The sequence below is a fragment of the Oceanicola sp. 22II-s10i genome (assembly GCF_002210105.1).
GTDB lineage: Bacteria > Pseudomonadota > Alphaproteobacteria > Rhodobacterales > Rhodobacteraceae > Pseudooceanicola.
The window spans coordinates 1447990-1501355 of sequence record NZ_AQQU01000001.1 but is presented as its reverse complement, the minus strand read 5'-3'; the positions used below and the strand labels follow the sequence as shown (position 1 = coordinate 1501355).

Below are 53366 nucleotides of genomic sequence, written 5' to 3'. Positions count from 1 at the left end.
CGGGGCCCGAGAAGCTGAACTGCGAGGACCGGAGCGGCGGCAGGTCCGGAAAGGCGCGCTGCGCGGCATGGACCTGCAGCACGGCGGTCAGCCCGCCCAGCAGGGTCCGGCCCTGCATCCATTCCGGGCGGCACTCCACCCGCGTTTCCATCCCCTCGCCCGTGCAATCGGCGAGGATGTCCCCGATGAACGCCATCGCTTCCCCTTTCGGTCCCTCAGCCGGGCGAGAGTTGGAAGCGGCGGGACCGGCGTCAACGCCGGCCCCGAGAACGCCATGTATGCGAAGGCTCTAGCCGAAGATCGCGACCACCTGGCGGGCGACCAGCACGCGGCGGCCCTGTTCGTCCCACATCTGGCTGGCCTGCAATGAATAGCCGTCGGCGGCCTGTTCGCTGTTGGTGCGCAGCAGGTGCCAGCCGCGCGAGGTCACCGGCTGGTTGAAATCCACGCCCCAGGTCATCGTCGAAACCGGCCCGCGCTGCGTCATCTCGGCCATCGCGCCCGGCGGCAGGACGTCCGCCAGCGCGAGCAGCGCAGTGACCGGGTCGACGCCCGCGTCGTCCTTGATCCGCGTCCAGACCAGCAGGTCGGGCGATCCACCGGACAGGGGGCGGCCGCCGCTGACGAGGCGGATGTCGAAATTGCTCGGGAACGCCAGCTCCGGCATCGGATTGCGGTGGAAGTCCTCGATCCCCTCTGGCTGACCGGCGTCGGGCATCGGCGTCAGGTCGTGCGAGACGCTGCTCTCGCGCGGGTTCGCGCAGGTGAAGAGCACGCGCGCCGCCGGTCCCGCCTCGCCGTCGCAGACGACCTCGAGCACGGCGGAGTTGCGGCCACGGCGGATCAGTTCGACGCGGAAGTCCAGCATCCCTTGTGCCGGGCCGACGAAGGCCACCTGCACCGCGCGCAGCGGCGGCAGGTCGGGGACGGCGCGGGTCGCCGCGTGCCAGCACAGCGCCGCGGTCATGCCACCATAGAGCGTGCGGCCCTGTTTCCAGTTGTCCGGCGCCTCGACGCACTGCGTCGCGCCCTCGCCCTGAAACCCCGCCAGCACGTCCTTCAAGTTCGGCATCCGATCCCTCCTGTCCATCGCGGGGCGCATAACGCCCCGAGGCCGGGGCGAAGTCAATCAGCCGCGCCGGTCGCGGAAGAAGTCCCTCAGGAGCGCCTCGGCCTCGGATGCGGCGATGCCGTCGATGACCTCGGGCGCATGGTGCGCCTGTGAGTGGCTGAAGACGCGCGCCCCGTGCGCCACGCCGCCGGACTTAGGATCCGACGCGCCATAGACCACGCGGGCGATGCGGGCCGCGGCGATGGCGGCGGCGCACATGGCGCAGGGTTCCAGCGTGACATAGAGGACATGACCCGGCAGCCGCTCGCTGCCCGCCGCGGCGCAGGCCTGACGGATCGCGAGCATCTCGGCATGCGCGGAGGGATCGCTGAGTTCGCGGGTCCGGTTGCCCGCCCGTGCGACGACCTGCCCGTCAGGCGCGACCAGAACGGCGCCGACCGGCACCTCGCCGCGCGCGGCGGCGGCACGCGCCTCGTCCAGCGCGGTGTCCATGTGGGGGGCGAACCTCATCCTCTCCAGATGCCAGCGCCCCGCCCGCCCCGCAAGCCCGCTTCCGCCCTGCATCGAAACAGGCTAAGCGGGGGCATGGCCGACAAACCCGCACGTCCCCCGCGTCCCGCGCGCCCGCAGCGCCCCAGAACCGCCGCGCCCGCGCCCAAGGATCCGCCGAAGAGCGGCCCCGAAGGCGACCGCATCGCCAAGGTGCTGTCGCGCGCCGGCATCGCCTCGCGCCGCGACGCGGAAAAGATGATCGCCGAGGGCCGTGTCAGCGTGAACGGCAAGGTGCTGGACAGCCCCGCGCTGAACGTCACCGCCAGGGACAAGGTCACCGTCGACGGCAAGCCGCTGGAGGCGCCGGAACCGGCGCGGCTGTGGCTCTACCACAAGCCGACCGGGCTGGTGACGACGGCACGGGACGACAAGGGCCGCCGGACGATCTTCGACGAGCTGCCCGAGGACATGCCGCGGGTGATGAGCATCGGGCGGCTGGACCTCAATTCCGAAGGGCTGCTGCTGCTGACCAACGACGGCGAGATCAAGCGCAAGCTGGAACTGCCCTCGACCGGCTGGCTCAGGAAATACCGGGTCCGGGTAAATGGCCGGCCCCAGGACGAGGATTTCGAACCGCTGCGCAAGGGCACCACGGTCGACGGCGAGAAATTCCAGCCGATGCAGGTCACGCTCGACCGGCAGCAGGGGGCGAACGCCTGGGTCACAATCGGCCTGCGCGAGGGCAAGAACCGCGAGATCCGCCGCGCCATGGAGGCCATCGGACTGACGGTGAACCGCCTGATCCGCCTGTCCTACGGACCGTTCCAGCTGGGCCAGCTGAAACCCGGAGCGGTCGAGGAAGTCCGCCCCCGCGTGTTGCGCGACCAGCTCGGCATGGCCCCCGAGGAGCCGCCCAAGCCAAAACCCACGCAACGGCGTCCGCGCCGGACCTGATCCGCCTTCATCTGGCCCGATAAACTCCCGCCGGAGGCATCGCCGTCGAAGGCCGCCCCCTGCGGGCGGAATTCGGCGGCGATTTCGCCCGGCATCAACACGCTCCGGCCTGCCGGCCACGTCGCTCACCGTCACACGGCCCGCCATGAGGCAGTGGCGGCGAAACACCGGCAGGTCTGTCGTCACGGACTGCATACTGGCGCCGCCGTGAATCGGTGCTTATGTTGCCGACAGCTACAGTCTGGCGGAGGGATACATGTCCCGCCTGATCCTCGTGATCGTCCTTCTCGCCGCCCTCGTCGCGGCGGCCTCGCTCATCGCATCGGCGTGGAGCAAGCCTTCGGCCAGCTCCGGCACCCTGCCGGCACGGCGGAGCTCTGCCATCCAGAAGGTCGCCTACGTGCTGCTGATCGTCATCATGACGGGCGTCGCCACCGGCTGGGTGGGGGCCGAGTGATGGCGCAGCGATTCGGCGGAGAATTCAGCCCCGACGGAAAGGGCCCGCAGAAAGGCGCGGCCCCAGCGCCGCAGCGGCCTGCCGCGCGGCCCGATCCCGCAGGGGCGCGGTCGAATATCCTTTTCGTGCCGCCCGTGATTCTGGCTTTCATGTCGGTGGGCGCCGGGGCCGTCGGACTTGCCCTCGGTCTGGTCGGCGCCGGTCTGTGGGGGCTCGGCGCGTGGCTGACGCGCGAGGGGCTCAGGGCCGAGGCCGCATATGACGCGCGCAAGATCGCCCGCCGTCCCGCCCTGCCGCGAAAGATACTCGGCTCGGTCTCCATCGCGCTCGGCACCGGGCTGGCCGCCGGCATCCACGGCGCCGCGCCGCTGCATGCCGCGATCTACGCCGTCGTCACCGGGGCACTGCACCTGGCCAGCTTCGGGCCGGATCCGCTTCGTGACAAGAATGCCGAGGGAATCGACCAGTTCCAGCAGGACCGCGTAGCCCGCGTGGTGGACGAGGCCGAAGCCTACCTCAGGACCATCGAAAGCCAGATCGCGACCCTGCGCGACCGCGCCCTGACCGGTCGCGTCGCCGCCTTCGACGCCCGTGCGCGCGAAATGATCCGCACGGTCGAGAACGATCCGCGCGACCTGACCGCCGCCCGCAAGTTCCTGGGCGTCTACCTGATGGGTGCGCGTGACGCGACGGTGAAGTTCGTCGACGTCTACACCCGCAACAAGAGCACCGCGGCCCGCGCGCAATACGAGTCGCTGCTGACCGATCTGGACGAGAACTTCGCGGCCCGGACCCAGAAACTGCTGGGCGACGACCGCACCGACCTGACGGTCGAAATCGACGTCTTGAGAGAACGACTGCAACGCGAGGGCGTCCGCGCGCCCGCCAACATGGAGTGAGGGACATGTCAGAGACCGTGCGCGCCAAGGCCGCCGAATCGGGAAAGATGGTCGAGGAAGTCACCGCCGTCGTCCTGCCCGAACCGTCCACGGACGTCGTGACCTATGACGGCGCCGACGACAGCACCGCCAACGCGATCCGCACCCGGATGGCGGAACTCGACATGAGCGACACGAACTCCATCGTGTCCTTCGGCTCTGCCGCGCAGGCCGAACTGCAGGAGATCAGCCAGGCGATGCTCGCCGACGTCCGCAACAAGGACGTGGGCCCCGCGGGCGACAGCCTGCGCAACATCGTCACGACGATCCGGGGCTTCTCGGTCTCCGAACTGGACGTCCGGCGGGAACGGTCCTTCTGGGAACGTCTGCTGGGCCGCGCCGCGCCCTTCGCCAAGTTCACGGCCAAGTTCGAAGAGGTGCAGGGCCAGATCGACCGGATCACCGACGACCTGCTGAAGCACGAGCACACGCTGATGAAGGACATCAAGTCGCTGGACATGCTCTATGACAAGACGCTGAACTTCTACGACGAACTGGCGCTCTACATCGCGGCGGGCGAGCAGAAGCTGAAGGAACTGGACGAAGGCGACATCCCGGCCAAGGAGGCCGAGGTTCAGGCCGCGCCGGAAGAGGCCCAGGTGATGAAGGCGCAGGAGCTGCGCGACCTGCGCGCGGCGCGCGACGACCTCGAACGCCGGGTGCACGACCTGAAGCTGACCCGGCAGGTGACGATGCAGTCGCTGCCCTCGATCCGGCTGGTGCAGGAGAACGACAAGTCGCTGGTCACCAAGATCAACTCGACGCTGGTGAACACCGTGCCGCTCTGGGAAACCCAGCTGGCACAGGCGGTGACCATCCAGCGCAGCGCCGAAGCCGCCGGCGCCGTGCGCGAGGCGAACGACCTGACCAACGAACTGCTGACCGCCAATGCCAAGAACCTGCGCGACACCAACAAGGTGATCCGTCAGGAAATGGAACGCGGCGTCTTCGACATCGAGGCGGTGAAACAGGCCAACGCGGACCTGATCGGCACGATCCAGGAAAGCCTGCAGATCGCGGACGAAGGCAAGGCCAAGCGCGCCGCCGCCGAGGAAGAGCTGAAGAAGATGGAGGCGGAACTGCGCGATACGCTGGCATCCGCCAAGGCGCGGTCGACCGGGCTGGGCGATTCCGCCGCCACAGCAGTTCCCCCGCAGGCGTGAGGTAACAGGGGTGGGCACACGCCGGACGCTATTTGCGGCCTTCGCGGTCCTTGGACTGCTGGCGGCCTGTGACGAAACCGCGTCCCCGCGGGTGACGCCACAGGCACGCCCGGCGGCACTGGTCCCGCCTGCGAAACCGGCCGAGCCTTCGGCCGCGTCGAAGGAGCTCAGCACCTATTACGCGCGGGTGCAGGCCGATCTGCTGGTGCAGGGCCTGCTGCGGCAGGACGGCGGCGGCGTGGACACGCCCTATACCGCGGCCATGCTGGCGCGGAACTTCGAACGCATCGCGCTTTACGACGAATATGCGCGCGGGGCCGGGCTGCGCGTGGCCAAGGATTCGCCTTCGCACCTGCGCCGCTGGTCGGTGCCGGTGCGCATGGCCGTGGAGTTCGGGCCGAGCGTTCCGCAGGACGTGCGCGACGAGGACCGGCGCACCGTCGCGGGCTATGCCGCACGGCTGGCCCGGCTGACGGGACATTCGATACTCGTCACGCCCGTCGCCTCCACCGCCAACTTCAACATCCTTGTGATGAACGAGGACGAACGCCCCCAGGCCGTTGCCCGCATCCGCCAGCTTGTGCCCAACATCTCGGAGAACGCGCTGGACATCTTCCGCACCCTGCCGCGGTCGATCCACTGCCTCGTCGTCGCCTTCTCGGGCAGCGGCACGGATTACGAATACCGCCGTGCCATCGCGCTGGTCCGGGCCGAACATCCCGACCTTATGCGCAAGTCATGCTATCACGAGGAACTGGCACAGGGCCTCGGCCTGGCCAACGACAGCCCCGAGGCGCGGCCGTCGATCTTCAACGACGACGACGAGTTCGCGCTGCTGACCACCCATGACGAGATGCTGCTGCGGATTCTCTACGATCCCCGCCTGCGCCCCGGCATGTCGCCCGACCAGGCGCGCCCGATCGTTTCCCAGATCGTCGCCGGGCTGTCCGGCGGGCCGAGCTGAACCGTTGACCGTGATCGAGGGCGCCTGCCACTGCGGCGCGGTCCGGTGGACCTATGCGGGCCGTCCGGATGACGCGACCAGCTGCAACTGCACGATCTGCCGCCGCTACGGGGCGCTCTGGATCTACGGCTGGGCCGACAGCGTCGTGACCGTCAGCGGAGCAACGCGCACCTATACCTTTGGCGGGCCGAGCGATTTCTGCTTCTGCCCGACCTGCGGATGCCTGACCCACTACATCGAACGCGAACCCGGCCCGCTCGGTCGCCGCAAGCTGGCGGCCAACCTGCGCATGGCCACGGATCCCGATGCCGTGGCCGATCTGCCGCTGGCCCGGTTCGACGGGCTGCACACGTTCGACGATCTACCCCCGGACGGCCGCAGGGTGGCCGATCTGTGGTTCTGACACGAACCGCCCCGTCTTTGCAGGGGCCGGAAAAGTTGCCATAGTTCCCGACGACCGGGCCTGAAAGGATTGCATCATGGGCATTTTCGATTTCCTGAGCGGCGAATTCATCGACGTCATTCACTGGGTCGACGACACCCGCGACACGCTGGTCTGGCGGTTCGAGCGCCACGGACACGAGATCAAGTATGGCGCCAAGCTGACGGTGCGCGAAGGTCAGGCGGCGGTCTTCGTCCACGAAGGACAGCTGGCCGACGTCTTCACGCCCGGTCTCTACATGCTCGAGACCAACAACATGCCGATCATGACGACGCTGCAGCACTGGGACCACGGCTTCAAATCGCCGTTCAAGTCCGAGATCTACTTCGTCAACACCACCCGCTTCACCGATCTGAAGTGGGGGACCAAGAACCCAATCATCGCCCGCGACCCGGAATTCGGCCCGGTCCGCCTGCGCGCCTTCGGCACCTACGCGGTGCGGGTGACAGACCCGGCCCGGTTCATGCAGGAAATCGTCGGCACCGACGGCGAGTTCACGATGGACGAGATCAGCTTCCAGATCCGCAACATCATCGTGCAGGAATTCAGCCGCGTGATCGCGGGATCGGGCATTCCGGTGCTCGACATGGCGGCCAACACCCGTGACCTCGGCAAGCTGGTGGCCAAGGAGATCTCCGGCACCCTGTCGTCTTACGGGATGGAAATGCCCGAGCTCTACGTCGAGAACATCTCGCTCCCGCCCGCGGTCGAGGAGGTGCTGGACAAGCGCACCTCGATGGGAATCGTCGGTGACCTCGGCAAGTACACCCAGTTCGCCGCGGCCGAAGCGCTCGGCAAGGCGGCCGAGACCCCGAACTCAGGCATGGGCGCAGGGATCGGCGCGGGCATCGGCATGGCCATGGGCGCGGCGCTCGGCCAGCAGGGCCCGTGGGGCGCTGCCCCGGCCGCAGCGCAACAGCCGCCCGCAGCCGCGGCCCCGCCGCCACCCCCGCCGGTCGAACATGTCTGGCACATCGCCGAGAACGGCCAGACTTCGGGCCCCTTCTCCAAGGCGTCGCTCGGGCGGATGGTCACCGACGGCAAGCTGACCCGCGAAACCTACGTCTGGACTGCCGGTCAGGACGGCTGGAAAAAGGCCGAGGACGTGGCCGAACTGGCCCAGCTCTTCACCATCATGCCGCCGCCGCCTCCGGGGATGTAAGCCATGACCACGCGCACGGGATACTCGCTGATCCAGATCGCCCTGCACTGGCTGATCCTCGTCCTTATCGCCGGGGCATGGCTGCTCGGCGACCAGATGCACGGCTACGAAAAGCTGCCGGCCACCGCCGCGCTGCCACTGCATGGCATCCTCGGCCTCAGTGTCTTCTTCCTGATGATCCTGCGCCTGCTGCTGCGCCTCTGGCTCGGCGCACCGCCGCCCCCGGCCAGCGATCCGAAGTGGCAGCGCAGGGCGGCGACCCTGACGCACTGGGCGATCTACGCGCTGGCGATCCTCGGACCTTGGGCGGGCGGCTTCGCCTTCTACCTGCGGCTCGACATCGCGGCGGACCTGCACGAGGTGCTGATCAACCTGCTGATCATTGCCATCCTCGCCCATACGGCGGCGGCGCTCTATCACCAGTTCGTGCTCAAGGACAACCTGCTCGCCCGGATGCGTCCCGGCGGGTCGCGGGTCTGAGCCGGCCGCAGCCGGGCCTGCCCGTCAGGCCCGCGCGTTTCCCGGTTTCCCTCGGCGCGCGGTCACACTAGCTTGGCCCCGAAACGACCGGGGGAGACGGATGAGCGACGACCACAGATTTCCCTGCCCGAACTGCGGGGCAGACTACCGTTTCGACCCCGCGGCAGGCCAGCTGGTCTGTGATTTCTGCGGCCATACCGAGCCCATGGAAGGCACGCAGGCCCATGTCCCGGCAATCAGGGAACTCGACTTCCGCGCCGCGATCGAGGCCCGGCTGCCCGAGGCCGAGACCGAGGAACAGCGCACCTCAAAATGCCCGAACTGCGGCGCGCTGATCGAATTCGAAACCGACGTCCACGCCACCGAATGCCCGTTCTGCGCCACCCCCGTGGTCACCGGCACCGGCACCCACAGGCAGATCAAGCCCAAGGGCGTCCTGCCTTTCGCCCTGAACGAACCCGACGCGCGCAAGGCAATGACGGACTGGCTGGGCGGGCTCTGGTTCGCGCCCAACGGTCTGCAGGAATACGCCCGCAAGGGGCGCAAGATGCAGGGCATCTACGTCCCCTACTGGACCTTCGACGCAGACACCAAGTCCAGCTACTCCGGCGAACGCGGCACGATCTACTACGAGACCCGGACCGTCATGCGCGACGGCAAGCCCCAGCAGGTGCAGGTCCAGAAGATCCGCTGGCGTCCTGCCGCGGGCCGGGTCGCCCGCTTCTTCGACGACGTTCTGGTCCTCGCGTCGCGCTCGCTGCCGAAACGCTACACGGACGCGCTGGAACCCTGGGACCTTGCGGCGATGGAGCCCTACCGCCCCGAGTTCCTCGCCGGGTTCAAGGCCGAGGCCTATCAGGTGGAGCTGGAGGACGGCTACACCGAGGCGCGCCAGCACATGGACCGGGTGATCGAACGGGACGTCAAGTTCGACATCGGCGGCGACGCGCAGCGGGTGCACGGGATCAACACCGCGATCAGCGACGTGACCTTCAAGCACGTGCTGCTGCCCGTCTGGCTCGCCGCCTACAAGTATCGCGGGCAGACCTACCGCTTCGTGGTCAACGGCCGCACGGGCCGGGTGCAGGGCGAACGGCCGTGGTCGGCGTGGAAGATCGCCTTCGCGGTGATCCTCGGCCTGATCGTCGCGGGCGTGATCGGCTATTTCGCGGCACAGAACGGATGAACGGAATGGACCTACAGATGACAGAACTCGACAGCCTCGACACCCTCCTGCGCCGCCGCCATTCGTGCCGGGGCTTCCTGCCCGACGCGGTGCCGGACGAGGTGATCGCCAGGATCGTCGAGACGGCGGGCCGCGCCCCGTCGTGGTGCAACTCGCAGCCCTGGCAGGTCATCGTGACCCGTCCGGCGGAAACCGACATCCTGCGCGACAAGCTCCTCGCCGGCATGGGCAGCCCCGAGGGCGGCAGGCCCGACCTGCCCTTCCCCTCGGCCTACACCGGCCAGCACCAGGAACGCCGCCGGACCTGCGGCTGGCAGCTCTACGATGCCGTCGGGGTGACCAAGGGCGACCGGGCCGGGTCCGCGAAACAGGCCGCCGAGAACTTCCGCCTGTTCGGCGCGCCGCATACGGCGATCCTGACCTCCGGCACCGAGCTTGGCCCCTACGGCGCGATGGACTGCGGCGGCTTCATCCTCGCCTTCTGCCTCGCGGCCGAGGCGGCGGGCGTGGGCTGCATCCCGCAGGCCGCCGTCGCCTCAATGGCGCCGATGCTGCACGACCATTTCGCCATCCCCGAGGACCGCATGGTGCTCTGCGCGCTGACCTTCGGCTACGAGGACACATCGCATCCCGCCAACGGCTTCCGCACCGACCGCGCGCCGCTGGCCGACATCCTCGACATGCGCGGCTGACCGGGATGCGTGCCCTGCTCCAGCGCGTGACCGAGGCCGCCGTCCGCGTCGATGGTCAGATCGTCGGCCAGTGCGGCCCCGGCCTGCTGATCCTCGTCTGCGCCATGCCCGGCGACGACGAGGCGACGGCGGACCGCCTCGCCGCCAAGATCGCCAGGCTCCGCATCTTCCACGACGAAGCGGGCAAGATGAACCGCGCCCTCTCCGACACCGGCGGCGAAGCCCTCGTCGTCAGCCAGTTCACGCTGGCCGCCGACACCTCGCGCGGCAACCGCCCCGGCTTTTCCGGCGCCGCCGCCCCCGACCTCGCCAACGCGCTCTACGAGCATTTCGCCCGCGCCCTCGCCGCGCTCGGCCCCAAGGTCGAAACCGGCCGCTTCGGCGCCGACATGCAGGTCTCGCTGACCAACGACGGCCCGGTCACAATCTGGCTCGACACTGCCACCTGAAACCGGATCCCCTCGTTCATCTGGCCCGATAAACTCCGGGGGGAGTCGGCCCCCATGGGCCGACGGGGGGCTGGCCCCCCTCCTTCCCCCTCCGATTTTCCGCCGAAATCCACCCGATCCCCGGTTGACTCGCGCCTGATCCCGGGTAAAAGGCATGCTTCGTGAGATTTCGCGGGGCCGCTACCCGTCCCGCCGCAGGAGAAGACACATGGCGAAGCCGACCACCATCAAGATCCGCCTGAACTCGTCCGCGGGCACGGGCCACTTCTACGTGACCAAGAAGAACGCCCGCACCATGACCGAGAAGATGACCGTACGTAAGTACGATCCCGTTGCGCGGAAGCACGTCGAATACAAGGAAGGCAAGATCAAGTAAGATCGCCAACCAGACCAAGACGATGCAGAGCCGCGCCGCCCAAAGCGCGGCTCTTGTGTTTTCAGCAGGTCGCGCCCCCTCCCCTCGGGACCAGGAGCACGACCATGTGCCACACGATCACGATCCGCCCCGCCGCCCGCGACGACCTCGACGCGATAAGCCTTCTCGTCGCGCGGTCCTACCGCGCCCTTCTCGCCCCAGATTACGATCCCGGCATCCTGCGCGACGCGCTGCCCCTCATCACCCGGCCGAATCCGTCGATCCTGGGTTGCGGCACCTATTTCGTGGCCGAGGACGCAGGCCGCATCGTCGCCTCGGGCGGCTGGACCGACCTGTCCCCCCACGGCCGCCCCGCCCGGCGCGGCGAGGGTCACGTCCGTCAGGTCGCGACCGATCCCGACCACGCACGACGCGGCCTCGGGCGACGGTTGATGGCCGAGGTCATCGCCTCCGCCGAAGCCGCAGGGGTCAGCCTGCTGAGGTGTCAGAGCACGCTGACGGGTCAGCCCTTCTACCGCGCGCTCGGGTTCGAGGCCTCGGGACGGATCGACATGCGGGTCGCGCCGGGCGTCTGGTTCCCGGCGGTGCAGATGCACCGGGCGGCGGCGGTCTGACCCCGCCGCCGGTCGCTCAGACCGCGCCCAGCCGGCTCAGCGCATCGACGAGGTCGTCGATGCCGCCATCGTCCTGCGTCTCTTCGACCTGCCGCTGCGCCTGTTTCCACGCGACCGCCGCATCGCTCAGCCGCGCCTCGCCCTTGGGCGTCAGGCGCAGCACCTTTCGGCGGCCATCCTCGGGGTCCGGCTCCGACGTGACCAGCCCCTCCCGCTCCAGCGGGACGAGGCCGCGCGAAAGGGCGGACTGATCCAGCTCCATCCGGTCCGCCATACGCTGCACGGTCGGCCGTTTCATCGCCTTGATCCACGCCAGCGACGAGAACTGCGCGACGGTCAGCCCATGGGGCGCAAGCGCGGAATCATAGAGCCGTACCAGCTTCCGCGCCGCTTTCCGTGCCGCGAGACAGTAACAGGCACCGGTCATCACCTCGGCAAGTTCCGGCGTCATTTCAGAGTGTTGCGCCTCATTTTCCGCCATGCAGCGAAACCCTTCTTGACTCTATGCATATGCATGCAATTATTCCATGCATATGCATTCAACCGGAGACTATCCGATGCAGACCACCCAGTCCAAGCCCGAATTCGTGATCGGTCAGGCGCGTCCCGACCAGATCGCCCACCTTACGGGGCTGGAGCAGCTGAACGCGATGCTCGCAGGCGCCCTGCCCGCCCCGAGCATGGCCGAAACGCTGAATTTCGTGATCTCCCGCGTGGCAGAGGGCGAGGCCGAGTTCCGCGGCACCCCGACGGGCGCGTTCCTGAACCCCATGGGCATCGTGCACGGCGGCTGGATCATGACCCTGCTCGACAGCGCGCTCGGCTGCGCCGTTCACACGACGATCGCGCCGGGGGAAAGCTATGTCTCGCTGGATACCGACGTGAAGTTCGTCAAGGCGATCACCCCCGCCTCGGGCGAGATCATCGTCACGGCCAAGGTCCAGACCCGCGGCCGCCAGATCGCCACCAGCGAAGGCCGCGCGGTCGATTCCTCGGGCCGGGTGCTGGCGCTCGGCACCTCGTCCTGCCTGATCCGGCCCGCCGCATCGTGAAGTATTGCGCCGTGACGCCGGGCCTGACCGGCGCGTCGCGCATGGACGTGGGACCGGAACGGGGCCTCCCGCCCCGCTGGGCCGTTTCCCGTCCGCCCGCCGGACCGTTCGTTCCCAAAGGGACGGTCCGGCGGCAGAGACCTGGGATCAGATGCCTGCCTTGCAGCTCTCGTCGAGATAGATTTCCCGCAGCCGCAGCGCCACGCGTCCCGGCTTGCCTTCGCCGACCGCGGCCCCGTCGATCTTCACGACCGGCATGACGAAGGTCGAGGCCGAGGTGATGAATGCCTCGTCCGCGTCCTTGGCCTCGTCGATCGAGAATGACCGCTCCTCGACTTCCATCTGCGCCTCGCGCGCAAAGCGCAGCACGGCGGCACGGGTGATTCCGTGCAGGATGTCGTTCGACAGCGCGCGGGTGATGATCTTGCCGCCCTTCACGATATAGGCGTTGTTCGACGTGCCCTCGGTCACCATGCCGTCCTCGACCATCCACGCGTCGTCGGCCCCGGCGGCCTTGGCCATCATCTTGCCCATCGACGGATACAGCAGCTGCACAGTCTTGATGTCGCGCCGCCCCCAGCGGATATCGTCGATCGAGATGACGCTGATCCCCTTCTGCACCTTCGGATCGTACGCCATGCCGGGCTTCGACTGGGTGAACAGCACCAGCGAGGACGGCACCTTCTCAGGATCCGGAAACGCGAAGTCACGATCGCCCGCCGACCCGCGCGTGACCTGCAGGTAGACGGCCCCATCGACGATCGCGTTCTTCGCCACCAGCTCGCGGTGGATCGCCAGCAGCTCGTCCATCGTGACGGGCGCGGCCATGTCGAGTTCCTTCAGCGACCGTTCCAGACGCTTCGCATGACCGTCGAAGTCGATCAGCTTGCCGCCCAGGACGCTCGTCACCTCATAGACGCCGTCCGCCATCAGGAAGCCCCGGTCGAAGATCGAGATCTTCGCCTCTTCCTCGGGCAGGTAATCCCCGTTCACATAGACGGTGCGGCTCATCTCATCTCTCCTATGTCAGCCCCAGAGCGCGGGCTCGGGCGGATACACGCCCTTCTCGTCGTAGTGCAGAGGCGTGGGCCGGTCTTCGGCCAACAGGAGCGGGCCGTCAAGATCCGTCACCATCGCCCCCTGCGCCACCAGCACGGCGGGCGCCATCGCCAGCGAGGTGCCGACCATGCAGCCGACCATCACCTTGTAACCTTCCGCCATGGCAGCCTCGCGCAGACGCAGCGCTTCGGTCAGCCCGCCGGTCTTGTCGAGCTTGATGTTCACGACGTCATATTTGCCCTTCAGCTTCGGCAGGCTGTCCCGGTCGTGACAGCTCTCGTCCGCACAGACCGGCACGGGCCGCTCCATGCCGATCAGCGCCTCGTCGTCACCGGCGGGCAGCGGCTGCTCCACCAGCGCCACGCCGAGCCGGACCAGATGCGGCGCCAGGTCGGCATAGACCTCCGCCGACCAGCCCTCGTTCGCATCGACGATGATCGTCGACTTCGGCGCGCCCCGCCGCACGGCCTCAAGCCGCGGCATGTCGTCGGGCGTGCCCAGCTTGATCTTCAAGAGCGGCCGGAACGCATTCTTCGCCGCCTGTGCCTCCATCTCCGCCGGTTCGGCCAGCGACAGCGTATAGGCGGTGATCTCCGGCCCCGGCGCGGGCAGGCCCGCCAGGTCCCAGGCCCGCACGCCCGACCGCTTGCAGGCCAGGTCCCACAACGCGCAATCCACCGCGTTCCGCGCCGCCCCCGGCGGCAGCAGCCCATAGAGCGCCTCGCGGTCGAAGACCTCCGGCAGCCCCCGGATCTCCTCGGTCACGCTCTCCAGCGTCTCGTCATAGCGCGCGTAGGGCACGCATTCGCCCCAGCCGGTGACGTCACCGTCGGTGATCCGCACCGTCAGCACCTTCGCCTCGGTCCGGCTCCCGCGCGAGATGGTAAAGACCTGCGCCAGCCGGAACGTCTCGGCGCTTACCGCTATGTCCATACCCCGGTCCTTCTTCTGGTCATAAATACTTTGGGGGAGCGCGAGGGGGCAAAGCCCCCTCGTCACCAAACAAGTAAAGGCATGCGCCGCAGGCGCACAATCAGGTCAGACCGCGATCAGCGCATCCACCAGCTTGCCCGCGCCGTGCCGGTAGGGATCGACGCAGGGCAGCCCCATCCGCTTCTCGACCTCGGCGCAATAGGCCAGCGATTCCTCGTCGCCCATGTGCTGGGTGTTCACCGATACGCCGACGACCACGCAGTCCGGGTTGCCGACCTTCGCCAGACGCAGACCGACCTCCATAACGTCCTCGAGGCTGGGCAGCTTGTAACCCGGCAGACCGCGCATGTGCGGGCGGGTCGGCTCGTGGCACAGCACCAGCGCATCCGGCTGGCCGCCGTGCACCAGCGCCAGCGTCACGCCGGAATAGGACACGTGGAACAGGCTGCCCTGCCCCTCGATCATGTCCCAGTGATCCGCGTCATTGTCCGGCGTCAGCCATTCGATCGACCCCGCCATGAAATCCGCGATCACGGCATCGAGCGGCACGCCCTCGCCAGTGATCAGGATGCCGGTCTGCCCGGTCGCCCGGAACGAGGACTTCAGCCCGCGCGCCTTCATCTCGCGGTCCATGCAGAGCGCCGTGTACATCTTGCCGACCGAACAATCCGTCCCGATGGCAAGACAGCGCTTGCCGGTCCGTTTCTCGCCGTTCGCAATGGGATATTTCACCGAGGGCACCCGCACGTCGTGTAGCGTCCGCCCGGTCGCCTCGGCCACCGCCTTCAGGTCCGGCTCGTCGCGCAGCAGGTTGTGCAGGCCGGAGGCGAGGTCGAACCCCTCTTCCAGCGCCTCGATCAGCACCTTCTTCCAGGCCTGGCTGATGATGCCGCCACGGTTCGCCACGCCGATCACCAGCGTCTTGGCGCCCGCCGCCTTGGCCTCGGCCAGCGTCATGTCCGGCAGCTTCATGTCGGCCTTGCAGCCTTCCATGCGGAACTGACCGACCGCGTTGTCGGGCCGCCAGTCGCGGATGCCCTGCGCGACCTTGGCCGCCAGCGGGTCGGGCGCGTCGCCCAGGAACAGGAGGTATGGCGTTTCGATCATGACGGGGTCCCCATGGTGAGAATTTTCTTCCTTTCAGGAAAGCGGATTCGCCCCGCAATGGGTTTGCAATTGCAGCATCGCGGCGGGGCGCCGTGCAAGATTGTTCGAAGAATGTGCAGCCTCGCCGAAGAATCTGCGCCTGTCATGCGACGCACGATCCTTGCCGGTCGTGCATCGCTGCAGCCGCAAATCAGCCTTGCGGCACGCGGCGCATTTCCATAACCCTGCGGACGATCCAGACGAAATTTCATGACCCGGAGTTAGCGCCATGTCGTTCCGCATCCAGCCCCAGCCCGTCGCCCGCCCGAACCGTTGCCAGTTGTTCGGACCCGCGTCGAACACCAAGCTGCCGCCCAAGATGGCCACCTCGGCCGCAGACGTGATCAACCTCGACCTCGAGGATGCGGTCGCGCCCGACGACAAGGAAATGGCCCGGAAGCTGGCGATCGAGGCGATCGGCGATATCGACTGGGGCAAGAAGACGCTCAGCGTGCGGATCAACGGGCTCGACACGCCCTACTGGTATCGCGACGTCGTCGACCTGCTGGAACAGGCGTCGGACCGGCTCGACATGATCATGATCCCCAAGGTCGGCTGCGCCGAGGACATCTATGCCGTAGACGCCCTCGTCACCGCGATCGAGCGCGCCAAGGGCCGCAAGAAGCCGATCGGGCTGGAAGTCATCATCGAATCCGCCGCCGGGATCGCGCATGTGGAGGCCATCGCCGCCGCCTCGCCCCGCCTGCAGGCGATGAGCCTCGGCGCCGCGGATTTCGCGGCGTCCATGGGGATGCAGACCACCGGGATCGGCGGCACGCAGGAAGACTACTATATGCTGCAGGCCGGCCAGAAGTACTGGTCCGACCCGTGGCACTGGGCGCAGGCCGCCATCGTCGCCGCCTGCCGGACCCACGGCGTCCTGCCGGTCGACGGGCCGTTCGGCGACTTCTCGGACGATGACGGCTTCCGCGCGCAGGCGCTGCGCTCGGCCACGCTGGGCATGGTCGGCAAATGGGCGATCCACCCCAAGCAGATCGCGCTGGCGAACGAGGTCTTCACCCCGCCCGAGCACAAGGTGGCCGAGGCCAGGGAAATCCTCGCTGCGATGGAAGAGGCGCAGAAAAGCGGTGCGGGTGCCGTGGTCTACAAGGGCCGCCTGGTCGATATCGCGTCGATCAAGCAGGCCGAGGTCATCGTGAAACAGGCCGAACTGATCGCTGCCAGCGCCTGATCCGATCCGGCCGGTGGCCCCTCGGGGGCCCCGGCCAACCGAAGCGGCGCGCGCGCCCCTGAGACCGCGTCAGAGCGTCTTGCGCGCCCGCAGCGCCGCCGAGATCGTCCCGTCGTCGAGATAGTCGAGTTCGCCGCCGACCGGGACGCCCTGCGCCAGCGAGGTCAGGCGCACCCGCCCCTCAAGCTGATCCGCGATGTAATGCGCCGTCGTCTGGCCGTCGACCGTGGCGTTCAGCGCAAGGATCACCTCGGTAATCCCCTCGTCCGCAACCCGTCCGATCAGGCGCGGGATGCGCAGGTCCTCGGGCCCTATGGCGTCCAGCGCGGAAAGGGTCCCGCCAAGGACGTGATACCGCCCCCGGAACACGCCCGACCGCTCCATCGCCCACAGGTCGGCCACATCCTCGACCACGCAGATCTCGCCGTTGGCCCGCTTTTCCGACGTGCAGATGTCGCAGAGGTCGTCGGACCCGAGGTTGCCGCAGAGCGCGCATTCGCGGACCGTCGCGCCGACCTTGTGGATCAGCTCGGCCAGCGGGATCAGCACCAGCGACTTCTTGCGGATCATGTGCAGCACCGCGCGGCGGGCCGAGCGCGGCCCGAGGCCCGGCAGGCGGGCCATCATCTCGATCAGCGCGTCGATGTCGCGGGTGGAGCTCAATGTGCGGGATCCGTTGGGCGGGCGGCCGGGGCCGCCCGGTGCGCCGTCAGAACGGGAACTTGATGTCCCGCGGCAGGCCCATGCTTTCGGTCAGGTTGTTCATCTCGTCCTGATGCCGCTGTGCCGCCTTGGTCTGCGCGTCCTTGATCGCGGCGAGGATCAGGTCCTCGACCACTTCCTTTTCCTCCGGGTTGAAGATCGACGGGTCGATGTCCAGCCCCTTCAGTTCGCCCTTGGCCGTGCAGCGCGCCTTGACGAGGCCGGCGCCGGAGCTGCCCTCGACGATGATGGTGTGCATCTGTTCCTGCAGCTCGGTCATCTTGACCTGCAGTTCCTGCGCGTTTTTCAGCATCTGGGCCATGTCGCCCATCTGTCCGAAGCCTTTGAACATCCGTGTCACTCCTGTCTCGGTCCTGCGGGTCCCGGTTGGTGAACCCCTTGTCTGTCAGATGGCCGCGCGGGCGGCGCGGCGCAAGGCGGGATCACTCCTCCTCGAAGGGATCCCATTCGTCTTCGACCTCGGGCAGGGCTTCGGCCTCTGCCTCGGCGGCGATCTCGTCCTGCGTGCGGACGGCCTCGATCCGGGCCTTGGGAAAGGCGGAGAACACCGCCTTCACCAGCGGATGCGCCGCCGCCTCTTCCTTCAGCGCGCGGGCCTTGGCATCGCGCACCTCGGCAATCGTCTCGGCTCCGCCCTCGTTCACGATCGTCACGGCCCAACGATTGCCGGTGAACGTCTGGAGCCGCTGGCCAAGCCGCTGCGCGAGGTCGGGCGGCGCGTTGTTCGTCGGCACGAACTCGATCCGGCCGGGGCTGTAGCGGGCGAGGCGGAGCGTCGTCTCGATCTCCACCAGCAGCTTCACGTCGCGGTTGGCGCGGATCAGTTCGACCACGTGGTCAAAGGTCGGATAGCGGGCCAGCGCCTGGTCGACGGCAACCGCTTGGGCGGTGCTGGAGGGGCCGGACACCACATCGGTGTCACGCCGGTATTGCGCCGGTGCCGCATCCGCACGCGCGTCGGTGCCGCGAGACGCGCCGGACGGCGCGGAGAGCCCCCCGCCGCCGCCGGGACCTCCCGGCGGCATCGGAGGCGGCGGGCTGTCCTGCAGCCGTTTCAGCAGTTCCTCGGGCGAGGGCAGGTCGGCGACATGGGTCAGGCGGATGATCGCCATCTCGGCGGCCATCATCGCGTTCGGGGCCTGCGAGACCTCCTCCAGCGCCTTCAGCAGCATCTGCCACATCCGGGTTAGCACCCGCATCGGCAGTCGACCGGCAAGGTCGGAGCCACGCGCGCGTTCGTCGGGGCCGATGGTCGGATCCTCGGCGGCATCCGGGGTGATCTGCACGACCGAGATCCAGTGCGTGATCTCGGCCAGATCGCGCAGCACCGCCATCGGGTCCGCCCCGTCTGCATATTGCGCGGACAGCTCGCCGAGCGCGCCCGCCGCATCGCCGCGCATCACCATCTCGAACAGGTCGAGCACCCGCCCCCGATCCGCCAGCCCGAGCATCGCGCGGACCTGCTCCGCCCCGGTCTCGCCTGCCCCGTGGCTGATCGCCTGATCGAGCAGTGAGGTCGCGTCGCGGGCCGAGCCTTCGGCGGCGCGGGTGATCAGCGCCAGCGCGTCGTCAGTGATCTCGGCCTCTTCCGCCGTCGCGATCCTGCGCAGCAGGCCGATCATCACCTCGGGTTCGATCCGGCGCAGGTCGAACCGCTGGCAGCGCGACAGGACCGTGACCGGAACCTTGCGGATCTCGGTGGTGGCAAAGATGAACTTCACATGCGCCGGCGGTTCCTCGAGCGTCTTGAGCAGCGCGTTGAACGCGCTGGTCGAGAGCATGTGGACCTCGTCGATGATGTAGATCTTGTAGCGCGCGGAGGCCGCCCGGTAGTGGACGCTGTCGATGATCTCGCGGATATCGTTCACGCTGGTGTTCGACGCGGCGTCCATTTCCAGCACGTCGACATGGCGGCCTTCCATGATCGCGCGGCAGGGCTCGCACACCCCGCAGGGATCCGTCGTCGGCCCGCCGTTGCCGTCGGGACCCACGCAGTTCATGCCCTTGGCGATGATCCGCGCGGTCGTGGTCTTACCCGTCCCCCGGATGCCGGTCATGATGAAGGCCTGCGCGATCCGGTCCGCCTTGAAGGCGTTCCTGAGGGTGCGGACCATCGCATCCTGACCGACCAGATCGGCGAATGTCTCGGGCCGGTATTTCCGGGCCAGCACCTGGTAGGCGGGCTTGTCGGCTGTGGTCATCGGGTCCCCGTCGTGATCCGGGCCAACCTAATGGCGCGGGGGTCCGAGGTCCAGCGCCGGGGGGCGGTCGGACGGAGATGATCGGCGGTTTTCGGGGGCTTCAGTCGCGACCTGCCGTCACGCGATGCGGCTCGATCGGCGCGCCGGTGATGCGGTCGACCAGAATCGGGTCCAGCAGGTCGCCCGTGGCGCGGTCGCGATAGACAAAGGGCGCGGCCTCGGCATGCGGCTGGTGCTGTTCCGCCCATGTCACCAGCGACACGAGGATCGGGTAGAGCGCGCGGCCCTTGTCGGTCAAGCGGTATTCGTGGCGCGGCGGCGCCTCGGAATAGAGGCGGCGTTCGAGGACGCCGGTTTCCTCAAGCCGTTTCAGCCGGTCGGCCAGAACGTGCCGGGTGATTCCGAGGCTGGTCTGGAAATCGTCGAACCGCTTCACCCCGCGAAAGCAGTCGCGCAGGACCAGCAGCGTCCAGCGGTCGCCCACGACCGACAGGCCGCGCGCCACGGGACAGGTCTCATGTTCCAGCTCTTTCCACTTCATATGCGAAACCTACCGCGGGGAGTGAGTTCCGAAAAGGAATTTTCTTGCCTTCGGGTTCTTTTTTGGAACTTACTGCGTGCGAAGGAGACCGCCATGCCGAACGATATGAGCCGCGACCGCCGTCTGGCCCGCACCCGCGCGATGCTGGAGGGGCCGGTCGCCCCGACGCTGGGGCGCATGGCCGCGCCGAACGTGATCGGCATGGTCGCCACAACTTTCATCAGCGTGGCCGAGGGCATCTGGGCCGCCCAGCTCGGCATCGACGCGCTGGCCGCCGTGGCGCTTGTGTTTCCCTTCGTCATGCTGACGCAGACCTTGGCGGGCGGGGCTTTCGGCGGTTCGACCTCCGCCGCCGTGGCCCGCGCGCTCGGCGCCGGCGACGAGGAACGGGCGGGGCGCGTGGCGTTCCATGCGCTGATGATCGCGGTCGGGATGGGGCTACTGATGGCGGCGATCTTCATTCCCTTCGGCGCGCCGATCTTTGGCCTGCTGGGGGGCGAAGGGAACGTTCTGGCGCTCGCGCTGGCGTGGGGCGTGGTCTATTTCCCCGGCGCGGCGCTGGTCTGGCTGTCGCAGATCTCGGCCTCGCTGATGCGGGGGACGGGGAACATGCTGCTGCCGTCGCTGTCTCTGCTTGGAATTTCCGCACTCGCGCCGTTCTTTTCAGGCGCCTTCGCGCTTGGCTGGGGCCCGTTCCCTCAGCTCGGCGTGCCGGGGCTGGCGCTCGGGTTCCTGCTGAGCCACGGGATCGTGGCGGCGGTGCTGATGGTCTATTTCGCCCGCGGGGGGCTGGGGTTTTCGATCTTTTCCAACCTGCGGCCCGCAGTGCGGTTCTTTACACCCATCCTGAAGGTCGCGACCGTCGCGGCGCTGTCGCCGGTGCAGACGATCATGACGACGCTGGTCGTGACAGGCTTCGTCGCACGCTACGGGGCCGAGGCGCTGGCGGGTTACGGCCTTGGCGCGCGGCTGGAGTTCCTGATGATCCCCGTCACCTTCGGCTTCGGCGCGGCGGCGACGGCTATGGTCGGCACCAACATCGGGGCCGGGAACGTCGCGCGGGCGCGGGCGGTGGCGTGGACGGCGGCGACGATGGCCGGGGCCTGCGCGGGGCTGATCGGGGTGACGGTGGCGATGTTCCCGAACCTGTGGCTGGGCCTGTTCCTCGGCCCCGAGGCGTCGCCGGTGCGCGAGGCCGCGACCGGCTATCTGACGCATGTCGCGCCGTTCTATGCCTTCCTCGGCTTCGGGCTGGCGCTGTATTTCGCCTCGCAGGGCTCGGGCAAGGTCCTGCTGCCGGTTCTGGCTGTGACGGCACGCCTGACCATCGCGGCGGCGGGCTGTGCGATGGCGGTGCAGGCCGGGGCCCCGCTGGCCTGGGTCTTCGCGGCGATCGCGGCGGCGATGGTGGGCTACGGCCTGTTGTCGGCGCTGGCGGTGCGGGTGGCGCGGTGGCGGCCGGACGTCGCGCCGGTGCGCTGAGCGGTTGCAATCGTACCCCGCTCCGGCGGATCGTGTGAGGGGTGGAACCTTGCGGGCGGCTGCGGGTTGCCACGGTTCCTCACCCCCGGATCGGAGCGCATATGCCAATCGAGATCGACGTCGCACTTGAGTACGAGCTGACCGGCCCCGCCGTGCTGCTGACGATCGAGGCCGCAAACCTGCCGGGACAGACCGTGCTGGACGAGACCCTCGTGGTCGAAGGCGCGCAGATCACGCCGATCGCGGGCGAGGATGGCATCGGGCGGCGGATCTGGGTGCATGTGCAGGGTGATCTTCTGCAGCTGTCCTACCGGGCGAAGGTGGATGTGACGCAGCCGAAGGTGCCGCTGGAACAACTGCCGCCGACCCCGATCAGCAAACTGCCGGGGCGGGTCTGGACCTATCTGAGACCCTCGCGGTTCTGTCAGTCCGACATGTTCCCCGGTTTCGTCTCGCGCCGTTTCGGCGCGCTTGAGGGCGGCGCGCGGGTCGCGGCGATCCGGGACTGGGTGGCCGAGGAGATGACCTATCTGCCCGGCACCTCGACCGCCGCGACGACCGCAATCGACACCTTCGCAGCCCGGGAGGGCGTGTGCCGGGACTATGCCCACGTTGTCTGCGCGCTGGCGCGGGCGGCCAACATCCCGGCGCGCTATGTCTCGGTCTATGCACCGGGGGTGGAGCCGCCGGACTTCCACGCCGTCGCCCAGGTCTGGCTGGATGGAGACTGGCACATCGTGGACGCGACCGGGATGACCGAAGGCCACGAGGCGGTCATCATCGCGGTCGGGCGCGACGCCTGCGACGTGGCCTTCATGGAGACCGAGTCGGCAGCGACGCTGGTGTCGCAGGAGATCGCGGTGCGCCGGTGTTGAGCTGCCGGCTCAGAGGCGGGCGAGCAGTTCGGTCTTTTTCGCGTCGAATTCCGACTGGGTGATGATGCCCTTTTCCAGCAGACCGGCCAGCCGCTCGATCCGGTCGAAGATCTGATCGTCGGACATCGCCCCGCCCTTCGGCTGGGCCTCAGGTTGCGCGGTAACGGGCTCGTCATTAGGCGCCTGCTTTGCCTCGGCCTGTTCGGGCATGGTCTCCGGGACCGGCGCCTGCGCGACCGCGGCCGCACCGTCATCCACACGGTGCAGCTGCGACAGGTCGATCAGGCCGTACTGGCTGTTGAAGCTCAGGCTCTGCCCGCCGCTCTGCGCCTGACCGAAGCCGCTGATCCGGTGATCGCCTGTGTCGTAGACCGTGATCCGGCCGCCGACATCCACGGCCAGCCTCTGGCGGTCGGGGAAATAGGCATAGCGCATGTCATTCTGCGCCCCGACCGAGGCAGGCGTGCCCAGTTCGGCAGGCCAGTCGCTGCCCGAGGGCACGAAGAGGCTGACCCCGCCGCCGGGCGACTGGGACTGCGACTGCGACGCGGCGGGACGGGTGAAGACGGGCTGAGACTGGACGATGTCCGACAGTTCGGCGCAGAGCGCGTTCACGCGGGCGGCCAGCCCGTGGTTGAACATGTCGCCCACCATCGTCATGCCGCCCTGCGACCACTGCCCCATGCCGCCGAGTTCCGCGATGTTGAACTGCGCCTGCGACCCATGCCCGGCGGCGACGGCATCGAGCATCTGGCAAGCGGCGTCCACGCTGATCCCGTGACGGGATGCGACGTCGGCAATGATCCTTTGTCCCTCTTCGGTCAGTCTGGTCATCGGTGTGTCCTCGGGCAAAGTCGGTGGGGTTGGAGACGGGATCGGGCAAACCGCCCCTCAGAAACGACAAACCCCCGGGGCGGGGCCGCGGGGGTCGTCTGAACTTACGTTCTGTCCAAGGAAAAGCCTCAGAGCATGCCTTCGCGTTGCGCTTTCTTGCGCGCCAGCTTGCGGGCGCGGCGGATCGCTTCGGCTTTCTCGCGCGCTTTCTTCTCGGAGGGTTTCTCGAAATGCTGCTTGAGCTTCATTTCCCGAAACACGCCTTCGCGCTGGAGCTTTTTCTTCAGGGCGCGGAGCGCCTGATCGACGTTGTTGTCGCGAACAGAGACCTGCATGTGGTTGTCACCACCTTCCTAGGTTAGAGTTGCAAGAGAATTTGCAGGAGGTGGCCTTATAGCGGGGGCCGCCCTATTTGTCCAGTAGACCACATGCGGAGGCTGAAGTCATGACCGGGACAACGGATACTGCCGATAAACTGCTCGACGCGGCGCTGGCCCACGTGCCTTTCGACGGCTGGTCGGCGGGCACGCTGAAGGCCGCAGCCGAGGATTCGGGCGTGGATTACGGACTGGCGCAGGCGCTGTTCCCCCGCGGCGCCGTGGACCTCGCGCTGGCGTTCCACAAGCGCGGCGACGCAGAAATGGTGCGCCGGATGCAGGAGGCGGACCTGTCCAGCCTGCGCTACAGCGAACGGGTGGCACAGGCGATCCGGTTCCGGCTGGACGCGGTGCCGGACAAGGAACTGGTGCGGCGGGGGATGACGCTCTTCGCGTTGCCGCAGAACGCGGGCGACGGGGCGAAGGCGCTCTGGGGCACGGCCGATGCGATCTGGCGCGCCCTTGGCGACACCTCGGACGACGTGAACTGGTACACGAAACGCGCGACCCTGTCGGGGGTCTACGGCTCGGTGGTGCTCTACTGGCTGGGCGACGATTCGCCCGGTCACCACGCGACGTCGGAGTTCATCGACCGGCGGATCGACGACGTGATGCGGATCGAGAAGGCCAAGGCGGCGGTGCGCGAGAACAAGCTCGCCTCGGCGGTGCTGGCCGGGCCGATGGCCCTGATGGGGATGATCCGCGCGCCCAAGGGGCGGCCCGAGGATATGCCGGGGCATATGGGGTAAAAGGAGCGTTTGAGGTGTGACCGACCTCAAACGTTGGCGTCAGCCCATTACATTGCTGACGCCCGACAAGAAGCTTTCGCCTCTTCGGGTGAGGTGAACCCTAACGCGGCGCGGGTCTTCGGGGTCTGGCACCTGCTCGATAAGTCCATCCATCTGCGCGGCGCCCAGCATCGACAGCGCTCGCGCCACCGATGACTGGTTGATGCCCGATTCCTTCACAAGATCGCGCACCAGAGCGCCTCCGGACTCGGATCGGGACGCGACATGCAGCAGGATCTGGAGGCGGCTCATCGGCATCTCCTTCTCCTCGCCACGTACATGGATCGAAGCTCGCAGGAGGCCTTTCAGGTTTTGTGTCAGCTTCACAGGTATGCCCTCGTCGTCTGAACTGCTTTGCGACATACCAGTTAGAACCTGACACTTGGCGGTCCAGCCTCGCGCCATCCTCGCCTATGCGGTGCAGACCTTATGACTAGCCTGACACCTTGCGTGCGTGCGGTTCAGCCGAATTTCACGAAGAACTTGGAATAGGGCGCCTTGAGTTTTCCGAGCGCCGCCTTTGCCGCGTCGAGGTCGCCCTTGCGAGTCGCGTCGAGCAGCATGGACACCGAGTCGCGCATGGCGGTCAGCAGGGGCTCATAACCTTCGCTCAGCGCCTCGGGAGCCGGGTGGGTCGCGATCTGTTCGGCCAGGAAGGCCAGGACGGCGGCTTCCTCATGCAGAAAGGCAAGTCCTCCGTCCGGGTGCCGCGTCAGGTCCTCGGCCAGCGCTTCCTCCATCCGGGCGTGGTAGGCGTTCATCCGGTCGGAGAAGGTGACGATCCCGTTCCGCAGGTGAAGGGCACCGATCTGGTCGCGGACTTGTTCCAGCGTTTCGTGCGCCTCGGTCAGCTGACCGGACACCGCCTGTGCCGAGGCGTCGGCGATCACCCGGTCCACCGTGTCGAGCGTCGCGAAGAAGGCCGGATCCTCCTCGTACTGCGGCGGCACGGTCTGCGACCACCGGGTTTCGAGCGCGGCCCATTTCTCGGAGAATGCGGCGATGGATGCGACGGTCGCTTCGGCCTTGCCCGAGTTGCTGGCGAAGAGCGCTGTCCGGTAGTCGGCATAGGCGGTGCGCAGCTGGCCTTCGAACTCGGCGAAAGGCCCGGCATGGGCGGCCAGCGGCAGGGCGCAAATCAGAGCGGCGAGAAGGGCGGATTTCATGGGAGCCTCCGGGTGAGAGATATATTCTCGACGCTGAATATATACGCCTGACGCGCCGCGACATGACCCAGATCAAACCTGCGGCGCCCTGACGCTTGCCGGGACGCGCGGGCGATCCATAATTTCCCGGATGACGCTGCGCACCCACATCTCCGCCGCCGCCCGACGGGTCGAAACCGCCACCCTCGTCGCGATCTTCGTGATCGCCGGCGCGCTCTGGGCCTTCGTCGCCCTTGCCGCCGAGATGCTGGAAGGCGACCTGCATGCCTTCGACGAGGCGGTGCTGATGGCGCTCCGGTCGCCGGGGCAGCCCGACAACCCGATCGGCGGGCGGCAGGTGGAGGTCGCGATGCGCGACCTGACCGCGCTTGGCGGGGTGACGGTGCTGACCCTGATCTCGCTGTCGGTCATCGCCTTCCTGCTGCTCAAGCGGCAGCGCGCCTCGGTGGTGCTGCTGGCCGCCGCAATCCTCGGCGGACAGGCGCTGTCGCACCTGGCGAAGTCCGGATTCTCGCGCCCCCGCCCCGATCTGGTGCCGCACGGGGTCGAGGTGGTGACGGCTTCGTTCCCCTCGGGCCATTCCATGATGGCCGCGATCACCTACCTGACGCTGGCCGTCATGCTGGCCCGGACACAAAGCGACATGCGGGTGCGGGCGCTGTGCATCGTGGTGGCGGCGATCCTGACGATGCTGGTCGGGATCAGCCGGGTCTACCTGGGCGTGCACTGGCCGTCCGACGTCCTGGCGGGCTGGTCGCTGGGGGCGGCTTGGGCTTTCGGCGTCTGGCTGATCGCGCGCTACCTCGGGCGCAGCGGCCAGATTGAGCCGGAGACCCGGACCGAAAGGTGATCCGGCGCGGACGGGTTGCGAATCCGGTTTCTCCGCCCTATATCGCGGATTGAGAGGTTGGCGCGGGCAAGTGCCTCGCCAACCCGGTCAGGTCCGGAAGGAAGCAGCCGTAACGAGTCCCGCTTGGGTCGTTGTCCAGCCTCTCACCTTTCCCCTTTGCCCCCCTGCCCGGAGCCGCGCTATTGTATGCGGATGATCCGCATGTTCGCACCGCCCCGATGACCCTGCCCTCACCCGACCTGCGTGCGCTCGGCTGGTCCCAGTTCTTTCTGTCCCAACTCGACCTTCAGGACCTCGAAACCCTGACGCCCGCCCGCGTGGCCGAGGTCCAGCGCGACCGGCTGACCGCGCTGAGCGAGGGCGGCCCGCTGTCGCTGACCCTGCCCCCCGAGATCGGCGCGGGCGACGTGGCGGTCGGGGATTGGGTGCTGGCCGATCCGGCGACCGGGCGCGCCGCACGGGTGCTGGAGCGGCGGACCGAGCTGTCACGCCGCGCCTCCGGGCGCGAGATACACGCGCAGCTCATCGCGGCGAACGTGGACACGCTGTTCGTGGTGACCTCCTGCAACGACGACTTCAGCGTGCCGCGGCTGGAACGGGCGCTGGCGCTAGCTTACGAGGCCGATATCGAGCCTGTAATTGTCATCACCAAAGCCGACCTTGCCGAAACGGCGCAGCGCTATGCCGAGGACGCACGCAAGGCCGCACGCGGGGTCGAGGTGATCCTGCTGAACGCCAAGGCGGCAGACGCGGCCAGCCATTTCGAACCCTGGTCAGGGCCGGGGAAGACCGTCGCGCTGGTCGGTATGTCGGGCACCGGCAAGTCGACCCTGACCAACGCGATCTGCGGCACCGTGCAGGCGACGGGCGACATCCGCGAGGACGACGCGCGCGGACGCCACACCACCACCGCCCGGTCGCTGCACCGGACACTTGCGGGCGGCTGGCTGATCGACACGCCGGGCATGCGCGAAATGGGCGTGATGGACGCCGCCGAGGGGATCGACGCGGTGTTCTCCGAGATCCTCGACCTTGCCGCCGAGTGCCGGTTCCGCGACTGCGCGCATGAAAAGGAACCCGGTTGCGCCGTTCAGGCGGCGATCGCGGACGGGTCGCTGGACCCCGACCGGCTGGCGCGCTGGCGCAAGCTGAAGGCCGAGGACCGGCACGCGACCGAAACCGTGGCCGAGGGCCGGGCGCGGCAGAAGCGGTTTCACAAGCATATCCGCGTCACGCAGGCCGCGCACCGGCGCGACAAGGGGGGCTGAGCGTCAGATGTCCTGCGCCCTGAACGTGTCGCAGGAATTGATGTCGCCGCTCTCGTAGCCACGCGCGAACCAGCTGGAGCGTTGCTCGGCCGTGCCGTGCGTGAAGGTATGCGGCTGAGGCACCTGCCCCGCATTGCGCTGCAGCGTGTCATCGCCGATCTGGCGGGCAGCGTTCAGCGCTTCTTGAACGTCGCCGGGCTCCAGCAGGCCCTCAACGCCCGAGGCCCAGACCCCGGACAGGCAATCCGCCTGTAGTTCCAGCCGCACGGTTATCGCGTTGGCCTGCGTCTGGCTGGCCGCCTGCCGCATCTGGTTCACCTTGCCCTGAATGCCCAGTTCGTTCTGCACATGGTGCGCGACCTCATGCGCCACCACGTAGGCTGCCGCGAAATCGCCCTGCGCACCAAGGCGCTGCGCCAGCATCGCGAAGAAAGCCGTGTCGATATAGGCGCGGCTGTCGATCGGGCAGTAGAACGGCCCCGTCGCGCCCGAGGCATCGCCGCAAGGGCTTTGCGTCCGGCCCGAGAACAGGACCAGCTGCGGCGGGGTGTATTCGATCCCGGCCTGGTCCGGCAGCTTCTGCCGCCACACGTCCTCGGTCGTCGCCAGAACGCGCATCGTGAAGTCGCCCGCCGCCTCTTCTTCGGGCGTCAGCTCGCGCTCGACCTGTGCGCCCTGCGTGCCGCTCGAATCGGTCAGAAGCGGTGTGACGTCGATGCCGGTGAAGTAGCCGATGGCCAGAACCAGCAGCACGCCGCCGATCCCGAGCCCGCCGATGGCGCCCCCGCCACCCATCCGGCGACGATCATCGACATTGGCGCTGCGGCGCACACCCTTGAGACGCATGGCGACCCCCTGAAACTGACTAGGCACCATATGCACGCGCAGGCGGCGCCGGGAACGGAATTGTTACCGGGATGAACGCCGCGAGAATGAAAAAGGTTCAACCGGCGGCGACAGCGCCGTTCCAGCGTCTGACGGCCTGGGCCATCCGCGCGCCGTAATGCCGGGCCGAGGCCTCGCAGCCGGGAGTCAGACCGCCCTCGCCATCGGAATTGACCGCGAGCCCGAGGAAGGTGCCCGACAGGTTCAGCCCCGCGTTGTCCTTGACGACCGGCGCGCCGATCAGGTCCTGACCGATCCAGACCATGCCGTGCTGGGCGGCAAAGACCGACAGCGAGGACAGCGTCGCGAGCTTGTCGCCGCCTGTGTTCACCCCGCTGGTGAATCCGCCCGCCAGCTTGTCCAGCCACATCCGCTTGACCCATGTCCGGTCGCCCGTCGCGTCGAGAAAGGCTTTGAACCCTGCCGCGGGCCCGCCCATGTAGGTCGGCGTGCCGAACACGATGGCCGCGGCGCCGTGCAACGTCTGCCAGCCCGCGTCGTCCAGCGCCGAGACATCGGTCAGCGTGACCTCAACCCCCTCGGCCCGCGCACCTTCGGCGATCAGCTGGGCGGCGAGGCTCACGGAGCCCGAGCCGGACCAGTAGGCGATGACGATGTCTGCGGGCGTGTCGGTCATGTCAGGCGCTGTCCTTGAGGATCATGTCGGCGGCCTTCTCGGCGATCATGATGGTCGGAGAGTTGGTGTTGCCGCTGGTGATCGTGGGCATGACACTGGCATCGACCACGCGCAACCCTCCGATCCCCTTGACGCGAAGTCGCGCATCCAGCGGCGCGTCGTCCTCCGGCCCCATCCTGACGGTGCTGACCGGGTGAAAGATCGTGGTCCCCACGTCGCCCGCCGCCCGCGCCAGATCGGCGTCGGTGTCATATTCCGCGCCCGGCTTCACCTCTTCGGGGGCGTAGCGCGCCATCGGGCTCTGCGTCATGATCCGGCGGGTCAGCCGGATCGCGTCGATGGCCACCCGCCGGTCGCCCTCCGTCGACAGATAATTCGGCGCGATCTTCGGGGCCTGCATCGGATCGGGCGAGGCCAGCTCGATCGTCCCCCGGCTCTCGGGACGCAGGTTGCAGACCGATGCGGTGATCGCCGGATAGCTGTGCAGCGGCTGGCCGAAGGCGTCGAGCGACAGCGGCTGAACATGGTATTCGAGGTCCGGCGTCGCCAGCCCCTCGCGCGAGCGGGTGAAGGCGCCGAGCTGCGAGGGCGCCATCGTCATCGGCCCGCGGCGGCGGAACAGGTAATCCGCCCCGATCAACGCCTTGCCGAACAGGGTGGAGGCCAGCGTGTTCAGCGTCTTGGCATCGCGCAGCCGCCACGACAGGCGCAGTTGCAGGTGGTCCTGCAGGTTCCGCCCCACGCCCGGCAGATCGCGGATCACCCCGACGCCCCGCTCCTGCAACAGCGCCGCCGGGCCCAACCCGCTGAGCTGCAGGATATGCGGCGAGTTCACCGCGCCTGCCGACAGGATCACCTCGCCCTTGGCGCGCGCCGTAACGACTTGCCCGTCGCGCAGGTATTCGACGCCAACCGCGCGCCCCTCCTCGACCAGCACCCGACGCGTATGCGCCCCGGTCTCGACCTTAAGTCCCGGCGCCTTCGCGGTCCGCAGGAAGGCCTTGGCGGTGTTCATCCGGAACCCGGCCCGCTGGTTCACGCGGAAATAGCCGACGCCCTCGTTGTCGCCCCGGTTGAAATCCGTGGTGCGCGGGATCCCCGCTGCCTCGGCCGCCGCCATCCAGTCGTCCAGCACGTCCCAGTGCAGCCGCTGGTTCTCGACCCGCCACTCACCGCCCTCGCCATGCATGTCGCTGGCGCCCTCGACGTAGTCCTCCGATTTCAGGAAATAGGGCAGGACGTCCTCCCACCCCCAGCCCGCCAGCCCGCGCTGTCGCCAGCCGTCGTAATCGGCCGCCTGACCCCGCAGGTAGAGCATCCCGTTGATCGACGAACATCCCCCCAGCAGCTTGCCGCGCGGATAGAGCAGCTGCCGCCCGTTCAGCCCCGCCTCGGCCTCGGTGCGGAACATCCAGTCGGTGCGCGGATTGCCGATGCAGTAGAGATAGCCCATCGGGATATGCACCCAGTGGTAATTGTCCCGCCCGCCGGCCTCCAGCAGCAGCACCCGGTGCCCCGCCTCGCCCAGCCGCTTGGCCAGCACGCATCCCGCGCTGCCCGCCCCGACAATGATGTAATCCCAGTCCATAAGGCGCCTCCCCTCGCGCAACCTTGGCCGCGCGACGCCCGTCTGTCCATCCACGGCCGCGCGCCCCGTCTGACGGCATCGCGCAGGTCCCCTGCTTCTTCTGGTCTCAAATACTTCGGGGGTCCGGGGGCAGAGCCCCCGGCCTCTCCACTGGCGCGATCGCTCAGACCGGCAGCGCCGTCGTCTTGAACACCGTCCGCAGCGCGAAGGACGACTGCATCTGCGCCACCCCCGGCAGCCGCGTCAGATGCTGGCGGTGGATCCGCGCGAAATCCTCGGTGTTCTCGGCCACGACCTTCAGGATGTAATCCGCCGAGCCGGCCATCAGGTGGCACTCCAGAACGTCCGGGATCCGGGCCACGGCGGTCTCGAAGGCATCCAGCACCTCGTCCGACTGGCCCTGCAGGGTGATCTCGACAAAGACCGTCGTGGCGACCTGCAGCTTGCGGGCGTCCAGAAGGGCCACGTAGTCCTTCACGTAGCCATCCGTCTCCAGCCGCTGCACCCGGCGGTGGCAGGCCGAGGGCGACAGGTTCACCCGCGCCGACAGATCCGCGTTGGAAATCCGCCCCTGCCTTTGCAGCACCCGCAGGATCGAACGATCTATGGAGTCGAGGGACATGGGCCGGAGATCCTTTCGCACTTCGTCATTCGGTGCGCAGAATATTCGGCAGAATGCGGGAAAGGCGAGAGCTGTTCCCGCCTTTCACACGATATTAGCGCGGTCAGGCGCGGGATTTGAGCTGGTCGCGGATCTCCAGCAGAACGTCCAGCTGGGTGGGCCCTGCCGGTTTCTCCTCGGCGGGTGCGGCCTTTTCCTCCGCGATCACGCTTTCCTTGGCGCGATTGACGGCCTTGACCAGCATGAAGACCACGAAGGCCACGATCAGGAAGTTGATGACGGCCATGATGAAGGCGCCGTAGGCAAAGACCGCCGCGCCGGCCTCGCGTGCCGCGTCGAGGCTGTCGAAGGGGCCGCTGCCGGACAGAACGACGAAGTTGTTGGTAAAGTCGATCCCGCCCGTGAACAGGCCGATGATCGGGTTCAACAGGTCGTCGACCATGGATTTCACGATCGCCGTGAACGCCGCGCCGATGATGATGCCGACGGCCATGTCCATGACATTGCCCTTGGCGATGAAAGCCTTGAATTCGTTCAGCATGTCCCCACGCCCTTGTTGTTGTCCGGCGCCCGACCCTGCGGCGCCGCACAAAGCTTAGCAAAGCTCTGCACAAATCGAACGGTGTTTTGCGCGCGCCGGTCGCCATATGTGTATTTCTGCAACCGCTTTTCACGGGGAGTCCCGATGTCCATCACGGAAATGAAGATCAACGACCGCTGGCCGGCCAAGGACCCGTCCATCCTGCAGCTCTATTCCTTCCCCACGCCGAACGGGAAGAAGATCGGCATCATGCTGGAAGAGATCGGCCTGCCCTACGAGGCGCATCTGGTCCCGCTGGGTGACGAATACGTCCGAAGCCCCGAGTTCCTGTCGCTGTCGCCGAACAACAAGATCCCCGCGATCATCGACCCGGACGGACCGGACGGCGCACCCGTCGGCCTGTTCGAAAGCGGAGCGATCCTGATCTACCTGGCCGAGAAGACCGGCAAGTTGCTGCCGCCGGGCGCCGGGAAATACGAGGCCATCAAGTGGCTTATGTGGCAGATGGGCGGGCTCGGCCCGATGCTGGGCCAGCTGGGCTATTTCTACAAGTTCGCCGGCAAGGACATCGAGGATCCGCGCCCGCGCGAACGCTTCGTGGGCGAGGCGAAACGCCTGCTGAACGTGCTGGACGGCGCGCTCGAGGGGCGCGAGTGGATCGCGGGCGAGTATTCCATCGCCGACATCGCGATCGTGCCGTGGATCCAGGCGCTGGATTTCTACGACGCGAAAGAACTGCTCGGCTGGGACGGGTTCAAGAACCTGCAGCCCTATGTCGACCGCTTCATGGCGCGGCCCGCCGTACAGGCCGGTCAGAACGTGCCGCCCCGTCCCGAAAGCTGAACTGGCAGGTCACGAGCGCCGGAGACGGGTGATCGTCGTGGCCGTCCTGCCGAGCATTCTCGGGCGGGGCCGCCGCGACGGTCCTGATGGCGCGCTGTCCCGGGTGCGGGTCGCAATCTCGTGCCGCACCCGCGCATATTGAACCGGCGCGACACCGTGTGTGACCACGCCCTTTGCCGGGGTGGTCAGATCGCCACCGGCATCGACAGGCGCGCCTGCACCAGACCGGCCAGCCGGGCGACGTCCGGCTGGATCGCCCGCCCCGCCCGCCGCGCATCGGCCAGCGCGCCCGCCGCATCGGCCAACGCCGCATCGCTGGCGCTGCGTGCGACGGCGCCGAGGAACTGGGCGACATAGTCCAGCCCGGCATCGTCGCGCACCCCGTCGATCATCTCGGCCACGTATTCCATGTCCTCGCGAAAGGCGATCCGGTCGGGTTCGACCCGTTCCGCCGTGACCATGCGTGGCCCCGCGGGCTGACGGTGATGCGGCAGGTGGTTCAGGATCGCCGTCTGGAACCGGGCCAGGCTTTCGACCGGCTTGGCCAGGAACCCGTCCGCCCCGGCGCCGCGCGCCAGCGCCTCGCCCCCGTCGTCGCCGCTGAGGCCGAGCAGAACCTCGACCCGGCGCGGCGTGGCCGCCAGTTCGGCGATCAGGTCCGCCCCCGATCCGTCCGGCAGGCCGAGATCCGCGATCACGACGGTCGGCCGGTAGACCTGAAGGTGCCGCCGGGCCGACATAAGGCAGTCCGCCCGCCGTATCCGCGCGCCGGACCGCAGGCAGAGCAGGCGCAGCGCCTCGGAGGCGAAGCGGCTGTCCTCGACGACCAGGACGGTCATGCCGAGCAAGGGCCTGTCCGCCGTCGGCCGGGGCCCGGTTGAGTCTGTGATGTCCATGAGAAGTTCCCCCGCTTGATGAGTCAGGATGTATCGAAGCCTAAGCGCCAGTTGCCTAACCACAGGTTAACGTTCCCGCCGCAGGCAATACCGGAAGGGTCGCCTTTCGCATTGCGTGCCGGGCGGGGGGCTGCGTCTATGGCCCAGAACCTGCAACCGGAGTCCGCGACGTGTTCCTTTCCGTCTTCGACGTCTTCAAGGTGGGGATCGGCCCGTCCTCGTCACACACGATGGGCCCGATGGTCGCCGCCGCGCGGTTCCTCGACGACCTGCGCGCCGCGCCGTTCCGACCGCGCGGCCTGCGCGCCAGCCTGCACGGATCGCTGGCCTTCACCGGCGCGGGGCATGCCACCGACCGGGCCGTGATCCTCGGCCTCGCCGGGTTCCGCCCCGCCGACTACGACGCCAACCGCGCCGAGGCTGCCTTGGCCACGATCCGCGAAACCGGCCGGGTCGCGCCGGAGGGTCTGCCGGAGCTGGGGTTCATCCCCGAGGAGGATCTGGTCTTCGACTATGGCCCGCCGCTGCCCGGCCATCCCAACGGCATGATCCTGTCGGCCACCGACGCGCAGGGCGACGTGATCCTGCAGCAGACCTATTATTCCATCGGCGGCGGCTTCGTGGTGACGGCGGCGGAACTGGCCGAGGGCACCCCGACCGACGAGGGCACCCCGGTGCCCTTCCCCTTCAAGTCCGCCGCCGAGATGCTGGAGATGGCGCATCGCTCGGGCCTCAGCATCGCCGGGATGAAGGCCGCGAACGAGGCGGCGCGGGGGACCGGATCATTGAAGGCCGGGATCGGGCGGATCTGGCAGGCGATGAACGACTGCATCGACCGCGGGCTTCAGGGGCACGGCATCCTGCCGGGCGGGCTGAACGTGCGCCGCCGGGCGGGCGCGATCCACGACGCGCTGCTGGCCGAGCGCGGGCAGAACCAGCCGCCGCCCCACGTCGTCAACGACTGGATCTCGGCCTATGCCATGGCGGTGAACGAGGAGAACGCGGCCGGCGGGCAGGTCGTGACCGCGCCGACGAACGGGGCGGCGGGAGTGGTGCCAGCGGTGATCCGCTACTGGCTGCACCATGTGCCGGGCGCGTCGGAGGCGAAACTGGCCGATTTCTTCCTGACCGCCGCCGCGATCGGCGGGCTGGTCAAGTTCAACGCCTCGATCTCGGGCGCCGAGGCCGGGTGCCAGGCCGAGGTCGGATCGGCCTCGGCCATGGCGGCGGCCGGGCTCTGCGCCGTGATGGGCGGCACGCCCGAGCAGATCGAGAACGCCGCCGAGATCGCGCTGGAGCATCATCTGGGCATGACTTGCGATCCGATCCGGGGGCTGGTGCAGGTGCCCTGCATCGAGCGGAACGGGCTGGGGGCGATCAAGGCCGTCTCGGCGGCCTCGCTGGCTTTGCGGGGCGACGGGTCGCACCTGGTGCCGCTGGACGCGGCGATCGAGACGATGCGGCAGGTCGGGGCGGACATGCACGAGAAATACAAGGAGACGGCGCTCGGCGGGCTGGCGGTGAACGTGCCGAATTGCTGAGGTGGCGATAGGGCGGGATGAGCCACGCCCTGTGGCCGGTCCGAATTGTTCGAGTTTTCTGGCCCCAGTCGCGAAACGGTCGCGCGAAGAAACGTCATCATCCGGCTTGACCGGATGATCTCCCCGCCCAAGCTCCAAGGCTGCGCCGCCTACTCCGCGCCACCCTGTCGGCAGCACACCCACCCACGCAGCGAAAACGCGGTGTAAAAGCCCCGCACCCCGCCGAACCCGGCCTGCCGCAACAGCCCTTCGTCGCCTTCGGGCGTCAGCATCGGCAGACGCTCGCGAAACGCCTTCGCGCTCGCCTCAGCCGCCGCTGCGTCCGTCTCCGCCTGCCCAAACGCCACGTAGCGGACGAGCGCGGCATCGCCCTCCGCCCCGTCCTCGACACTGTGGTGCATCACGACGAAAGGCGCGTTCTTCCGCAACCGATCGGCCAGCGCCCGCAGCGTGGCCAGCCGCTCGGCCTCTGGCAGGAAATGCAGCGTCAACAGGCAGACCGCACCGTCGAACGGCCCCTCGGGCGCGTCATCGATATAGCCCTCGTGGAACGTGACCCGACCGGCCAGATCGCCCAGCAAATCCCGCGCCTGCCGCAACATGACATCGGACGGGTCCACGCCTACGAACCGCCACCCCGCCTGCATCCGCGCCAGCGCCAGCAGCTCCAGCCCGCCCCCGGCACCGAGGACAAGCACCCGGCCATCCGCAGGCACACGTTCGGCCAGCAGCAGGCCGGCCATCCGGTGCAGATCGTGCAAGCCGGGAATCTGTCGCGCCACGCGGGCGGCATAGCCCTCGTGCGCGCCGGGCGGCTGATCGCTCACGCCGCTCAGACCAGCGTGTCGCAGCTCAGCCGGATTGCGCGGATGTTCTCGCCATAGACCTCGGGCTTCGACACGGACCCGCCCTTGAACACGGCGGAGCCGGCGACCAGAACGTCCGCCCCGGCTTCGACCACCTTGGGCGCGGTCTCCGGCGTGACCCCGCCGTCGATCTCGATATGCACCGGGCGGTCGCCGATCATCGACCGCAGCTGGCGGACCTTGGCGGTCATGTCGATGAAGCTCTGCCCGCCGAAGCCGGGGTTGACCGTCATCACGCAGACCAGATCGCAGAGGTCCAGCACATGGGCCACCGCCTCGGCCGGTGTGCCGGGATTCAGCGCCACGCCGGCCTTCATCCCCGCGCCGCGGATCGCCTGAAGCGTCCGGTGGATATGCGGCCCCGCCTCGACATGCGCGGTCAGCACGTCGGCCCCGGCATCGGCATAGGCCTGGATGTAGGGATCGACGGGCGAAATCATCAGGTGCACGTCCATCACCGTTTTCACATGCGGACGGAACGCCTTCACGGCGGGCGGGCCGAAGGTCAGGTTCGGGACGAAATGCCCGTCCATCACGTCGACATGGACCCAGTCGGCCCCCTGCGCCTCGATGGCCTGAATCTCGCGCCCGAAATCGGCGAAATCGGCGGAGAGGATCGAGGGGGCGATCTTGACGCGGCGGTCGAAGGTCATGGCAGGCTCCTATGCGTGCAGGCGTTTTATATGTCGTCGCGCGGGCCGCGTGTGAAGGGCCTCACGCGGCGCTCGCTCAGCCGTGCAGTTCCGAGACGCGTTCCACCTCTTGGCGGCAGCCGAACACGAAGGGCTGCTTGCCGTGCAACTCGTCCGCCGTCAGCAACAGGATCGGGCGCTTGCCGTCGGTCGCCATGCCGCCCGCCTGTTCGATCAGCATCGCCATCGGCGCGACCTCGTAGACCATCCGCAGGCGGCCCTTGGCATAGGCCGGGCGTGCGTCGCCGGTATAGAGGAACGTGCCCCCCCGCGTCAGGATGCGATGCGTCTCAGCCACCAGCGAGGCGACCCAGCGGAACGAGTAATCCTTGCCGCGCGGGCCGTCCTTGCCCGCCTCGCATTCCTCGACAAAGCTCTTCACCCAGCCCGGCCAGTGGCGGCGGTTGCCCGCGTTGATCGAATATTCCTTGGCCGCCTCGGGCACCGACATCCGGGCCTCGGCCAGCTCGAAGACCTTGGTCACCGGGTCCAGCACGAACATCAGCGTGCCGTCGCCGAAGGTCACGGCGAGGCCCGTCTGCGGACCGTAGATGATGTAGCCCGCCGCGATCTGTTCCGACGCCGGGCGGAGGAAGCTCTCCTCGGCCCCGTCCTTTGCCTCGAACACGGAGAAGATGGTGCCGATCGACACGTTCACGTCGATGTTCGACGACCCGTCCAGCGGGTCGATCGCCAGCGCAAAGGGACCGTCGCCGAGGGTCAGCACGCCCTCCTGCTCCTCGCTGGCGTAATATTTCACCCCGGCCGGGCCGAGCGCCTTTTCGAACGCCTCGTCCGCCAGCACGTCCAGCGCCTTCTGCTGGTCGCCGCCCGTATTCTCGCCCACGCCCTCGGCCAGCGACTGGCCGAGCGGCCCGCGCGCGATGGTCAGCGCCACGTCGATTCCGGTGGCGCAGAGCGCGTCGATCACGGGGTAGAGACGGGCGGGAATGTGGTCGGGCGCGATGGCGGACATGGGATACTCCGGCGGCTGATCATTGGTCGCGCGGGTTATCCCACTCTTTGCCGGATGGCGCCAGCGTGGATTGCCACTCAAGAAACCGTGAGCTGGCTCAATTTAACCCTGCCTTAACCTGCGCGCGCTATCTGACGGGAAACAATGCCGAAAACCCGGCACGGGCAGCTGCGCCATGGCGATTTTCAATCTCGAGGTCTTCGACATCTCGTGGATCACCACGAGTGCTGCGACGTTCGATGACAACGGCGGCTACCAGTTCGCAATGAACAGCGACACCGTCACGATCACACCGGGGGCGGAAACCCAGGTGATCCGGGTCGACGATCCCACCAACAACACCTTCGACGACGACGATCCCGGCCCGCAGACCACGGACGGCAGCTATACGCTGAACGGGGTGACCTATCCCGACGGCACCATCATCGAGTCGGAATACGAACTCATCGTCCGCGATGGCGACAACAACACCTACACACTCCAGTTCATCTCGATGTCCAACGATGCCTGGAACATCGAGGGCTTCGTCGTTCAGGGCCCCGTCCCGCCCTTCGGCGAGGCGCTGACGGTGATCGGCCGGACGGATGGTGTCAGCGGCAGCTACGCCTATGCCACGTCGTCACCCGCCTGTTTCGGCCTTGGCACGCGGATCGCGACGGAAACGGGCGACACCCCTGTCGAGGCGCTGGAACCCGGCGCCATGCTGCGCCTGGCCGACGGGGCGCTGGCCCCGGTGCGTTTCGTTCTGTCGCAGACGGTGCCGGCCGCCACCCGGCCCGAAGAGGCGCCGGTGCGTCTGCGGGCGGGCAGCCTCGGCCCCGGCCTGCCGCGCCGGGATCTGGTGCTGTCGCCCCATCACAGGGTCTTCCTGCCCTGCCTCAAGGCGCTGGTCCCGGCCCGCGCGCTGACCCAGCTCCGCCGCATCGGCAAGATGCGGGACGCCGGGCCCACGACCTATGTGCATCTTGTCACCGACCGCCACAGCCTCGTCCTGGCCGAGGGCGTGACCTGCGAATCCTTCTGGCCCGGTCCGATGGCCTTCGGCACCCTTCCGCCGGATGCGGTCGGGCGGATCCGCGCGGCCATGGGCCCCGCCCCCGAACCCGCAGCGCCGTTCCTGCGGATGTCCGAGGCGCGGCGCATCCTCGCCTCGGCCGCTCAGGCCGCCTGACCCCGGCGCGGCACGTCAAGCAGCAGCGACAGCAGGTCGAACTCCGCATCCGCCGCCACCGGCCCTCGCGCGCGCCACACGATGGACAGCGCGCATTTCGCCGCCGCCCAGTCCAGCAGCCGCCCCCGCGCAACCCCCAGCCCCGCCGACCACAGGTCCGCGCAGGCCGCGATCCGGGCCGGATCCCGCTGCAGCCGCTCCGCGCCTTTGGGATTTCGGAACGCATTGGCAAGCTCGTAGGCCCGCTCGCCCCGGACGCCCTTGGCATCGAAGGCCAGCCAGCCGCGCGGCCCGTGCCGGACGTTGTCGTGATGCAGGTCGCCATGCAGCGCAATCACATCCCGCTGCGAGGCCAGCAGCCCCCGCGCCAGATCGCGCGCCCGCCAGAGATCCGCGGCAGCCGAAACCGGGCAATCCGGCGCAACGGCCAGTTTGAGCAGCGCCGCGAACCAGTCGCCCAGATCCGGCAGCCCCCGCAGATCGCCAGCCGACCCGGCATGAACCGCCTGCGCAACGTCCAACAGGTGCCGCGATGCAGCCATGTCCTGCCCGGTCCGCGAGAGGTCCCCCAGCGACGGCCCCGGTGCCCATTCCATCAGCACCGCCCGCCCCGCGCGGCGCAACAGGCGCACCGCCCCGCGTCCGTCCCGTGCGGCCAGCCAGTCCAGCCCCGGCCCTTCGTTGGCGAGCCCCGAGTCGTGAAACAGCTTGAGCGCGGCCCCGGACCCGTCCGCAAGCGTGACGCGCCAGACCGTGGCGATCGCCGTATCGGTCACGTGCTCCGCCTCAAGAACGCGGAAATCAGCCGCGATCCCCTGCGGTATCCGCGGCCCCATGCTCAGCGCCAGTCGAAGAACCCGTCGCCCGCCCGCTCCAGCAGCCGCCGCGCCATGTCCTCGCCAAGAGCCGCGCCGTCCGAAACCGGCGCGGTGCCGTCGTCTTCCAGCGCCTCGCTGCCGTCGGGTCGCAGGATCTGCCCCCTGAGCCGCAGCGTCCCGCCGTCGAGTTCCGCAAGCCCGGCGATCGGCGTCTCGCAGGATCCGTCCAGCCGGGCGAGGAACGCGCGTTCCGCCGCCAGCCGGTCGGCGGTCGGCCCGTCGTGGATCGCCGCCAGCATCTCGGCCACGCGCACGTCATCCGCCCGCCGCTCGATCCCGATGGCACCCTGCGCGACAGCCGGCAGCATCTCGTCCGGCGAAATCGCCTGAGCGGGCACGTCCGCCCGGTTCAGACGGTTCAGCCCGGCCATGGCGAGGAAGGTGCAATGCGCCACGTCCTCCCCAAGCTTCCTGAGCCGCGTCTGCACGTTGCCGCGAAACTCCACGATCTCCACATCCGGCCGGCGCAGGCGCATCTGCGCCCCGCGCCGCAGCGACGATGTGCCGACCCTGGCCCCCTGCGGGACGGCGCCGATGCCGCCCTCGTGGAATGACACGAAAGCATCCCGCACGTCCTCGCGCGGCAGGTAGCAGTCCAGCACCAGCCCCTGCGGCTGCAGCACCGGCATGTCCTTCATCGAATGGACGGCGATGTCGATGCCGTTCAGCAGCAGCGCCTGCTCGATCTCGCGGGTGAACAGGCCCTTGCCGCCGATCTCGCGCAAGGCGCGGTCCTGCACCCGGTCGCCGGTCGTCTGGATCACGCTGATCTCGAACGCGGCCTCTTCCAGACCGAAGGCCGCCATCAGCCTGTCGCGCGTCTCGTGCGCCTGCGCAAGCGCGAGCGGCGAACCGCGGGTTCCGATGCGAAGCGGGGCGGAGGGCGTGGGCAGGGCGAGTGTCATCGCCTCGTGTTAAGCGCGCAGGTCAGGGCTTGCAAGACGGTGTGGCGCGGACGGGCCGGGCGGCATTTCGGCGCGGCCCTGAGGCGCAGCGGCGTGGTGAGACGGCGGCGGGCCGGGCCGGTGCGCCAGCGGCCCAGGCCGAGGCGGATGAGGATGATGTGATCGTAGAATGGCATGGCGGGCCTCCGTTGCGGCCCGGCGATCCAAGCAGAAGGCTCCTGCCATGCAGCTGTCAGCAGGGCGTGCTAGGATGGCAGCAGAGACCGCCCGCCCATTGCCGCCCGAAAGCCCCGTCATGTCCCGCCCCGATCGCCTGTTCGAACTGATCCAGACCCTCCGCGCCGCCGCCGCCCCCCGTACCGCCGAGGCGCTGGCCGAAACGCTCGAGGTCTCGGTCCGCACGGTCTATCGCGACGTCGCCGCCCTGCAGGCGATGCGCGTGCCGGTCGAGGGGGCGGCGGGGATCGGCTATGTCCTCAGGCGCGGCTACGACCTGCCGCCGCTGAACTTCGACACCGAGGAAACCGAGGCGCTGCGCGTCGCGCTGGCGATGCTCGCCCGCACCGGCGACATGGCCCTGATGCGCGCGGGCCAGCGGGTCTGCGACAAGATCGACGCCCTGCATGGCCCGGCCACATGGCTCCACGTCGCGCCCTTCGGCGCACCCGCCGACGACCCTGCGCTCGGCTGCGTGCCGGTCTCGCTCCTGCGCCGCGCGATCCGCGATGAGCGCAAGCTGCGCATCACCTACGAGACGCCGGCCGGCCCGCGGACCGAGCGCACCATCCGCCCGCTGGTCGTGATCTACCACGTCGAGGTCAAGATGCTGGCCGCGTGGTGCGAGCTGCGCCACGACCTGCGGCATTTCCGGATGGACCGGATATACGCATGGCAGGAGCTGAACGAGACCTTCACCGGTCAGGGCGAGACGCTGAGGACCCTATGGGCGGAGCGCGAGGCCGCGACGGAACAGCCCGAGGGCCGCGGCGCGGCTTGACATCCCGGCCCCGCGCGGCGACCTGTCGGGCGACAGAGGAGCCCCCGATGCCCGACAAGACGATCCTGCGCGCCCTCGCCGGCGAAACGCTGCCCGTGCCCCCGATCTGGATGATGCGGCAGGCGGGCCGCTACCTGCCCGAATACCGCGCCACGCGCGAAAAGGCGGGCGATTTCCTGTCGCTGTGCTACACGCCCGACCTCGCCGCCGAGGTGACGCTGCAGCCGATCCGCCGCTACGGGTTCGACGCCGCGATCCTCTTCGCCGACATCCTGCTGGTGCCGCAGGCGCTCGGCGCCGACCTGCGCTTCGTCACCGGCGAGGGCCCGCGCCTGTCGACCGTCACCACGCAGGCCGACTTCGACAGGCTCGGTCCCGTCTCGGACATCCACGAGACGCTGTCGCCGGTCTACGAGACCGTGTCGATCCTGTCCCGCGAACTGCCGCGCGACACCACGCTGATCGGCTTTGCCGGTGCCCCGTGGACGGTCGCGACCTACATGATCGCCGGACGCGGCACGCCGGATCAGGGCCCCGCACATGCGCTCAAGGCCGAGAACCGCGCGCTGTTCGAGGCGCTGCTGGAGCGGATCACCGAGGCGACGATCGAATACCTGTCCAAACAGGTCGAGGCCGGGGCCGAGGTGGTCAAGCTCTTCGACAGCTGGGCCGGATCGCTCTCGGGCGCGGATTTCGACGCCTACGCCACCGCCCCCGCGAAACGGATCATCGCCGAGCTCAAGGCCCGCCATCCCGGCCTGCCCGTCATCGCCTTCCCGCGCGAGGCCGGGGACAAGTACATCGGTTTCCACAAGGCGACCGGGGCCGACTGCGTGGCGCTCGACAACTCCGTCGCCGCCGACTGGGCTGCTGCGAATGTCCAGACAGACGGCTGCGTGCAGGGCAACCTCGCCCCCGGTCACATGGTCACCGGCGGCCAGAACCTGATCGACGAGACCCGGCGCATCGTGAAAGCCTTCTCTAACGGCCCCCATATCTTCAACCTCGGTCACGGCATCACCCCCGACGCCGACCCGGCCAACGTCCAGCTGATGATCGACACGGTCCGGGGCGCCTGATCCAGGCAACAACCGGTACGCCGGGACCGTTCCCGCTTCATCTGGCCAGGTAAACTCCCGCCGGAGGCCGTCTCGAAAGGGCTCGATGCCCTTTCGAGACGATCCCGCGCGACGGCGCAGCCGGCGCAACTTTCACATCCGTGCGCCCGCCCTCCATTCCAACGCCAGCCGCCCCGCGCTACCCTCCCCCGCGGGAGGATCCATCCATGACCACAGTCAACGCCCCTCAGGCCACCTACCACGGCCGCGACGAGGGCAAGGCCCATGCCTTTCTCGGCATTCCCTACGCCACCCAGCCTGTCGGCGCGCTGCGCTTCCGCGCGCCCGAACCGCTGGCAAAGGGCGGCGAGGTCGATGCCACCGCCTTCGGCAACGCGCCCGTCCAGACCCCGCCGCCGGTCACCGAATGGTCGATCCACCGCGCGGATCAGGGCTATGGCGAGGACTGCCTGAACCTCAACCTCTGGACCCCCGCCGCCGACGGCAAGCGGCGTCCGGTGATCGTGCATCTCTTCGGCGGCGGCTTCGCGACCGGCTCGGCCAATGTCGGCCATTTCGGCAACGCGGCCTTCGCGGCAGAAAACGACGTCGTGCTGATCCGTCCGAACGTGCGCACCGGCGCGCTCGGGTTCCTCTACCTCGGCCAGCATTTCCCCGGCCTGCCCGCCGCCAACCGCTCGATGCTCGACCTCGCGATGGCGCTCCGCTGGGTGCGTGAAAACGTGGAAAGCTTCGGCGGCGATCCGGAGAACGTCACGCTGGCCGGCATGTCCTCCGGCGGCTTCACCGCGGCCGCGCTCTTCGGGACCGACGACGGGCCGTCGCTGTTCGACAAGGCGTGGCTTCTGTCCGGTTACGCCACCCGAATCCAGTCGCCCGACCGCGCGGCGGAAATCGCCGAGGACTTCCTGGCCCGCGCCGGGATCGAACCGGGCGACGAGGCCGCGCTGGAACGGCTGACGGTCGAGGACATCCTGAAGCTGCAGGCCGAGGTGGTGGCCGTGAACCTTGCCGAACGTTCGATGCCGGGCGGCAAGACGCTGGCCATCTTGCAGGACGGCGTGACCCTGCCCCGGCATCCGGAAGAGGCGCTGAAGGCCGGGGTGCTGAAGGACAAGCCGCTGGTGCTGGGCCGCACCCGGCACGAGGCCCGGCTGTGGTATGCGACGGGCCGGATGGGTGATGTGAACGAGGCCCGCTTCCGCGACACCGTCGCCCGGTTCGATGGGCCGGACGCGGTGGACAAGGGGCTGGCCGAATGGGACGCGGCGATGCCGGACGCGACATGGCAGCAGAAGGAAGAGGATTTCCTGACCGCCCGCATCTACCGCCGCGCGACGGCTTCCAACGCCGAGGCGCAGCGCGCGGGCGGTGGCCGGGTCTGGACCTATGAATTCGCATGGGAACCGCGCCCGCCCTATGACTGGCTGGGTGCGGCGCACGGCTTCGACGAGAGCTTCGTCTACGGGTTGCACGCGATCGAGAACGTGCCGGTGGCGCAGACCGATCCGGACAGCGCCAAGGCCACGGCGGCGGAGATGGAAGGCGCGCTGGTCCGGTTCATGCGGACGGGCGATCCCGGCTGGAAGGAGGAGGTCCGCGTCTTCGGCGCGTGATGTTTGCCCGCCAGAGGGAATTTTATGGCCGGGACGATGTGCTGCGACGGTTGGGGTCCGCATTTTATCGCGACGGACCGCACTCTCCCCGGCGGATGAGGTGCGGCGCGGTGCACCATGTTAGCTCGGTGGCGCTGGCTCAACAGAGGGCTGCGTATGGCCGCGGCGATGCGCTACGACGGCTGAGGTCCGCACTTTATCCCGACGCCCCGCTCGCCGCTCATCCCGCGCGCTTGCGGTGACGAAGCGCATGGCCGGGGGGCGGCCATGCGCTGCCCGGGCCGCTGCCCGGGCCGCTGCGCGGCTGTTCCGGGCATTGGTGCATATGAATGGTGGAGGCTGCGCCACACCAAGCCCCAAATGAAAACCGGCGGAACGTCCTGCGCCCCGCCGGTTTCCGATGTTTCAACCCATAGGGTCAGGCGAACGACTGCCCGCCGTCCGCGATGATCAGCTGGCCCGTCACGTATCCCGACAGGGGTGTCGCCAGCCAGAGCGCCGTCCCGGCGATCTCCTCGGGCATGCCCATGCGGCGCAGCGGGTTGGCGTTGTTGATCCGGTCGATCCGTTCCGGGTTGGTCCAGAGCGCCTTGGCGAAATCCGTCTTCACAAGCCCCGGCCCGATCGCGTTGACGCGGATGTTCTTCGGACCCCACTCCAGCGCCAGCGAACGCACCAGCGCGGCATCCGCCGCCTTGGTCACGCCATAGGCGCCGAGCGTTGTGGAGCCCTTGATCGCCGCCACGGAGGAGATCACGACGACGGACCCGCCGCCCTTCTCCGCCATGCCCGGCAGGACCATCTTGCAGAGCGTGTTGATCACCCGGACGTTGGTGATCAGCATCTTGTCGAACACCGCGTCGTCCAGCTCGTTCAGCGGGCCGTAGACGGGGTTGATCGCCGCGTTCGGAACCAGAACGTCGATCTGGCCCCAATCCGCGATGGTCTTGTCTACGAGGTTCTGCATGTCCTCGGTCGAACCGATGTGGGCGGGAATGACGATCGCCTCGCCGCCCTTGGCGCGGATGCCCTCGGCCACTTCCTCGCAGGCGTCGGCCTTGCGCGAGGAGACGACGACCTTGGCACCGGCCTCGGCATACATCTCGGCAATGGCGCGGCCGATACCACGGGACGAACCCGTGATAACGGCGACCTTGCCCTTCAGGTCAAACATGCTCATCGCTCAGTTCCGATACTGCTTCAGTTCGAGCTTGGCGATGGTTTCGCGGTGCACTTCGTCCGGGCCGTCGACCAGACGCATCGTCCGGGCGTTGGCGTAGGACGAGGCCAGCGTCGAATCCTGGCTGACACCCATGGCGCCGTGGACCTGGATCGCGCGGTCGACGACCTTGTGCAGCATGTTCGCGGCGACCACCTTGATCATCGCGATCTCGCGGCGGGCGGCCTTGTTGCCGACGGTGTCCATCATGTAGGCGGCGTGCATCACCAGCAGGCGGGCCTGTTCGATCTCCATCCGGCTTTCGGCGATCCAGTGCTTGTTCACGCCCATTTCGGCGATCTTTTGCCCGAAGGCCTCGCGCGCCATGCCGCGTTCGCACATCATCTGCAGAGCGCGCTCGGCGCCGCCGATGCAGCGCATCGCGTGGTGGATACGGCCGGGCCCGAGGCGGGCCTGTGCGATCTCGAAGCCACGGCCCTCGCCGAGCAGCAGGTTCTTTGCCGGAACGCGGACGTTGTCGTAGTGGATCTCGGCGTGGCCATGCGGGGCGTGGTCATAGCCGATCACGCTGAGGTGCCGCTTGATCTTCACGCCGGGGGTGTCCAGCGGGACGAGGATCATGGACTGCTGCTTGTGCTTGGGCGCGGTGGTATCCGTCTTGCCCATCACGATCGCGATCTTGCAGCGCTTGTCCATCGCGCCCGAGGACCACCACTTGGTGCCCTGGATGACGTATTCGTCGTCTTCCTTGGTGATCCGGGTCTCGATGTTGGTCGCGTCCGACGACGCCACCGCGGGCTCGGTCATCGAGAAGCAGGAGCGGATTTCGCCGTTCAGCAGCGGCTTCAGCCACTTGTCCTTCGCCTCGTCGTCACCGAAGAGGAAGATCGTCTCCATGTTGCCGGTGTCGGGAGCCGAGCAGTTGAACGGCTCGGAACCGATGGACGAGCGGCCCATGATCTCGCACAGGGTGCCGTATTCGAGGTTGGTCAGGCCCGCGCCCTTGTAGTCGCCGGCGTCGTGCGGAAGGAACATGTTCCACAGGCCCGATTCCCGGCCCTTGGCCTTGAGCTCGGCCATGATCGGCGGTTCGTCCCAGCGGTCGTTCCCCTCTTCGACCTGCTGTTTGTAAACCTTTTCGGCCGGATAGATGTGGTCGTCCATAAAGCGCAGAAGCTGCTCGCGCATCTTCTTCGCTTTGTCAGATATGGGAAAATAATCGTACATGGCTGTCCTCCTCCTCACGTTGCGGCTTAGCTGACACGCGGCGCGGCCAAGTGTCAATGCAGCGGAACACCTTTCCGATAAGCGGAATATTGACCCTATCTTTACGGCAGGTAGAGTGCCCGGATAGCATGTCGCGCACACGATTGGGAGGAAGATCGAGATGAGCGAAGGCGTCCGGACGCACAAGGGCAGGATCCCACCGAGGGAGCCCGAGAACAGGGACCTGCCGCGTTATTCCCAGATGGTGATGGACGCCGCAAAGCTGCAGCCGCAGGAGCTGGCGGTCATCTGCGAAGAGACGGATACATTCTGGACCTGGGAACAGTTCGCCGACCGCATATCGCGCATCGCCGGGCGGCTGGTGCAGGAAGGCGTGGGCCCCGATGTGATCGTCTGCGGGCTGGCCGACAACTCGCCCGACTACCTTGCGCTCTATGCCGGCGTGCTGCACGCCGGGGGCTGCATGGCGCCCCTGCCCTTCTCGGCGACCGAGGAGTCGCTGGTGAAGATGGTCGACAACTCCGACCCGCTGCTGCTGTTCTCCGCGCCCAAGTTCATGGAGACCGCGGAACGGCTGGGGGCCAAGCGGGTCATCTCGATGGCCGATTTCGACACCTGGCTGGGCGATGCGGAGCCGATCCCGCCGGTGCCGGTCGAACCCGAGCACATGTTCAACGTGATCTATTCCTCGGGCACCACCGGCACGCCCAAGGGCATCGTGCACGACCAGATGATGCGCGTGCGGCAGATGAACCGCGCGCAGCGGAACGACATGGACGAGAAGTGCCGTCACATCATGTCGACGCCGCTCTATTCCAACACGACCCTCGTCACGACGCTGTCGGCGATGACCAAGGGCTGCGGCGTCGTCATCATGTCGCGGTTCAACACCAAGGAATTCCTGCGGCTGTCCGAGAAGTACAAGGTCACGCACGCAATCCTTGTCCCCGTCCAGTACATGCGCCTGATGCGCGAGCCGGATTTCGACAAGTACGACCTGAGCTCCTACATCTGCAAGATGTCCACCTCGGCCCCGCTGCCCGGCGTCGTGATCGAGGAGGTCATGCGCCGCTGGCCCGGCAACATCAAGGAAAGCTACGGCATGACCGAGGGCGGCGCGTCCTTCATGCTCGACTGCGCCGCGAACCCGACCAAGTGGGACACCGTCGGCCAGCTCAATCCCGGTTGCGAGCTGAAGATGCTCGACGAGGAAGGCAACGAGATCCCGATCACCGAATTCGGCGAGATCGTCGGCCGCGGCGCGTCGATGATGCCCGGCTATCTCAAGGTGCCCGACAAGACCGAAGAGGCGACCTATGTGGATGCCGACGGCAAGGTCTGGATCCGCTCCGGCGACATGGGCCGCGTGGACGAGGACGGGTTCCTGCACCTGCTGGACCGCAAGAAGGACATGATCATCTCGGGCGGCTTCAACATCTACGCCACCGATCTGGAACAGGTCCTGCGCAAGCACCCGGACGTCGCGGACGTGGCGGTGATCGCGGTGCCGTCCGAGGACTGGGGCGAGACGCCGCTGGCGCTTGTGGTGCCCAAGACGCCGGACGCGGATGGCGAGGCGATGCGGGAATGGGCCAACGGCCAGCTCGGCAAGACCCAGCGGATCAGCAAGATCGAATTCCGGGAGGACCTGCCCCGGTCCGAGATCGGCAAGATCCTCAAGCGGGAACTGCGCGAGCCTTACTGGCAGACCACACCCGCCTGATTCCGCAATACGGAACCCAATTCTGAAACCGTTGAACGGGGATCCGTTCTGTGCCAGCCTGAACGGCGGGAGGATACATCATGATGTTTGACGGCAAGGTCGCGATCGTGACCGGGGCGGCTTCGGGTATCGGCAGGGCAACCGCCGCCCGCATGGCCGCCGAGGGCGCAAAGGTCTGTCTGGTCGACCGCGACGAGGCGGCGCTGGAGGCAGCCCGCCCCGAGGGCGAGACGATGATCCACGCCTGCGACGTCAGCGACGAGGCGCAGGTCGCGGCCTGCGTCAAGGCGGTGACGGACAAGTGGGGCCGGCTGGACGCGGTGGCCAACAACGCGGGCATCTCGCGCGGCTACCAGCCGATCATGGAAACCGAGATGGAGGACTGGCAGGCCGTCTTCGGCGTCAACCTCTTCGGCGTCGCGCATTTCATCAAGCACGCGGGCAAGGTGATGGCGGCGCAGGGCTCCGGTTCCATCGTCAATACCGCGTCGGTCGCGGGCATCCGGTCCGGCGCGGGCGGGAATGCCTATTCCGCGTCCAAGGCCGGGGTCATCAACCTGACCCAGACGGCGGCCTGCGACTTGGGCGGATACAACGTGCGGGTCAACGCCGTCTGCCCCGGCCTGATTGAAACCGGCATGACGAAGAAGACCTTCGACTACGCCCGTGCCAACGACAAGGAACACAGGCTCGGCTCGCGCTGCGAACTCCGGCGCTACGGCAAGCCCGAGGAAATCGCGGCGGCCATCTGCTTCCTCGCCTCCGACGACGCCTCCTACATCACGGGTCAGGCACTGCCGGTCGATGGCGGCAACACCGCCTCGCTCAACCTGCCCGGCATGAAGGTCTGAATGACCGACCTGCACCTCAAGCACTGGCCCCCCGGCACCCCGCGCCAGATCGAGGTGCCGCGACAGTCCGTTGCGCGGAACCTGATCGACACGGCCGAGCGCCTGCCGGACCAGACCGCCGTGATCTACTACGGCGCGCGGCATTCCTATGCCGCGATGCTGCGCGACGCGCGGGCGGTGGCGGGCTGGCTGCGGCACATGGGCGTGAAGCGCGGCGACCGCGTCGTCATCGACATGCAGAACTGCCCGCAGTGGATGATCGCCTACTACGGCATCCACCTTGCCGACGCCGTCGTGGTGCCGGTGAACCCGATGTACCGCAAGGCCGAGCTGGAACACATCGTCCGCGACACCGAGGCGCGGATCGCCGTGGTCGGCTCCGAACTCGTTGAACAGGTCGCGCCGCTGCTGGAGTCCGGTGACCTCGACCACCTGCTCGTCGCCGCCTATGCAGACATGGCCGGGGCCGAAGGGCGACAGGATCTGCCCGAGGCGCTGGCGGGCCTGTCCGACACCGACATTGACCGCCCGCAGACCACCCGCTGGCGCGATGCGCTGGCGGCCAGCCACCCGGCGGGCCCGCACGAGGCCGGGGCGGACGACCTGGCGGTGTTGCTTTACACCTCTGGCACGACGGGGTTGCCCAAGGGCTGCATCCACCCGCATCGCACCGTCCAGCAGGTGATCTGGACCTACAAGCACTTCAGTTACTACGACGACAGCGTCGTCCAGCTCTCCGCCCTGCCGATGTTCCACGTCACCGGGATGCAGAACGGGATGAACGCCCCCTTCTGCGCCGGGTCCACCGTGGTGCTGATGACCCGCTGGGACCGCGCGCTGGCCGGTCGGTGGGTGGGCGAGCACAAGGTGAACGTCTTCCGCTCGATCACCACGATGGTCATCGACCTGATGAACGCGCCCGAGTTCGACAGTTTCGTCCTGTCTTCGCTCAAGCTGATCGGCGCGGGCGGCGCGGCGGTGCCCAAGGGCGTGGCGCAGAAACTGAAGGACATCACCGGGCTGGAGATCGTCGAGGGCTACGGCATGTCCGAATCGATCGGCGTCACCCACATCAACCCGCCGCAGCGCCCGATGCAGCAGTGCCTCGGAATCCCGATGTATGACGTCGACTGCCGCGTCATCGACATGGAAACCGGCGCCGAACTGGGCCCCGACCAGCCCGGCGAGATCGTCATGCACGCCCCCCAGATAATGGAGGGCTACTGGCGCAACCCCGAGGCGACGGCCGAGGCGTTCATGCAGATCGACGGCAAGCGCTTCTACAAGACCGGTGACGTGGGTCTATACGACACCGACGGCTATTACTTCATGACCGACCGGGCGAAACGGATGATCAACGCCTCGGGCTTCAAGGTCTGGCCGGCCGAGGTCGAGGCGATGATGCACCGCCATCCCGACATCGCCGAAGCCTGCGTGATCGGCGTGCCGGATGCGCGCCGGGGCGAAAGCGTCAAGGCGTTCATCGTGCCCCGCCGCGGGGCCGCGCTCACCGAAGAGGCGCTGATCGCATGGTGTCACGAACAGATGGCCGCCTTCAAATGCCCGCGTGAGATCGCGTTCACCGACGCCCTGCCCCGAAACGGCGCGGGAAAAGTCATGTGGCGCGACCTTGCCGCAGCCGAGGCCGACCGCAAGGCCGGATGAGGCGCTTGGGCTTGACCGCACGGTCAGGACGTGGAAAGACGATTTAAACCGCAGAGCGGAATTTGGAGCCGCAGCATATGCGCAAGAGAGTAACAGACCTGACCCGCGAGGCCGACAAGGGCGATACGGACCGACAGTTCGTGACGGCCCTTCACCGTGGGCTGGAGATCCTGCGGGCCTTCACGCCACAGGACCGGGCGGGGCTCGGCAATTCGGACCTCGCCGAACGGACGGGCCTGCCGAACTCCACCGTTTCGCGGCTGACCTTCACGCTGCTCAAGGCCGGCTACCTCGTCTACGACGACGACACCGGCCGCTACCGCATGGGCGTGCCGGTCCTGTCGCTGGGTTATGCCTGCCTGGCCGGTCTGCATGTCCGCGAAACGGCGCAGGTCTACATGCAGAAGCTGGCCGACGACTGCGGCGACGGTGTCCTCGTGGCGCTCGGCGGGCGCGACGACATGTCGATGACCTATATCGCCTGCGCGCGGTCCGTCGGTGTCATCTCGCTCCAGCTCGACGTGGGCAGCCGCATCTCGCTGGCGCGGTCCGCCATCGGGCGGGCCTATATCGCGGGCACATCGGACGCGGAACGGTCCGAGATCCTGACCCGCATCCACGACCGCACCCCGCGCGACAAGCTGAGCCTCGTGCTGGACGGGATCGAGGATGCGCGCGAGCAGATCGCCACGCGCGGGTTCTACACCAATATCAAGGAATGGCAGAAGGACGTGCACGCCGTGTCCGTCCCCTACCGGTCGCAGCAGGCCGACACGCCGATGCTGGCCTTCAACCTCGGCGGCTATGCACATTCCCTGCCGAAGGAGCGGCTGGAGAACGAGCTGGGTCCGAAGCTGGTCGAACTGGTCAACACGCTGAGCCGCGTCAGCCGGTAAGGCCGGGCGCAGCCGCCCGGCCCGCCCGCATCATTCGGGGATCAGGGCGTATTTGCCGACGCCGCCCCGGCCCAGCACCTTTTCCAGCACTTTCTGCGCGTCCTTCAGCGGCAGACGGTCCGCGACCATCGGCTTGACCTTGCCCTCGGACCACCAGCCGAACAGCTCTTTCATGTTGGCGTGGTAGACATCCGGCTCGGCCTTGGTGAAGTTGCCCCAGAACACGCCGACAACCGCGTATTCCTTGACCAGCGTCAGGTTCACCGGAAGCTTCGGGATTTCGCCGCTGGCGAAGCCGATGACCAGCAGCCGTCCGTTCCGCCCCATGAACCGGCTGGCGGCGTTGAACGCCTCGCCGCCGACCACGTCGTAACAGACGTCAGCACCCTTGCCGCCGGTCAGGGCCTTCACCTCGTCCTTGAGGTTGTCATAGCCGATGACGTGATCCGCGCCCGCCTGTTTGGCGATCTCGCCCTTCTCCGGGCTCGACACCACGCCGATGACCGTGGCCCCCATCAGCTTGCCGAGTTGCACCGCCGCGATCCCCGTCAGCCCCGCCGCGCCGAAGACGACCAGCGTCTCGCCCGCCTTGAGCTGCGCGCGCTGCTTGAGCGCGTGGTGCGAGGTGCCGTAGCCGATGATCATCGCACAGGCCTCGGCCGCGTCGGCGCCCTCGGGCAGCAGGAAGGTCGATTTCGCGGGCACCGCCGCCATCGAGGCATAGCCCATCTGGCCCGAATACGCGACGACGCGCTGGCCGACCTGCCGGTCCGTCACGCCGTCACCGACGGCCACGATCTCGCCCGCGACCTCGGATCCGGGGATGAACGGGCGGTCGGGCTTGGACTGGTAAAGGCCCTGCACCAGCAGACCGTCCGGGTAGTTCACGCCGCAGGCCTCGACCTTGACCAGCACCTGGCCGGAGCCGGCGACCGGGTCCGGCATCTCCTTGTATTCGAGGTTTTCCAGCGGTCCGAATTCATTGCAGACGATGGCTTTCATCCACGTTTCCTCCCAAATCTCCTGTTCGGGGCAACCATAGGAAACCGGGCGCCGGGTGCCAGCGGAAATTGCCGCCGCACACCGGAAATAGCGCCTTGCCGCCGCTGCGATGCGGCGAATTTCCCTTTGCGGAAAGCACTTTCGCAGCAGGGGGTGACGGG

60 protein-coding genes and 1 other RNA gene (1 of these 61 running past the window's edge) are annotated in these 53366 nt (G+C 67.9%); 31 read left to right on the top strand and 30 right to left on the bottom strand.

Annotation, left to right across the window (positions count from 1 at the left end; all coding sequences use genetic code 11):
* From ATO6_RS07520 to ATO6_RS07510, 3 genes are all read right to left on the bottom strand, one after another.
* Positions 1-196, bottom strand: the start of a protein-coding gene (locus tag ATO6_RS07520) for a thioesterase family protein (RefSeq protein ID WP_088623263.1). It extends 590 nt beyond the left edge of the window; only the first 196 of its 786 coding nucleotides appear in the window; its start codon is at positions 194-196; its stop codon lies beyond the left edge, outside the window.
* Positions 197-289: 93 nt separating this feature from the next.
* On the bottom strand, positions 290-1072 hold the full coding sequence (locus tag ATO6_RS07515) for an acyl-CoA thioesterase II (RefSeq protein WP_176440856.1): 783 nt from the start codon (positions 1070-1072) through the stop codon (positions 290-292).
* Between the two features lie 57 nt (positions 1073-1129).
* Positions 1130-1582 (bottom strand): nucleoside deaminase, encoded by a 453-nt coding sequence (locus ATO6_RS07510; protein WP_088623261.1) that lies wholly within the window; start codon positions 1580-1582, stop codon positions 1130-1132.
* Positions 1583-1657: 75 nt separating this feature from the next.
* Here ATO6_RS07510 and ATO6_RS07505 point away from each other — a divergent pair, with 75 nt between their 5' ends.
* The 13 genes from ATO6_RS07505 to ATO6_RS07445 all read left to right on the top strand — a co-directional run bounded on the left by ATO6_RS07505 (position 1658) and on the right by ATO6_RS07445 (position 11441).
* A complete protein-coding gene (locus ATO6_RS07505; RefSeq protein ID WP_088623260.1) occupies positions 1658-2518 on the top strand; it encodes a pseudouridine synthase in 861 nt (286 codons plus the stop codon).
* A gap of 256 nt (positions 2519-2774) precedes the next feature.
* Positions 2775-2975: a hypothetical protein gene (locus tag ATO6_RS07500; protein ID WP_088623259.1), complete on the top strand. Its 201-nt coding sequence runs from the start codon at positions 2775-2777 to the stop codon at positions 2973-2975.
* A complete protein-coding gene (locus tag ATO6_RS07495; protein ID WP_088623258.1) occupies positions 2975-3874 on the top strand; it encodes a 5-bromo-4-chloroindolyl phosphate hydrolysis family protein in 900 nt (299 codons plus the stop codon). The genes ATO6_RS07500 and ATO6_RS07495 overlap by 1 nt, the downstream gene beginning before the upstream one ends.
* A gap of 5 nt (positions 3875-3879) precedes the next feature.
* The gene (locus ATO6_RS07490; RefSeq protein ID WP_088623257.1) at positions 3880-5076 is read left to right on the top strand and encodes a toxic anion resistance protein; all 1197 of its coding nucleotides are present in this window, start codon (positions 3880-3882) and stop codon (positions 5074-5076) included.
* 10 nt (positions 5077-5086) lie between these two features.
* Entirely contained in the window at positions 5087-6040 is a 954-nt protein-coding gene (locus ATO6_RS07485) for a DUF2927 domain-containing protein (RefSeq protein WP_088623256.1), read from the top strand.
* 10 nt (positions 6041-6050) lie between these two features.
* The gene (locus tag ATO6_RS07480; RefSeq protein WP_088623452.1) at positions 6051-6443 is read left to right on the top strand and encodes a GFA family protein; all 393 of its coding nucleotides are present in this window, start codon (positions 6051-6053) and stop codon (positions 6441-6443) included.
* A gap of 76 nt (positions 6444-6519) precedes the next feature.
* Positions 6520-7644, top strand: a complete 1125-nt coding sequence (locus ATO6_RS07475) for an SPFH domain-containing protein (RefSeq protein WP_088623255.1) — start codon at positions 6520-6522, stop codon at positions 7642-7644.
* A 3-nt stretch (positions 7645-7647) separates the two neighbouring features.
* Entirely contained in the window at positions 7648-8124 is a 477-nt protein-coding gene (locus tag ATO6_RS07470; protein WP_088623254.1) for a cytochrome b, read from the top strand.
* 100 nt (positions 8125-8224) lie between these two features.
* Positions 8225-9310, top strand: coding sequence for a TFIIB-type zinc finger domain-containing protein (locus tag ATO6_RS07465; RefSeq protein ID WP_088623253.1), 1086 nt, complete (start codon positions 8225-8227; stop codon positions 9308-9310).
* 17 nt (positions 9311-9327) lie between these two features.
* Positions 9328-10002, top strand: coding sequence for a nitroreductase (locus ATO6_RS07460; RefSeq protein ID WP_088623451.1), 675 nt, complete (start codon positions 9328-9330; stop codon positions 10000-10002).
* 5 nt (positions 10003-10007) lie between these two features.
* Entirely contained in the window at positions 10008-10451 is a 444-nt protein-coding gene (gene dtd, locus ATO6_RS07455; protein ID WP_088623252.1) for a D-aminoacyl-tRNA deacylase, read from the top strand.
* Between the two features lie 208 nt (positions 10452-10659).
* Positions 10660-10827 (top strand): 50S ribosomal protein L33, encoded by a 168-nt coding sequence (gene rpmG, locus ATO6_RS07450; RefSeq protein WP_008885060.1) that lies wholly within the window; start codon positions 10660-10662, stop codon positions 10825-10827.
* A 104-nt stretch (positions 10828-10931) separates the two neighbouring features.
* Entirely contained in the window at positions 10932-11441 is a 510-nt protein-coding gene (locus ATO6_RS07445; RefSeq protein WP_088623251.1) for a GNAT family N-acetyltransferase, read from the top strand.
* A 16-nt stretch (positions 11442-11457) separates the two neighbouring features.
* Here the strand turns inward: ATO6_RS07445 and ATO6_RS07440 are convergent, their stop codons facing one another.
* Positions 11458-11892 (bottom strand): MarR family winged helix-turn-helix transcriptional regulator, encoded by a 435-nt coding sequence (locus ATO6_RS07440; protein ID WP_088623250.1) that lies wholly within the window; start codon positions 11890-11892, stop codon positions 11458-11460.
* Between the two features lie 106 nt (positions 11893-11998).
* Between ATO6_RS07440 and ATO6_RS07435 the strand changes: the two genes are divergently transcribed.
* The gene (locus ATO6_RS07435; RefSeq protein ID WP_088623249.1) at positions 11999-12493 is read left to right on the top strand and encodes a PaaI family thioesterase; all 495 of its coding nucleotides are present in this window, start codon (positions 11999-12001) and stop codon (positions 12491-12493) included.
* A gap of 147 nt (positions 12494-12640) precedes the next feature.
* On the opposite strand, the gene ATO6_RS07430 is transcribed toward ATO6_RS07435, so the two are convergent.
* The 3 genes from ATO6_RS07430 to dgcN all read right to left on the bottom strand — a co-directional run bounded on the left by ATO6_RS07430 (position 12641) and on the right by dgcN (position 15592).
* The gene (locus ATO6_RS07430) at positions 12641-13504 is read right to left on the bottom strand and encodes a D-amino-acid transaminase (RefSeq protein ID WP_088623248.1); all 864 of its coding nucleotides are present in this window, start codon (positions 13502-13504) and stop codon (positions 12641-12643) included.
* Between the two features lie 15 nt (positions 13505-13519).
* Positions 13520-14485: an N-acetyl-D-Glu racemase DgcA gene (gene dgcA, locus ATO6_RS07425; protein WP_088623247.1), complete on the bottom strand. Its 966-nt coding sequence runs from the start codon at positions 14483-14485 to the stop codon at positions 13520-13522.
* A 105-nt stretch (positions 14486-14590) separates the two neighbouring features.
* A complete protein-coding gene (gene dgcN / locus ATO6_RS07420) occupies positions 14591-15592 on the bottom strand; it encodes an N-acetyltransferase DgcN (RefSeq protein WP_088623246.1) in 1002 nt (333 codons plus the stop codon).
* Positions 15593-15860: 268 nt separating this feature from the next.
* On the opposite strand from dgcN, the gene ATO6_RS07415 reads away from it, so the two are divergent.
* Positions 15861-16823 (top strand): L-malyl-CoA/beta-methylmalyl-CoA lyase, encoded by a 963-nt coding sequence (locus ATO6_RS07415; RefSeq protein ID WP_088623245.1) that lies wholly within the window; start codon positions 15861-15863, stop codon positions 16821-16823.
* Between the two features lie 69 nt (positions 16824-16892).
* On the opposite strand, the gene recR is transcribed toward ATO6_RS07415, so the two are convergent.
* The 4 genes from recR to ATO6_RS24790 form a co-directional block, all read right to left on the bottom strand.
* The gene (gene recR / locus ATO6_RS07410; protein WP_088623244.1) at positions 16893-17486 is read right to left on the bottom strand and encodes a recombination mediator RecR; all 594 of its coding nucleotides are present in this window, start codon (positions 17484-17486) and stop codon (positions 16893-16895) included.
* A 46-nt stretch (positions 17487-17532) separates the two neighbouring features.
* Complete coding sequence (locus ATO6_RS07405; protein WP_088623243.1) at positions 17533-17877, bottom strand: YbaB/EbfC family nucleoid-associated protein; 345 nt, start codon at positions 17875-17877, stop codon at positions 17533-17535.
* A gap of 91 nt (positions 17878-17968) precedes the next feature.
* Positions 17969-19747, bottom strand: a complete 1779-nt coding sequence (locus tag ATO6_RS07400) for a DNA polymerase III subunit gamma/tau (protein ID WP_088623242.1) — start codon at positions 19745-19747, stop codon at positions 17969-17971.
* Positions 19748-19847: 100 nt separating this feature from the next.
* On the bottom strand, positions 19848-20288 hold the full coding sequence (locus ATO6_RS24790) for a helix-turn-helix domain-containing protein (RefSeq protein WP_141101949.1): 441 nt from the start codon (positions 20286-20288) through the stop codon (positions 19848-19850).
* Positions 20289-20381: 93 nt separating this feature from the next.
* Here ATO6_RS24790 and ATO6_RS07395 point away from each other — a divergent pair, with 93 nt between their 5' ends.
* Positions 20382-21770, top strand: coding sequence for an MATE family efflux transporter (locus ATO6_RS07395; protein ID WP_176440854.1), 1389 nt, complete (start codon positions 20382-20384; stop codon positions 21768-21770).
* A 101-nt stretch (positions 21771-21871) separates the two neighbouring features.
* Entirely contained in the window at positions 21872-22645 is a 774-nt protein-coding gene (locus ATO6_RS07390) for a transglutaminase family protein (protein ID WP_088623240.1), read from the top strand.
* A 9-nt stretch (positions 22646-22654) separates the two neighbouring features.
* Here ATO6_RS07390 and ATO6_RS07385 read toward each other — a convergent pair whose 3' ends face one another.
* Both ATO6_RS07385 and rpsU read right to left on the bottom strand, forming a co-directional pair.
* Positions 22655-23479: an SHOCT domain-containing protein gene (locus tag ATO6_RS07385; protein WP_088623239.1), complete on the bottom strand. Its 825-nt coding sequence runs from the start codon at positions 23477-23479 to the stop codon at positions 22655-22657.
* A gap of 128 nt (positions 23480-23607) precedes the next feature.
* A complete protein-coding gene (gene rpsU / locus ATO6_RS07380; RefSeq protein ID WP_008207378.1) occupies positions 23608-23814 on the bottom strand; it encodes a 30S ribosomal protein S21 in 207 nt (68 codons plus the stop codon).
* A gap of 110 nt (positions 23815-23924) precedes the next feature.
* Here rpsU and ATO6_RS07375 point away from each other — a divergent pair, with 110 nt between their 5' ends.
* Positions 23925-24605 (top strand): COQ9 family protein, encoded by a 681-nt coding sequence (locus tag ATO6_RS07375; protein WP_088623238.1) that lies wholly within the window; start codon positions 23925-23927, stop codon positions 24603-24605.
* A gap of 39 nt (positions 24606-24644) precedes the next feature.
* On the opposite strand, the gene ATO6_RS25015 is transcribed toward ATO6_RS07375, so the two are convergent.
* Both ATO6_RS25015 and ATO6_RS07365 read right to left on the bottom strand, forming a co-directional pair.
* The gene (locus ATO6_RS25015) at positions 24645-24896 is read right to left on the bottom strand and encodes a winged helix DNA-binding protein (protein WP_176440853.1); all 252 of its coding nucleotides are present in this window, start codon (positions 24894-24896) and stop codon (positions 24645-24647) included.
* 209 nt (positions 24897-25105) lie between these two features.
* Complete coding sequence (locus ATO6_RS07365; protein ID WP_088623236.1) at positions 25106-25810, bottom strand: hypothetical protein; 705 nt, start codon at positions 25808-25810, stop codon at positions 25106-25108.
* A gap of 130 nt (positions 25811-25940) precedes the next feature.
* Here ATO6_RS07365 and ATO6_RS07360 point away from each other — a divergent pair, with 130 nt between their 5' ends.
* The 3 genes from ATO6_RS07360 to rsgA all read left to right on the top strand — a co-directional run bounded on the left by ATO6_RS07360 (position 25941) and on the right by rsgA (position 27928).
* The gene (locus tag ATO6_RS07360) at positions 25941-26660 is read left to right on the top strand and encodes a phosphatase PAP2 family protein (protein ID WP_088623235.1); all 720 of its coding nucleotides are present in this window, start codon (positions 25941-25943) and stop codon (positions 26658-26660) included.
* Positions 26661-26710: 50 nt separating this feature from the next.
* An RNA gene (gene ffs / locus ATO6_RS07355) (signal recognition particle sRNA small type) lies at positions 26711-26809 on the top strand.
* A 69-nt stretch (positions 26810-26878) separates the two neighbouring features.
* Positions 26879-27928: a ribosome small subunit-dependent GTPase A gene (gene rsgA / locus ATO6_RS07350; RefSeq protein ID WP_088623450.1), complete on the top strand. Its 1050-nt coding sequence runs from the start codon at positions 26879-26881 to the stop codon at positions 27926-27928.
* A 3-nt stretch (positions 27929-27931) separates the two neighbouring features.
* Here rsgA and ATO6_RS07345 read toward each other — a convergent pair whose 3' ends face one another.
* The 5 genes from ATO6_RS07345 to mscL all read right to left on the bottom strand — a co-directional run bounded on the left by ATO6_RS07345 (position 27932) and on the right by mscL (position 32201).
* The gene (locus ATO6_RS07345; RefSeq protein WP_088623234.1) at positions 27932-28774 is read right to left on the bottom strand and encodes a neutral zinc metallopeptidase; all 843 of its coding nucleotides are present in this window, start codon (positions 28772-28774) and stop codon (positions 27932-27934) included.
* Positions 28775-28871: 97 nt separating this feature from the next.
* Positions 28872-29450: a flavodoxin family protein gene (locus ATO6_RS07340; protein WP_088623233.1), complete on the bottom strand. Its 579-nt coding sequence runs from the start codon at positions 29448-29450 to the stop codon at positions 28872-28874.
* A gap of 1 nt (position 29451) precedes the next feature.
* Complete coding sequence (locus ATO6_RS07335) at positions 29452-31038, bottom strand: GMC family oxidoreductase (protein ID WP_088623232.1); 1587 nt, start codon at positions 31036-31038, stop codon at positions 29452-29454.
* A gap of 163 nt (positions 31039-31201) precedes the next feature.
* Positions 31202-31660 carry an Lrp/AsnC family transcriptional regulator gene (locus ATO6_RS07330; protein WP_088623231.1) on the bottom strand — a complete coding sequence of 153 codons (459 nt, stop codon included), beginning with the start codon at positions 31658-31660 and terminating at the stop codon, positions 31202-31204.
* Positions 31661-31763: 103 nt separating this feature from the next.
* A complete protein-coding gene (gene mscL, locus ATO6_RS07325; RefSeq protein ID WP_088623230.1) occupies positions 31764-32201 on the bottom strand; it encodes a large conductance mechanosensitive channel protein MscL in 438 nt (145 codons plus the stop codon).
* A gap of 144 nt (positions 32202-32345) precedes the next feature.
* Between mscL and ATO6_RS07320 the strand changes: the two genes are divergently transcribed.
* Complete coding sequence (locus ATO6_RS07320; RefSeq protein WP_088623229.1) at positions 32346-33044, top strand: glutathione S-transferase N-terminal domain-containing protein; 699 nt, start codon at positions 32346-32348, stop codon at positions 33042-33044.
* Positions 33045-33229: 185 nt separating this feature from the next.
* On the opposite strand, the gene ATO6_RS07315 is transcribed toward ATO6_RS07320, so the two are convergent.
* Positions 33230-33940 carry a response regulator gene (locus ATO6_RS07315; RefSeq protein ID WP_088623228.1) on the bottom strand — a complete coding sequence of 237 codons (711 nt, stop codon included), beginning with the start codon at positions 33938-33940 and terminating at the stop codon, positions 33230-33232.
* Between the two features lie 170 nt (positions 33941-34110).
* Between ATO6_RS07315 and ATO6_RS07310 the strand changes: the two genes are divergently transcribed.
* Positions 34111-35481, top strand: a complete 1371-nt coding sequence (locus ATO6_RS07310) for an L-serine ammonia-lyase (RefSeq protein WP_088623227.1) — start codon at positions 34111-34113, stop codon at positions 35479-35481.
* Positions 35482-35630: 149 nt separating this feature from the next.
* Here ATO6_RS07310 and ATO6_RS07305 read toward each other — a convergent pair whose 3' ends face one another.
* The 3 genes from ATO6_RS07305 to ATO6_RS07295 all read right to left on the bottom strand — a co-directional run bounded on the left by ATO6_RS07305 (position 35631) and on the right by ATO6_RS07295 (position 38015).
* The gene (locus tag ATO6_RS07305) at positions 35631-36308 is read right to left on the bottom strand and encodes a class I SAM-dependent methyltransferase (protein WP_254919084.1); all 678 of its coding nucleotides are present in this window, start codon (positions 36306-36308) and stop codon (positions 35631-35633) included.
* A 5-nt stretch (positions 36309-36313) separates the two neighbouring features.
* A complete protein-coding gene (gene rpe / locus ATO6_RS07300) occupies positions 36314-37000 on the bottom strand; it encodes a ribulose-phosphate 3-epimerase (protein WP_088623226.1) in 687 nt (228 codons plus the stop codon).
* 76 nt (positions 37001-37076) lie between these two features.
* Positions 37077-38015 carry a class 1 fructose-bisphosphatase gene (locus tag ATO6_RS07295; RefSeq protein WP_088623225.1) on the bottom strand — a complete coding sequence of 313 codons (939 nt, stop codon included), beginning with the start codon at positions 38013-38015 and terminating at the stop codon, positions 37077-37079.
* Positions 38016-38190: 175 nt separating this feature from the next.
* Between ATO6_RS07295 and ATO6_RS07290 the strand changes: the two genes are divergently transcribed.
* The gene (locus ATO6_RS07290) at positions 38191-39186 is read left to right on the top strand and encodes a Hint domain-containing protein (RefSeq protein WP_088623224.1); all 996 of its coding nucleotides are present in this window, start codon (positions 38191-38193) and stop codon (positions 39184-39186) included.
* On the opposite strand, the gene ATO6_RS07285 is transcribed toward ATO6_RS07290, so the two are convergent.
* The 3 genes from ATO6_RS07285 to ATO6_RS07275 form a co-directional block, all read right to left on the bottom strand.
* The gene (locus ATO6_RS07285; RefSeq protein WP_217898977.1) at positions 39174-39962 is read right to left on the bottom strand and encodes an aminoglycoside phosphotransferase family protein; all 789 of its coding nucleotides are present in this window, start codon (positions 39960-39962) and stop codon (positions 39174-39176) included. The genes ATO6_RS07290 and ATO6_RS07285 overlap by 13 nt on opposite strands.
* A 62-nt stretch (positions 39963-40024) precedes the next feature.
* Positions 40025-40969, bottom strand: a complete 945-nt coding sequence (gene hemC, locus ATO6_RS07280) for a hydroxymethylbilane synthase (protein ID WP_088623222.1) — start codon at positions 40967-40969, stop codon at positions 40025-40027.
* The gene (locus tag ATO6_RS07275) at positions 40966-41145 is read right to left on the bottom strand and encodes a hypothetical protein (RefSeq protein WP_088623221.1); all 180 of its coding nucleotides are present in this window, start codon (positions 41143-41145) and stop codon (positions 40966-40968) included. Before ATO6_RS07275 ends, hemC begins: the two co-directional genes overlap by 4 nt.
* A gap of 119 nt (positions 41146-41264) precedes the next feature.
* Here ATO6_RS07275 and ATO6_RS07270 point away from each other — a divergent pair, with 119 nt between their 5' ends.
* The 3 genes from ATO6_RS07270 to ATO6_RS07260 all read left to right on the top strand — a co-directional run bounded on the left by ATO6_RS07270 (position 41265) and on the right by ATO6_RS07260 (position 44661).
* A complete protein-coding gene (locus tag ATO6_RS07270; protein WP_088623220.1) occupies positions 41265-41966 on the top strand; it encodes a YafY family protein in 702 nt (233 codons plus the stop codon).
* A gap of 47 nt (positions 41967-42013) precedes the next feature.
* Positions 42014-43045: a uroporphyrinogen decarboxylase gene (hemE, locus tag ATO6_RS07265; RefSeq protein ID WP_088623219.1), complete on the top strand. Its 1032-nt coding sequence runs from the start codon at positions 42014-42016 to the stop codon at positions 43043-43045.
* A 206-nt stretch (positions 43046-43251) separates the two neighbouring features.
* On the top strand, positions 43252-44661 hold the full coding sequence (locus ATO6_RS07260) for a carboxylesterase family protein (protein WP_088623218.1): 1410 nt from the start codon (positions 43252-43254) through the stop codon (positions 44659-44661).
* 418 nt (positions 44662-45079) lie between these two features.
* Here the strand turns inward: ATO6_RS07260 and ATO6_RS07255 are convergent, their stop codons facing one another.
* The gene (locus ATO6_RS07255; RefSeq protein ID WP_088623217.1) at positions 45080-45841 is read right to left on the bottom strand and encodes an SDR family NAD(P)-dependent oxidoreductase; all 762 of its coding nucleotides are present in this window, start codon (positions 45839-45841) and stop codon (positions 45080-45082) included.
* A gap of 3 nt (positions 45842-45844) precedes the next feature.
* Positions 45845-47068 (bottom strand): acyl-CoA dehydrogenase family protein, encoded by a 1224-nt coding sequence (locus ATO6_RS07250; RefSeq protein ID WP_088623216.1) that lies wholly within the window; start codon positions 47066-47068, stop codon positions 45845-45847.
* Positions 47069-47228: 160 nt separating this feature from the next.
* Here ATO6_RS07250 and ATO6_RS07245 point away from each other — a divergent pair, with 160 nt between their 5' ends.
* The 4 genes from ATO6_RS07245 (at position 47229) to ATO6_RS07230 (ending at position 52203) form a co-directional block, all read left to right on the top strand.
* Positions 47229-48791, top strand: a complete 1563-nt coding sequence (locus ATO6_RS07245) for a class I adenylate-forming enzyme family protein (RefSeq protein ID WP_088623215.1) — start codon at positions 47229-47231, stop codon at positions 48789-48791.
* An 80-nt stretch (positions 48792-48871) separates the two neighbouring features.
* A complete protein-coding gene (locus ATO6_RS07240; RefSeq protein WP_217898976.1) occupies positions 48872-49642 on the top strand; it encodes an SDR family NAD(P)-dependent oxidoreductase in 771 nt (256 codons plus the stop codon).
* On the top strand, positions 49643-51307 hold the full coding sequence (locus tag ATO6_RS07235; RefSeq protein ID WP_088623213.1) for a long-chain-fatty-acid--CoA ligase: 1665 nt from the start codon (positions 49643-49645) through the stop codon (positions 51305-51307).
* 77 nt (positions 51308-51384) lie between these two features.
* Entirely contained in the window at positions 51385-52203 is an 819-nt protein-coding gene (locus ATO6_RS07230; RefSeq protein ID WP_088623212.1) for an IclR family transcriptional regulator, read from the top strand.
* A gap of 30 nt (positions 52204-52233) precedes the next feature.
* On the opposite strand, the gene ATO6_RS07225 is transcribed toward ATO6_RS07230, so the two are convergent.
* Positions 52234-53205 carry an NADPH:quinone oxidoreductase family protein gene (locus tag ATO6_RS07225; RefSeq protein ID WP_088623211.1) on the bottom strand — a complete coding sequence of 324 codons (972 nt, stop codon included), beginning with the start codon at positions 53203-53205 and terminating at the stop codon, positions 52234-52236.
* Between the last annotated feature and the right edge of the window lie 161 nt (positions 53206-53366).

Coding starts and splice junctions, on each gene's coding strand:
- dgcA (WP_088623247.1), bottom strand. CDS start 14,485: ATGGACATAGCGGTAAGCGCCGAGACGTTCCGGCTGGCGCAGGTCTTT.
- dtd (WP_088623252.1), top strand. CDS start 10,008: ATGCGTGCCCTGCTCCAGCGCGTGACCGAGGCCGCCGTCCGCGTCGAT.
- rpsU (WP_008207378.1), bottom strand. CDS start 23,814: ATGCAGGTCTCTGTTCGCGACAACAACGTCGATCAGGCGCTCCGCGCC.
- rsgA (WP_088623450.1), top strand. CDS start 26,879: ATGACCCTGCCCTCACCCGACCTGCGTGCGCTCGGCTGGTCCCAGTTC.
- ATO6_RS07230 (WP_088623212.1), top strand. CDS start 51,385: ATGCGCAAGAGAGTAACAGACCTGACCCGCGAGGCCGACAAGGGCGAT.
- ATO6_RS07295 (WP_088623225.1), bottom strand. CDS start 38,015: ATGTCCGCCATCGCGCCCGACCACATTCCCGCCCGTCTCTACCCCGTG.
- ATO6_RS24790 (WP_141101949.1), bottom strand. CDS start 20,288: ATGAAGTGGAAAGAGCTGGAACATGAGACCTGTCCCGTGGCGCGCGGC.
- hemC (WP_088623222.1), bottom strand. CDS start 40,969: ATGACACTCGCCCTGCCCACGCCCTCCGCCCCGCTTCGCATCGGAACC.
- ATO6_RS07225 (WP_088623211.1), bottom strand. CDS start 53,205: ATGAAAGCCATCGTCTGCAATGAATTCGGACCGCTGGAAAACCTCGAA.
- ATO6_RS07490 (WP_088623257.1), top strand. CDS start 3,880: ATGTCAGAGACCGTGCGCGCCAAGGCCGCCGAATCGGGAAAGATGGTC.
- ATO6_RS07365 (WP_088623236.1), bottom strand. CDS start 25,810: ATGAAATCCGCCCTTCTCGCCGCTCTGATTTGCGCCCTGCCGCTGGCC.
- ATO6_RS07290 (WP_088623224.1), top strand. CDS start 38,191: ATGGCGATTTTCAATCTCGAGGTCTTCGACATCTCGTGGATCACCACG.
- ATO6_RS07270 (WP_088623220.1), top strand. CDS start 41,265: ATGTCCCGCCCCGATCGCCTGTTCGAACTGATCCAGACCCTCCGCGCC.
- ATO6_RS07515 (WP_176440856.1), bottom strand. CDS start 1,072: ATGCCGAACTTGAAGGACGTGCTGGCGGGGTTTCAGGGCGAGGGCGCG.
- rpmG (WP_008885060.1), top strand. CDS start 10,660: ATGGCGAAGCCGACCACCATCAAGATCCGCCTGAACTCGTCCGCGGGC.
- ATO6_RS07415 (WP_088623245.1), top strand. CDS start 15,861: ATGTCGTTCCGCATCCAGCCCCAGCCCGTCGCCCGCCCGAACCGTTGC.
- ATO6_RS07260 (WP_088623218.1), top strand. CDS start 43,252: ATGACCACAGTCAACGCCCCTCAGGCCACCTACCACGGCCGCGACGAG.
- ATO6_RS07255 (WP_088623217.1), bottom strand. CDS start 45,841: ATGAGCATGTTTGACCTGAAGGGCAAGGTCGCCGTTATCACGGGTTCG.
- ATO6_RS07500 (WP_088623259.1), top strand. CDS start 2,775: ATGTCCCGCCTGATCCTCGTGATCGTCCTTCTCGCCGCCCTCGTCGCG.
- ATO6_RS07375 (WP_088623238.1), top strand. CDS start 23,925: ATGACCGGGACAACGGATACTGCCGATAAACTGCTCGACGCGGCGCTG.
- ATO6_RS07240 (WP_217898976.1), top strand. CDS start 48,872: ATGATGTTTGACGGCAAGGTCGCGATCGTGACCGGGGCGGCTTCGGGT.
- ATO6_RS07475 (WP_088623255.1), top strand. CDS start 6,520: ATGGGCATTTTCGATTTCCTGAGCGGCGAATTCATCGACGTCATTCAC.
- ATO6_RS07360 (WP_088623235.1), top strand. CDS start 25,941: ATGACGCTGCGCACCCACATCTCCGCCGCCGCCCGACGGGTCGAAACC.
- rpe (WP_088623226.1), bottom strand. CDS start 37,000: ATGACCTTCGACCGCCGCGTCAAGATCGCCCCCTCGATCCTCTCCGCC.
- mscL (WP_088623230.1), bottom strand. CDS start 32,201: ATGCTGAACGAATTCAAGGCTTTCATCGCCAAGGGCAATGTCATGGAC.
- ATO6_RS07330 (WP_088623231.1), bottom strand. CDS start 31,660: ATGTCCCTCGACTCCATAGATCGTTCGATCCTGCGGGTGCTGCAAAGG.
- dgcN (WP_088623246.1), bottom strand. CDS start 15,592: ATGATCGAAACGCCATACCTCCTGTTCCTGGGCGACGCGCCCGACCCG.
- ATO6_RS25015 (WP_176440853.1), bottom strand. CDS start 24,896: ATGAGCCGCCTCCAGATCCTGCTGCATGTCGCGTCCCGATCCGAGTCC.
- ATO6_RS07275 (WP_088623221.1), bottom strand. CDS start 41,145: ATGCCATTCTACGATCACATCATCCTCATCCGCCTCGGCCTGGGCCGC.
- ATO6_RS07435 (WP_088623249.1), top strand. CDS start 11,999: ATGCAGACCACCCAGTCCAAGCCCGAATTCGTGATCGGTCAGGCGCGT.
- ATO6_RS07340 (WP_088623233.1), bottom strand. CDS start 29,450: ATGACCGACACGCCCGCAGACATCGTCATCGCCTACTGGTCCGGCTCG.
- ATO6_RS07320 (WP_088623229.1), top strand. CDS start 32,346: ATGTCCATCACGGAAATGAAGATCAACGACCGCTGGCCGGCCAAGGAC.
- ATO6_RS07315 (WP_088623228.1), bottom strand. CDS start 33,940: ATGGACATCACAGACTCAACCGGGCCCCGGCCGACGGCGGACAGGCCC.
- ATO6_RS07235 (WP_088623213.1), top strand. CDS start 49,643: ATGACCGACCTGCACCTCAAGCACTGGCCCCCCGGCACCCCGCGCCAG.
- ATO6_RS07345 (WP_088623234.1), bottom strand. CDS start 28,774: ATGCGTCTCAAGGGTGTGCGCCGCAGCGCCAATGTCGATGATCGTCGC.
- ATO6_RS07440 (WP_088623250.1), bottom strand. CDS start 11,892: ATGACGCCGGAACTTGCCGAGGTGATGACCGGTGCCTGTTACTGTCTC.
- ATO6_RS07505 (WP_088623260.1), top strand. CDS start 1,658: ATGGCCGACAAACCCGCACGTCCCCCGCGTCCCGCGCGCCCGCAGCGC.
- ATO6_RS07510 (WP_088623261.1), bottom strand. CDS start 1,582: ATGAGGTTCGCCCCCCACATGGACACCGCGCTGGACGAGGCGCGTGCC.
- ATO6_RS07395 (WP_176440854.1), top strand. CDS start 20,382: ATGCCGAACGATATGAGCCGCGACCGCCGTCTGGCCCGCACCCGCGCG.
- ATO6_RS07390 (WP_088623240.1), top strand. CDS start 21,872: ATGCCAATCGAGATCGACGTCGCACTTGAGTACGAGCTGACCGGCCCC.
- ATO6_RS07445 (WP_088623251.1), top strand. CDS start 10,932: ATGTGCCACACGATCACGATCCGCCCCGCCGCCCGCGACGACCTCGAC.
- hemE (WP_088623219.1), top strand. CDS start 42,014: ATGCCCGACAAGACGATCCTGCGCGCCCTCGCCGGCGAAACGCTGCCC.
- ATO6_RS07430 (WP_088623248.1), bottom strand. CDS start 13,504: ATGAGCCGCACCGTCTATGTGAACGGGGATTACCTGCCCGAGGAAGAG.
- ATO6_RS07245 (WP_088623215.1), top strand. CDS start 47,229: ATGAGCGAAGGCGTCCGGACGCACAAGGGCAGGATCCCACCGAGGGAG.
- ATO6_RS07465 (WP_088623253.1), top strand. CDS start 8,225: ATGAGCGACGACCACAGATTTCCCTGCCCGAACTGCGGGGCAGACTAC.
- ATO6_RS07470 (WP_088623254.1), top strand. CDS start 7,648: ATGACCACGCGCACGGGATACTCGCTGATCCAGATCGCCCTGCACTGG.
- ATO6_RS07495 (WP_088623258.1), top strand. CDS start 2,975: ATGGCGCAGCGATTCGGCGGAGAATTCAGCCCCGACGGAAAGGGCCCG.
- ATO6_RS07250 (WP_088623216.1), bottom strand. CDS start 47,068: ATGTACGATTATTTTCCCATATCTGACAAAGCGAAGAAGATGCGCGAG.
- ATO6_RS07385 (WP_088623239.1), bottom strand. CDS start 23,479: ATGACCAGACTGACCGAAGAGGGACAAAGGATCATTGCCGACGTCGCA.
- ATO6_RS07400 (WP_088623242.1), bottom strand. CDS start 19,747: ATGACCACAGCCGACAAGCCCGCCTACCAGGTGCTGGCCCGGAAATAC.
- ATO6_RS07335 (WP_088623232.1), bottom strand. CDS start 31,038: ATGGACTGGGATTACATCATTGTCGGGGCGGGCAGCGCGGGATGCGTG.
- ATO6_RS07460 (WP_088623451.1), top strand. CDS start 9,328: ATGACAGAACTCGACAGCCTCGACACCCTCCTGCGCCGCCGCCATTCG.
- ATO6_RS07405 (WP_088623243.1), bottom strand. CDS start 17,877: ATGTTCAAAGGCTTCGGACAGATGGGCGACATGGCCCAGATGCTGAAA.